This window comes from Paraburkholderia caffeinilytica (assembly GCF_046030355.1).
Taxonomy (GTDB): Bacteria; Pseudomonadota; Gammaproteobacteria; order Burkholderiales; family Burkholderiaceae; genus Paraburkholderia; species Paraburkholderia caffeinilytica_B.
The window spans coordinates 115344-172096 of sequence record NZ_JAQQCQ010000015.1; the positions used below are offsets into that span (position 1 = coordinate 115344).

The 56753-nt window shown below is 61.4% G+C and carries 54 protein-coding genes (2 of these 54 cut by a window edge); 29 read left to right on the top strand and 25 right to left on the bottom strand.

All coding sequences use genetic code 11. The features are described from left to right. The 7 genes from PQQ95_RS22385 to PQQ95_RS22415 all read right to left on the bottom strand — a co-directional run. Positions 1-419: the 5' portion of an isochorismatase family protein gene (locus PQQ95_RS22385; protein ID WP_408406502.1), read on the bottom strand. The gene continues 262 nt to the left of window position 1, outside the view; only the first 419 of its 681 coding nucleotides appear in the window; the start codon lies at positions 417-419; its stop codon lies beyond the left edge, outside the window. Between the two features lie 197 nt (positions 420-616). Then, positions 617-1513, bottom strand: coding sequence for an efflux RND transporter periplasmic adaptor subunit (locus PQQ95_RS22390; RefSeq protein WP_408440749.1), 897 nt, complete (start codon positions 1511-1513; stop codon positions 617-619). 33 nt (positions 1514-1546) lie between these two features. After that, entirely contained in the window at positions 1547-1747 is a 201-nt protein-coding gene (locus PQQ95_RS22395; protein ID WP_408406506.1) for a DUF1656 domain-containing protein, read from the bottom strand. Next, complete coding sequence (locus PQQ95_RS22400) at positions 1737-3203, bottom strand: efflux transporter outer membrane subunit (RefSeq protein WP_408406507.1); 1467 nt, start codon at positions 3201-3203, stop codon at positions 1737-1739. Before PQQ95_RS22400 ends, PQQ95_RS22395 begins: the two co-directional genes overlap by 11 nt. A gap of 52 nt (positions 3204-3255) precedes the next feature. Beyond that, on the bottom strand, positions 3256-5421 hold the full coding sequence (locus PQQ95_RS22405) for an FUSC family protein (protein ID WP_408440753.1): 2166 nt from the start codon (positions 5419-5421) through the stop codon (positions 3256-3258). Positions 5422-5629: 208 nt separating this feature from the next. Further along, positions 5630-6577, bottom strand: a complete 948-nt coding sequence (locus PQQ95_RS22410) for a LysR family transcriptional regulator (RefSeq protein ID WP_408440755.1) — start codon at positions 6575-6577, stop codon at positions 5630-5632. Positions 6578-6708: 131 nt separating this feature from the next. Then, positions 6709-7599 carry a pirin family protein gene (locus tag PQQ95_RS22415; protein ID WP_408406511.1) on the bottom strand — a complete coding sequence of 297 codons (891 nt, stop codon included), beginning with the start codon at positions 7597-7599 and terminating at the stop codon, positions 6709-6711. Positions 7600-7727: 128 nt separating this feature from the next. Here PQQ95_RS22415 and PQQ95_RS22420 point away from each other — a divergent pair, with 128 nt between their 5' ends. Next, positions 7728-8630: a LysR family transcriptional regulator gene (locus PQQ95_RS22420; RefSeq protein ID WP_408406512.1), complete on the top strand. Its 903-nt coding sequence runs from the start codon at positions 7728-7730 to the stop codon at positions 8628-8630. Positions 8631-8730: 100 nt separating this feature from the next. Here the strand turns inward: PQQ95_RS22420 and PQQ95_RS22425 are convergent, their stop codons facing one another. Beyond that, positions 8731-9504: a GntR family transcriptional regulator gene (locus tag PQQ95_RS22425; protein WP_408440756.1), complete on the bottom strand. Its 774-nt coding sequence runs from the start codon at positions 9502-9504 to the stop codon at positions 8731-8733. 224 nt (positions 9505-9728) lie between these two features. On the opposite strand from PQQ95_RS22425, the gene PQQ95_RS22430 reads away from it, so the two are divergent. From PQQ95_RS22430 to PQQ95_RS22530, 21 genes are all read left to right on the top strand, one after another. Beyond that, entirely contained in the window at positions 9729-10775 is a 1047-nt protein-coding gene (locus PQQ95_RS22430; protein ID WP_408440970.1) for a porin, read from the top strand. A gap of 49 nt (positions 10776-10824) precedes the next feature. Then, a complete protein-coding gene (locus PQQ95_RS22435; protein WP_408440758.1) occupies positions 10825-11175 on the top strand; it encodes a BON domain-containing protein in 351 nt (116 codons plus the stop codon). Between the two features lie 59 nt (positions 11176-11234). Beyond that, on the top strand, positions 11235-12611 hold the full coding sequence (locus PQQ95_RS22440) for an amidohydrolase family protein (RefSeq protein WP_408440761.1): 1377 nt from the start codon (positions 11235-11237) through the stop codon (positions 12609-12611). 49 nt (positions 12612-12660) lie between these two features. Beyond that, positions 12661-14364: a GMC family oxidoreductase gene (locus PQQ95_RS22445; protein ID WP_408406518.1), complete on the top strand. Its 1704-nt coding sequence runs from the start codon at positions 12661-12663 to the stop codon at positions 14362-14364. A 157-nt stretch (positions 14365-14521) separates the two neighbouring features. Next, positions 14522-16018: a class I adenylate-forming enzyme family protein gene (locus PQQ95_RS22450; protein ID WP_408440764.1), complete on the top strand. Its 1497-nt coding sequence runs from the start codon at positions 14522-14524 to the stop codon at positions 16016-16018. Continuing rightward, a complete protein-coding gene (locus PQQ95_RS22455) occupies positions 16018-16797 on the top strand; it encodes a citryl-CoA lyase (RefSeq protein WP_408440767.1) in 780 nt (259 codons plus the stop codon). The genes PQQ95_RS22450 and PQQ95_RS22455 overlap by 1 nt, the downstream gene beginning before the upstream one ends. A gap of 59 nt (positions 16798-16856) precedes the next feature. Further along, on the top strand, positions 16857-17816 hold the full coding sequence (locus tag PQQ95_RS22460; protein WP_408440770.1) for a VOC family protein: 960 nt from the start codon (positions 16857-16859) through the stop codon (positions 17814-17816). 8 nt (positions 17817-17824) lie between these two features. Beyond that, positions 17825-18493 (top strand): alpha/beta hydrolase, encoded by a 669-nt coding sequence (locus PQQ95_RS22465; protein ID WP_408440772.1) that lies wholly within the window; start codon positions 17825-17827, stop codon positions 18491-18493. Positions 18494-18505: 12 nt separating this feature from the next. Then, complete coding sequence (locus tag PQQ95_RS22470; RefSeq protein WP_408440973.1) at positions 18506-19564, top strand: maleylacetate reductase; 1059 nt, start codon at positions 18506-18508, stop codon at positions 19562-19564. A gap of 43 nt (positions 19565-19607) precedes the next feature. Then, on the top strand, positions 19608-20399 hold the full coding sequence (locus tag PQQ95_RS22475; protein ID WP_408406526.1) for an NIPSNAP family protein: 792 nt from the start codon (positions 19608-19610) through the stop codon (positions 20397-20399). Continuing rightward, positions 20396-21763 (top strand): amidohydrolase family protein, encoded by a 1368-nt coding sequence (locus PQQ95_RS22480; protein ID WP_408440775.1) that lies wholly within the window; start codon positions 20396-20398, stop codon positions 21761-21763. The genes PQQ95_RS22475 and PQQ95_RS22480 overlap by 4 nt, the downstream gene beginning before the upstream one ends. Before the next feature lie 84 nt (positions 21764-21847). Beyond that, the gene (locus PQQ95_RS22485) at positions 21848-22714 is read left to right on the top strand and encodes a dioxygenase family protein (protein ID WP_408440777.1); all 867 of its coding nucleotides are present in this window, start codon (positions 21848-21850) and stop codon (positions 22712-22714) included. A 4-nt stretch (positions 22715-22718) separates the two neighbouring features. Next, the gene (locus PQQ95_RS22490) at positions 22719-23063 is read left to right on the top strand and encodes a YciI family protein (RefSeq protein WP_408440780.1); all 345 of its coding nucleotides are present in this window, start codon (positions 22719-22721) and stop codon (positions 23061-23063) included. Further along, positions 22985-23938: an NAD(P)-dependent oxidoreductase gene (locus tag PQQ95_RS22495; protein WP_408406533.1), complete on the top strand. Its 954-nt coding sequence runs from the start codon at positions 22985-22987 to the stop codon at positions 23936-23938. The genes PQQ95_RS22490 and PQQ95_RS22495 overlap by 79 nt, the downstream gene beginning before the upstream one ends. Positions 23939-24018: 80 nt before the next feature. After that, positions 24019-25275, top strand: a complete 1257-nt coding sequence (locus PQQ95_RS22500; protein WP_408440783.1) for an amino acid ABC transporter substrate-binding protein — start codon at positions 24019-24021, stop codon at positions 25273-25275. Between the two features lie 17 nt (positions 25276-25292). Further along, a complete protein-coding gene (locus PQQ95_RS22505) occupies positions 25293-26174 on the top strand; it encodes a branched-chain amino acid ABC transporter permease (RefSeq protein WP_408440786.1) in 882 nt (293 codons plus the stop codon). Then, on the top strand, positions 26171-27148 hold the full coding sequence (locus tag PQQ95_RS22510) for a branched-chain amino acid ABC transporter permease (protein ID WP_408440787.1): 978 nt from the start codon (positions 26171-26173) through the stop codon (positions 27146-27148). The genes PQQ95_RS22505 and PQQ95_RS22510 overlap by 4 nt, the downstream gene beginning before the upstream one ends. After that, positions 27145-27876, top strand: coding sequence for an ABC transporter ATP-binding protein (locus PQQ95_RS22515; RefSeq protein ID WP_408440789.1), 732 nt, complete (start codon positions 27145-27147; stop codon positions 27874-27876). Before PQQ95_RS22510 ends, PQQ95_RS22515 begins: the two co-directional genes overlap by 4 nt. 16 nt (positions 27877-27892) lie before the next feature. Next, complete coding sequence (locus tag PQQ95_RS22520) at positions 27893-28597, top strand: ABC transporter ATP-binding protein (RefSeq protein ID WP_408440791.1); 705 nt, start codon at positions 27893-27895, stop codon at positions 28595-28597. Positions 28598-28600: 3 nt separating this feature from the next. Next, positions 28601-28990 (top strand): nuclear transport factor 2 family protein, encoded by a 390-nt coding sequence (locus tag PQQ95_RS22525; protein WP_408440794.1) that lies wholly within the window; start codon positions 28601-28603, stop codon positions 28988-28990. Positions 28991-29292: 302 nt separating this feature from the next. After that, positions 29293-29562 (top strand): DUF1488 family protein, encoded by a 270-nt coding sequence (locus PQQ95_RS22530; RefSeq protein ID WP_408440797.1) that lies wholly within the window; start codon positions 29293-29295, stop codon positions 29560-29562. Positions 29563-29858: 296 nt separating this feature from the next. Here the strand turns inward: PQQ95_RS22530 and PQQ95_RS22535 are convergent, their stop codons facing one another. The 4 genes from PQQ95_RS22535 to PQQ95_RS22555 all read right to left on the bottom strand — a co-directional run bounded on the left by PQQ95_RS22535 (position 29859) and on the right by PQQ95_RS22555 (position 33945). Continuing rightward, positions 29859-30281, bottom strand: coding sequence for a hypothetical protein (locus PQQ95_RS22535; RefSeq protein WP_408440799.1), 423 nt, complete (start codon positions 30279-30281; stop codon positions 29859-29861). A 484-nt stretch (positions 30282-30765) separates the two neighbouring features. After that, positions 30766-32241, bottom strand: coding sequence for a YfcC family protein (locus PQQ95_RS22545; protein ID WP_408440802.1), 1476 nt, complete (start codon positions 32239-32241; stop codon positions 30766-30768). A gap of 22 nt (positions 32242-32263) precedes the next feature. Then, on the bottom strand, positions 32264-33034 hold the full coding sequence (locus tag PQQ95_RS22550; RefSeq protein WP_408440804.1) for an IclR family transcriptional regulator: 771 nt from the start codon (positions 33032-33034) through the stop codon (positions 32264-32266). Then, positions 33031-33945 carry an N-formylglutamate amidohydrolase gene (locus tag PQQ95_RS22555; RefSeq protein ID WP_408440807.1) on the bottom strand — a complete coding sequence of 305 codons (915 nt, stop codon included), beginning with the start codon at positions 33943-33945 and terminating at the stop codon, positions 33031-33033. The genes PQQ95_RS22550 and PQQ95_RS22555 overlap by 4 nt, the downstream gene beginning before the upstream one ends. Before the next feature lie 458 nt (positions 33946-34403). Between PQQ95_RS22555 and PQQ95_RS22560 the strand changes: the two genes are divergently transcribed. Then, positions 34404-35504, top strand: a complete 1101-nt coding sequence (locus PQQ95_RS22560; protein ID WP_408440810.1) for a porin — start codon at positions 34404-34406, stop codon at positions 35502-35504. 212 nt (positions 35505-35716) lie between these two features. Here the strand turns inward: PQQ95_RS22560 and PQQ95_RS22565 are convergent, their stop codons facing one another. The 4 genes from PQQ95_RS22565 to PQQ95_RS22580 form a co-directional block, all read right to left on the bottom strand. Further along, entirely contained in the window at positions 35717-36439 is a 723-nt protein-coding gene (locus PQQ95_RS22565) for a hypothetical protein (RefSeq protein ID WP_408440813.1), read from the bottom strand. A 102-nt stretch (positions 36440-36541) separates the two neighbouring features. Further along, positions 36542-37057 carry a hypothetical protein gene (locus PQQ95_RS22570; RefSeq protein WP_408440816.1) on the bottom strand — a complete coding sequence of 172 codons (516 nt, stop codon included), beginning with the start codon at positions 37055-37057 and terminating at the stop codon, positions 36542-36544. Next, entirely contained in the window at positions 37050-38210 is a 1161-nt protein-coding gene (locus PQQ95_RS22575; protein ID WP_408440818.1) for a hypothetical protein, read from the bottom strand. The genes PQQ95_RS22570 and PQQ95_RS22575 overlap by 8 nt, the downstream gene beginning before the upstream one ends. Next, positions 38180-38683 (bottom strand): hypothetical protein, encoded by a 504-nt coding sequence (locus PQQ95_RS22580; RefSeq protein ID WP_408440819.1) that lies wholly within the window; start codon positions 38681-38683, stop codon positions 38180-38182. The genes PQQ95_RS22575 and PQQ95_RS22580 overlap by 31 nt, the downstream gene beginning before the upstream one ends. Positions 38684-38811: 128 nt before the next feature. Here PQQ95_RS22580 and PQQ95_RS22585 point away from each other — a divergent pair, with 128 nt between their 5' ends. Then, a complete protein-coding gene (locus PQQ95_RS22585) occupies positions 38812-38955 on the top strand; it encodes a hypothetical protein (protein ID WP_408440822.1) in 144 nt (47 codons plus the stop codon). Here the strand turns inward: PQQ95_RS22585 and PQQ95_RS22590 are convergent. From PQQ95_RS22590 to PQQ95_RS22615, 6 genes are all read right to left on the bottom strand, one after another. Beyond that, entirely contained in the window at positions 38928-39398 is a 471-nt protein-coding gene (locus PQQ95_RS22590; RefSeq protein ID WP_408440825.1) for a hypothetical protein, read from the bottom strand. The two genes, PQQ95_RS22585 and PQQ95_RS22590, sit on opposite strands and share 28 nt — an antisense overlap. Further along, complete coding sequence (locus PQQ95_RS22595) at positions 39395-40240, bottom strand: site-specific integrase (protein WP_408440828.1); 846 nt, start codon at positions 40238-40240, stop codon at positions 39395-39397. The genes PQQ95_RS22590 and PQQ95_RS22595 overlap by 4 nt, the downstream gene beginning before the upstream one ends. Beyond that, a complete protein-coding gene (locus PQQ95_RS22600) occupies positions 40213-40773 on the bottom strand; it encodes a hypothetical protein (RefSeq protein ID WP_408440831.1) in 561 nt (186 codons plus the stop codon). Before PQQ95_RS22600 ends, PQQ95_RS22595 begins: the two co-directional genes overlap by 28 nt. Further along, positions 40763-40939 carry a hypothetical protein gene (locus PQQ95_RS22605; RefSeq protein ID WP_408440834.1) on the bottom strand — a complete coding sequence of 59 codons (177 nt, stop codon included), beginning with the start codon at positions 40937-40939 and terminating at the stop codon, positions 40763-40765. The genes PQQ95_RS22600 and PQQ95_RS22605 overlap by 11 nt, the downstream gene beginning before the upstream one ends. 127 nt (positions 40940-41066) lie before the next feature. Next, the gene (locus tag PQQ95_RS22610) at positions 41067-41876 is read right to left on the bottom strand and encodes a site-specific integrase (RefSeq protein WP_408440837.1); all 810 of its coding nucleotides are present in this window, start codon (positions 41874-41876) and stop codon (positions 41067-41069) included. Positions 41877-41885: 9 nt separating this feature from the next. Beyond that, positions 41886-42164 carry a hypothetical protein gene (locus tag PQQ95_RS22615; protein ID WP_408440840.1) on the bottom strand — a complete coding sequence of 93 codons (279 nt, stop codon included), beginning with the start codon at positions 42162-42164 and terminating at the stop codon, positions 41886-41888. A 679-nt stretch (positions 42165-42843) separates the two neighbouring features. On the opposite strand from PQQ95_RS22615, the gene PQQ95_RS22620 reads away from it, so the two are divergent. The 4 genes from PQQ95_RS22620 to PQQ95_RS22635 are packed head-to-tail and all read left to right on the top strand — an operon-like array spanning position 42844 to position 45081. Beyond that, on the top strand, positions 42844-43212 hold the full coding sequence (locus PQQ95_RS22620) for a hypothetical protein (protein WP_408440843.1): 369 nt from the start codon (positions 42844-42846) through the stop codon (positions 43210-43212). A gap of 35 nt (positions 43213-43247) precedes the next feature. Next, complete coding sequence (locus PQQ95_RS22625) at positions 43248-43712, top strand: hypothetical protein (protein ID WP_408440845.1); 465 nt, start codon at positions 43248-43250, stop codon at positions 43710-43712. Positions 43713-43721: 9 nt separating this feature from the next. Continuing rightward, complete coding sequence (locus PQQ95_RS22630; RefSeq protein ID WP_408440847.1) at positions 43722-44414, top strand: nucleotide-binding protein; 693 nt, start codon at positions 43722-43724, stop codon at positions 44412-44414. Continuing rightward, positions 44407-45081 (top strand): hypothetical protein, encoded by a 675-nt coding sequence (locus PQQ95_RS22635; protein WP_408440850.1) that lies wholly within the window; start codon positions 44407-44409, stop codon positions 45079-45081. Before PQQ95_RS22630 ends, PQQ95_RS22635 begins: the two co-directional genes overlap by 8 nt. A gap of 29 nt (positions 45082-45110) precedes the next feature. Here PQQ95_RS22635 and PQQ95_RS22640 read toward each other — a convergent pair whose 3' ends face one another. From PQQ95_RS22640 to PQQ95_RS22650, 3 genes are all read right to left on the bottom strand, one after another. Then, positions 45111-45356, bottom strand: coding sequence for a hypothetical protein (locus PQQ95_RS22640; RefSeq protein ID WP_408440852.1), 246 nt, complete (start codon positions 45354-45356; stop codon positions 45111-45113). Between the two features lie 78 nt (positions 45357-45434). After that, positions 45435-47678, bottom strand: a complete 2244-nt coding sequence (locus tag PQQ95_RS22645) for a ParB/RepB/Spo0J family partition protein (RefSeq protein ID WP_408440855.1) — start codon at positions 47676-47678, stop codon at positions 45435-45437. 129 nt (positions 47679-47807) lie between these two features. Then, positions 47808-48641, bottom strand: a complete 834-nt coding sequence (locus tag PQQ95_RS22650; protein WP_408440858.1) for a DUF932 domain-containing protein — start codon at positions 48639-48641, stop codon at positions 47808-47810. A gap of 2132 nt (positions 48642-50773) precedes the next feature. Here PQQ95_RS22650 and PQQ95_RS22655 point away from each other — a divergent pair. After that, positions 50774-56753: the 5' portion of a midas domain-containing protein gene (locus PQQ95_RS22655; protein ID WP_408440861.1), read on the top strand. 500 nt of this gene lie beyond the right edge of the window; the window shows 5980 of its 6480 coding nt (coding positions 1-5980); the start codon lies at positions 50774-50776; its stop codon lies off the right edge, out of view.

A 56753-nucleotide genomic window follows, 5' to 3' on the forward strand; every position in this document is an offset into this window, starting at 1 on the left:
AACACCCTATAGCCTGCATGGACTGCGCTGATGCTCGGGAAGGCGAGGCACACGCTGGTGATCGTACCGGCAATGATCAGCGTCTTGCGGCCCGTTGCCTCGACGGCTGCCACGAAATCGGGGTTATCCCACGCGTTGATCTGGCCTTTGCGCGCCACGTACTTTGCGTGCGGCGCGTACTTATGGATTTCCTCAATTAGCGGGCCGTTCGGACCTTGCGGCACCGACGCAGTCGTGATGACTGGCATCTTCGCCAGCGTCGCCACCTTGGCGAGCGTCGTGACGTTGGCGCGCAGTTCCGGTACGTTCATATCCCTTACGGTCTGGAACAGACCACTCTGGTGATCGATCAGCAGCATGGCTGCATCGTTGGGATCGATGACGGGACGTTGGCCATTGAAGTTGGCGGGTGCACTCATGAGATGACTCCTGTTCAGTCAAGCGGCGAGATTGCGCTTGCGCGCGGGGAAACTGGAATGCCGGATGGACACTGCAGCTTGAAAAGCAACGTGGTTGCGAGATGCAGCGCGCCGCAGACACCGGCAAACAGCGATACGGGCGCCATATACAGCAGGAAGGCTGCCGTCGCAGCGGCTTGTGGGCGACGTGTTCGATATCAACTGGGTGCCGCAGCCCGCGATTCGCTGGTTCGCGGCGGCAGCACGGTCACCGTGCAGGTGGTGCCTGCCGCGAGCCGTTGCCCGTCGGGGACGTCGTCGAGATGAATGCGCACGGGAACGCGCTGCGCGAGCCGCACCCACGTGAAGACAGGGTTGACGTCGGCAAGCAGCGTCGGGCCTGCGGGATTGTCGCGATCGCTGATGCCGCGCGCGATGCTCTCGACGTGACCGGCTATCACGGGTCCCCCGGCAAGCAGGCGAACTTCCGCCCGGTCGCCGACATGCACGTGGGGCAGCTTGGTTTCTTCGAAGTAGCCGTATACCCAGTAAGAATGACTGTCGATCAGCGCGAGGCGCGCAACGCCTGCTGCCGCATAGTCGCCCGGATAAAGATTCAGATTGGTCACGTAGCCGTCAACGGGCGCGCGGACTTCGCTGCGTTCGAGGTTCAGGCGCCCGACGTCCCGTGCGGCAAGCACGGCCTGATAGTTTGCGAGGGCCTGTCGCGCCTGGGCACCGGCGTCCTCGCGGCTTTCGGTCGAAATGACGGAGCCGTCGAGTTGCGCGCGCCTCGCCGCCTGCTGGTTGCGCATGTCCAGTTCCGACTTGCGCAGAGCGACCTGGGCTTCGGCCTGATCGAGTGCGTAACGGAAGCGCGCCTGATCGATGTGGAACAGTACGTCGCCACGGTGAACGCTCTCGTTGTCGCCGACAAGCACGTCCGTGACGATGCCGGATACATCTGGTGCGATGTTGATCACCTTGGCGCGCACGCGCCCGTCGCGGGCCCACGGTGCGTACATATAGTGGTTCCACAGCGTGTAGCCGAGAAAAATCGCTATGGCGAAAACCAGCAGCGTGATCATGAAACGAAGCAGCGACTGAAGACTCATGATGGTGTCTTGAGATGAAGGGAGGTAAAGCGGTTATGTGCCAAGCAGCAAGCTGACGCCGCTGAACAGACAGACGAACAGCGCCGCGCGGAACAGCGCGGGATGCCAGACGTGACGGAAAAGCCCCATGTGGGCCAGCGCCCGGTCAACGAGCCAGTACACCATCGCACAACCCATGAAAAGGGGAAACAGACCGGGGACCAGCAGTGAGAGGAAAGCGATTTCACGGGGCATGGGCAGACCCTCCCTGAGGCGCGGCAGCGGCGCCTGTTTCGATGCCGCCACCCAGTGCCGTCATGAGTTGCGCCCACGCATCAAGGCGCGCGGCGCGCGCGAGCGCGAGGCTCTGTTGCGCCCGCAGCAGTTCGGTCTGCGTGGCGAGCACGTTCAGATAGTCGGTCATGCCGATGCGATAGCCTTTTCCCGCGTAGCCAAACGCTTCCTGGGCGGACTGCAGCGACGTTTCCACGGCGGCCTGCTGCTCAGCCAGCGAGCGCAGCGAAATCACCTGATCCGCAACGCTCTGGAAAGCTGCGAGCACTGTCTGGTTGTAGGTGTCGACGGCCAGGTCGTAGCCGGCGACCGCGACGCCATAACGTCCCTTGCGCAGCCCGCCGTCGAACAGCGGCAACGAAATCGCCGCACCGAATGAGTGGTCGATCGCGTTGTTGTTCACGAGCGTGAAGAAGCTGCCAAATGCCGCCGACGCAAGGCCCGCGCTCGCGATCAGATCGATGTTCGGATAGAAGTCGGCCTTCGCCGCCTTGATTCCCTTGGCCGCCGCCTCAACGCGCCAGCGCTGCGCGACGATATCCGGACGATGCCCCACCAGCTCTGCAGGCAAGGTGGCGGGCAGCGCAACCGGAACGTCGAGCCGCAGTCGCGGCCGCGCGAACTGCTCGCTAGCGCCCGGTCCTTGGCCCGTCAATACGGCAAGCTGGTTGCTCGCGAGCGCGATCTGCCGTTCGAACTGTTTGATCTGCGCGCGCGTTGCGGCGAGTGGCGTGCGTGCTTCGCTGAGTTCCAGCCGGCTCGCGAGGCCGGCGCGCGCGCGGCGCTCCATGATGTCGACGATGCGCTGCTCGCGAGCGAGCGTCGCGGATGCGATGTCGTGCAGTTCGTATTGCAGCGACAGGTTGACGTACCCACGCACCATCGAAGCCTCGAGTAGCAGTTGCGCCTCGCGCGCATCGGCGGCCGCCGCCTGGACCGCATCGAGCGCGCCTTCCAGAGTCGCGCGGTTCTTGCCCCACAGATCGAGTTCATAGATGAGATCGAGGCCGACCGCGTTGCTCCATACTGTGTCTCCGCCCGGCGGGCTCGGGTTTGCATACGCTGAGAAGCGCCTGCGGGAAAACTCGCTGCTGGCCGAGACGTTCGGCTCCCGCGCGGCGCCGGCGATCCGCGCAATCGCGTCGGCCTGATCGAGTCGAGCCTGCGCGATCCCCATCTCCGGATTTCCGGCGACGGCATGCGAGACCAGCTGGTCGAGCTGCGGGTCGCCCCAGCGGGACCACCAGCCGTCCTGCGGCCATTGCGCATCGGCGAGCGCGGCGCGGACCCCGTCGCCCGTCGCGACTGAGTGCGCATCGAGCATCGACGAACGCGACACAATGCCATCAGTGTTCGCGCACGCCGAAAGCAGGAGCGCGCTGGTCAACACGAGGAAGGAAGGTAGGCGAATCGGCATTGGAACGTATCGTCGAGTCAGGATGGCGAAACAGCAGGACGGGGGCTCGGTGTCATGTCGTAGGCTGACTGTCGCCGGACTGGAGCGGCTGGAGGTTGTCCAGCAGCGACAGGCGAATGAAGTTCAGTGGCGCGCGCAAGTGTGCATAAGGCGCTGTGGCCTCTCCGGTCGACCTATCTTTGGGCGGAGTGAGCACCGAAAGCGCATCGTTGACGGCTTGCACGGCGTCGTCGCATGCAGGCGCGGACGGTGTCGCGAACATGCGGGCGACCGCTGCGCGGACCCACGACTCTGACGTCGCCCAATCGATGGGCAATGACGTGTTCTGTCCGGCTTCGCGCAACTCGATGATGTTGCGGCCGATCTCGATCGACGCGAACGACCATGCAAACAGCACCGCCTTGCTGTAGCGGCCAGTCACGGGTCTCACGCTGATCTGCTGGACGAAGTCGCGCACGCCGCTATCGAATCGCAATTTCAGGCCGGCCAGCTTTCCGTAGCAGGCGTCTGTGGCGACCAGTTTTTGCAACTGACGCAGATAGAGGCCCGTGACCCAGTCGCTGGCATACGGCGCCACGACCGAATAGGCGAGCGATGCGGCACCGATGCCGAGCGTCGCGGAAAATCCCGAATCGAGCGTGAGCGTGGGCGCGTAGACGCTCGGATTCGTCAGATTGCCGATAAAGCAGAAGTAAATGTTGAAGCCAAGGCCGATCGTTGCGGTCTTCGGAAAACTGTTCAGATAGCTGCCGATCATGATGAACGGGATCAGCACGGCCGCAAGTTGCGCGAAGCCGTCCAGATGCGGCAATAGATAGAAGTTGAAGAAAAGGCTCGCAAGCCAGGCTGCGCAGCATCCAGCCACCATCTGGCGCGTTGCCTGCGCCGGCGCGGGCATGATCGAGTAGAGCGCGCTTGCAATCGCTGCCGAGATCACCGCGCCCGATGCGCCCGTCCATCCTGAAGCAATCCAGAAGACCGACACCGCGCCGATGGCGCAGGTCGCCCGCAGACCCGCCGCGAAGGACACCATCCGGTTGGCCCGGGTGACGATGCGCGCCGGCTGCTCCGCATGCGATGGGCCTGGCGCCGCGCCGGGTTGACGAAGGGCGATGAAGTCGCGCAGATACAACCGCAGGGAGTCAAGCGCCGCCGCCATCTGGGCCGCGCCGCTCTCCGCGAGTTGCTGCGATTGCATGTCGGCGTGGATAAGCCGGCGGCGTTGTGCCGTGTCAAGTGCCGGCAACTGATCCGCCAGTCGGCCAAGCTCGCGCTCAAAGCGCGCGAGCCTCGGCAAGTCGGGTTGCAACGGGTCGACCGAAGCGGGGAGGAGATCCGCGAGCGTCGCATACAGTGCGTCGATGGTGTTCGCCGTTTCCTCGCCTGCTGTCGCACGAAGCCGGTGGCGGAACTGATGAAGTGAATGGAATCGCGCACTCGTATCTAGAAACTCGCTTGCGAGGCGGGTCATGACGTCGTTGTGAATCCGCAGATCGGGATCTTCGAAGACCGCCGCGCTGCGCAGGTTCTCCAGTTGCGCACGCTCGGCGATCAGGCGCAGGTGGGTGCTGCCAAGCTCATCGGCAGACAGTCGTCCTGTGAGCGCGGTCCGGATGAACGCGAGAAAACCGGAAAGGTGGCTCGCGCCGACACGCAGAAGCATGACCCTAACGTGTTGAGGAAAAATCAGCGCGCTGACGAGGCTCGCGCACACGATCCCGATGGTTACTTCACTCAGTGACGTGACGACGTTATCCAGAATGTCATACGGATGATCGATGGACGGCAGCGCGGCGATGCAGGTAGCGTAACCCGCAAGCACGAATCCGTATGATTGATAGTTACGATACCAGGCCGCGCCCCACACGCAAAGTCCGATCCACAGTGCGAGCGCGAGAAGAAAAAGCACGCGCTCCTGAGGAAAGAGTGCAATGAGCAACAGCGCAGCCACATTGCCGACCAGCATGCCAAGTCCGCGATAGAAGCCGCGCGCCATGACCATCCCGCTGTGCTGATGCATCATCAGGATGACAACGCTTACCATCGCGGTTCGTGGCGCGGAGAGCTCAAGCCGCATCGAGACGCCTGTTGCAAGCACGACAGCCAGCACAGTCTTGAATACGTGAAGGAATCGCGTGCCGTCAGCCCGACAGTAAAGGCTTAAGGCCTCCTTCATGGTTTGGGACCGACCTGGCCTCGCGGCTGAGGATGCGGTCATGGTTGACTCTCCACCGTGACGACCCAAAAGATTGCATGTTTGGCTGCGTGTATATCGTTGGAGAACTCTACGGAAAGCGTGTGTGAAACGGTAGTGCGGAAAGCAGAAACTCTTCGTTCGCTATTGTCGAACGGGTGTTCTCCTGCAACTCTGCACGGACCGGTCCCCCGCTGCGTTCGTACGGGGGGACCACTGCGGGTGCGTTTGTTCATACACTTTCAATCAGAGGCGCGACGATCGCCAATGGGTCCCACGGGCAGTCGAGGAGGGCGAGTCTTACGTGTTCGATAAAGGCGCGCAGTTTGTGCGATGTGAAGGGGCTGCGCGGATAAACCGCATAAATGATGTCGTCTTCAGGGCGCTCATCGGAGAGAATCTGTATCAGCCGCCCATCAATCAGGTCGCGCGCGGCGATGAACGTGGGCAGTATGGCTATGCCGAGACCCCGGACGGCGGCGTTGCGCAGCACCTCGCCGTTGTTCGACGCAAAGACGCTCTGCGGCGCAAGCTTTCGCGGTTTGCCGCCGTGCGAGGAGGCGGGGAAGCTCCATGTCTGCGACGCGGGGACGTTGCTGTAGCACAGACACTTGTGCGCGCTGATGTCGTCCAGTGAAGCGGGCGATCCGTGTTTATCGATGTAGCCGGGACTGCAAACGATCACACGCTCGCTGACCCCGATGCGCCGCGCGATCAGCGAACTGTCCGGCAGGCGAGCGACCCGTATCGCAATGTCGAATCGCTCCGCTTCAATGTTGAGGACCCGATCGTTGAGCTCAAGCAGCACATGCAACTGGGGATGGGCTGCGGCGAAACGCGCGATGACGTCACCCAGCCACAATTGCGTCAGGCTCACCGGGGCCGTGATACGCAGCTCGCCGCGTAGCCCGTTCGAGTCGTCGGAAATCATATTGACGGCATCAGCAAGGCGGCGCATCGAGTCGGACGCGGCTTCGTAGAAGGCCAGCCCAGCGTCCGTCGGCAGAACGTTGCGCGTCGAACGCAACAGCAGTTGCTGGCCAACATCGCGTTCGAGGTCGCTTACGCGCTTGCTGACAACGGACTTCGAAAGATTCAGGCGTCTCGCTGCTTCGGTGATGCTGCGCCATTCGACGGCCAGAAGGAACGCCTGAATGCATTCGCTATTTAAGGGCCTCATGACGTATTCCTAAATGACAGAAGACCGGCCTTGACCGGCTCCCCGGGAGGAGGGCGGCGGCTCCGACACCCATCGCGGGCCGAGATGAAATCGGCGGCGCGCACCGGTGCACGCCGCCGCCTGCCAGGACACTAGCGGGACGCGTGCGCCTCGGTCGCACCGCCCATCTGCCCGAAGCGTCCACTATTGAAGTCCCGGACGGCCTGATGGATTTCTTCGGCTGTATTCATGACAAACGGCCCGTGCGCGACAACCGGTTCGTCGATGGGCTCGCCGCTCAGCAGGAGTACCGTTGCATCGCTGACACCGTCGAGTTGCACCTCGGTTCCTTCCCGCCCGAGCAGGGCCAGTTGCGCCACGCCGACCGACTCCTCACCATTGACCAACACCTCGCCGCGAAGGACGACGAGCGCCAGTGATCTGCCGGCCGGTAAGGTGAACCGGGTTGTGTGTCCCTTGTTCAGCCGCACGTCCCATACGTCCATCGGCGTGAAGGTCAGCGCTGGGCCTTTTTGCCCCTCGTAGTCGCCCGCGATCACCCTGACGCTGCCTGCGTCGTCCGGCAACGCAACCGTCGGGATGTCTGCCGAAACCACGGTCTGATAGCGCGGAGGCGTCATCTTGTCCCTGGCCGGCAGGTTCACCCAAAGCTGCACCATTTCCAGCGTCCCGCCGTTCTTCGCGAACGAGCGGGAATGAAACTCCTCATGCAGGATGCCGGCACCAGCTGTCATCCACTGCACGTCGCCCGGGCCGATGCTGCCGCCGCCACCGGACGAATCGCGGTGTTCCAGTTCACCCTCGTACACGATCGTCACGGTCTCGAAGCCCCGGTGCGGATGCTGCCCGACGCCGCGCTTCCTTGACGTGGGCGTGAACTGTGCCGGCCCCGCGTAGTCGAGCATCAGGAACGGGCTCAGGTGGCTCCCCACCGTATGGTCAGAAAACAGTGTGCGCACCGGAAAACCGTCGCCCACCCAGTGCGAGCTGGTGTTGCTGTACATGCCGAGAATCTTTTTCATGGTGTCAATTCCTGGTTCAGGCCGCATCGACCTCGTTTGCATGTCAGTAAGATAGGCGCGCAACACCCGATCCGGTAGACGTCGTGGGTTATCCTCTGAGTCTCATTAATGGAACGATGGGTGCACGGATGCGGGACCTCAACGATCTCTATTTCTTCGCGCAGGTCGTCGAATATCAGGGGTTCGCGCCGGCCGGGCGTGCGCTCGGCATGCCGAAGTCCACCCTCAGCAGGCGGATCGCCGTACTGGAGGAACACCTCGGTGTGCGGCTCATTCAGCGTTCGACGCGGCGTTTCACGGTCACGGAAATGGGTCAGCGCTATTACACCCATTGCAAGGCAATGCTGATCGAGGCGGAGGCGGCGCAACAGGCGATCGAGCTGAACCGCTCGGAACCGCAAGGCGTGGTCCGCCTGACCTGCCCGGTGGCGCTGCTGCATGCGCGCATTGGGGTGATGCTGGCGGCCTTCATGGCCGAGACGCCGCGCGTCACCGTGCATCTCGAAGCGACCAATCGCACCGTTGATGTCATTGGCGAGGGCGTCGACGTCGCCATACGGGTGCGCCCGCCACCGTTGAAAGATAGCGACCTCGTCATGAAGGTGCTGGGCGAGCGCAGCTGGTGTCTGGTAGCGCGTCCGTCGCTGTTGGAACAGCATGGCGTGCCCGCTGCGCCTGCCGATCTGGCCGTGCTGCCCAGCCTCGATTTCGGGCCGCCGCACGGGGAGCATGTGTGGCATCTCGAAGGCCCGGGGGGCTCGGCGGCGGTTCACCATACGCCTCGCTTCGTCACCGACGACATGATCGCCTTGAGGCAGGCAGCCGTGGCGGGCGCGGGAATTGTCCAGCTGCCGGTGATGATGGTGAGCGACGAGCTAACGAGCGGTGCGCTCGTCAAGCTCATTCCAGCGTGGCTGCCGAAAAGCGGCATCGTTCACGCGGTGTTCCCTTCGCGGCGCGGCCTGCTGCCTTCCGTGCGAAAGCTGATTGATTTTCTTGCGGAACAATTCGGCCAGATCGAGGAGGCGTAGCGTCGCGCAAGCGTGTCGTGCCGCCGTTCTCGCGGCATGTTGGCTGTCACCGGCGCCATGCGACCGAGCGCGCACCCCCGGATTCTCTCCGCACCTGCACCTAGCCGGCTGTCTGGGCCAGCTGGAATGTCATTGAATAGCTGAAGCGGCTGGCCGGATGGACGCCGGTTGTGACGACGATTGCCTTGTCGCGTACAAAGTAAGTGCGGATGATGCGCAACCCTGCCGACCCGGACTTCACCTGCAGCGCGCGCGCCTGTTCGCCTTCGATAAGTAGCCCCTGAACTTCCTGCTCGACCCGCGTCATCCTGACGCCGTACTGTTCTTCAACCATCGTATAGACCGGCGTATCAAGCGTCTTCGACAGTCCGGGCAACTGGCTGAAGGCCTTGTCCACGTAGATATCGACCAGAGCGATGGGCTCCGTTGCCGCGTCGCCACCGTGTCGCACACCGGCGATATGCAGCCACTTCATGCCGGGCGCACTGCGCAGCAGCGCCGCATGCGCGTCGTCGGCCTGGATCGTCTTACGTGCAGACACCTGGAGTGTCGTGCCCTGCGCATAGCGGACGAGGTCACTCAGCGTATCCATTGACTGCACGTAGCGCGTCTGCGGACGATCCGCGATGACCCGCGTGCCGACGCCTGCCTGACGGCTGATCATCCCGAGGTTACACAGCTTCAGTACGGCCTGACGAACCGCGTACCGGCTCAGATTCCATGTCGCACATAGCTCTGCTTCGGTTGGCAGCAGGTCGCCCACACGCAGCTTGCCGTCGCGGATGTCCTGCATCAGTGTGCGCGCAAGATCGATATGGCGCGGCTGGGCAGTCGCCAATGCGGCTTCGACGGCGTCGTCCTGGATAACGGTCATGGCAGCGGTAATGGGTGAGTGTTCATGGGGGAGAAGCGCACGGAAAAGTATCGCTTTGCAAATCCTAGCACATTCCACGGGTTTCCACGAATGTTCGAACATTTGAATGAATTCTAAAGTTTGGTTCAGGTACTCCGGCGATGTGTGACCGGCGTGCAGACAGCTCAAACCAGATTCATTTCATATAAAAAACATTGGAGATCTAAGTGATTTTGTCGAAGAGGATGTTGGTGGCAGCGGCCATGGGCTTATCGATAAGCGCCGCGCAAGCACAGTCAGTCACCCTGTACGGACGGGTGGTCGCTGGTGTTGATTACGTAGACCACGTGGCAACGGCGAACGGGCAGTCGAACGATCTGTTGCGCTTCGGCAGTAACCAGTGGGGCATCAGTATGTGGGGATTGAAGGGCGACGAGGATCTCGGCGCGGGTTTGCATGCGGTCTTCAACCTCGAAAACATGTTCACCGCGGGCACCGGCGTGTCGGACGGTTTGTTCAATCGCTACGCGGTGGTCGGTTTGTCGGGCAGCAGCTGGGGCACGATTCTGTTTGGTCGCGCGATGAGTCTCACGGACGGCGAAGGCTGGGCGATCGATCCGACGGGTATGCAGGCGATGGGTCTCGAAACGCTGGTTTACGGCCGCAACTGGGGACCGCGTTCGAACGCGATCACCTTCAATTCGGCGAACTTCGGCGGGTTTGCTTTCCGTCTGCAGACGGGGCTGAGCAACGAGGCAGGAAACTCCCGCGCGAATCGTCAGATGAGCGGCAGCGTGAGCTATACGAATGGCGCTCTGGACGTGCGCGCACTGTACGAAGAGCTGCGGGACGCGAACGGAAAGCTGTCGAACCTCTATACCGCGTCGCGCGAATACATGATTGGCGGCAGCTACAAGATCGGCAACGCGAAACTCTATGCGGGTTACAGCCTGATCGCGTCGTCCGGGGAGGACACGCTCGCCGACGCGGCCAACCCCACCGCGGCGACGCGCAACCAGATGGAGTGGATTGGCATCAATTATCAGGTGGGCGTGCCGCTGCAACTGATCGCTGCCGTCTATCACGCAAACGTGAACCACGGCGGCGGCAACGGTACGTTGGGCGTAATTGGTGCCGACTACTTCCTGTCGAAACGAACCACGCTTTACGCGACGTTCGGCAGCATGTTCAACGGCGGCAGCGCGGCGTTTCCGGTCGAAGTGAGCGATGTGCAGCCCCAGTCCGGCCGCAGTCAGCAAGGGGCATATTTCGGCGTTGTTCACTATTTCTGAAATTTTCATATGCCGCATTGCAAGCGGCGCGCAAACGGGGGAGAACCAGATGAACTTTCGTGGATGTCTGATGCTGTTGGCCGTTGTCTTTTCGCCGGTGTCATGGACGACGGCGTATGCGCAGCCGGCCTTTGAGCCAGCCGCGTCCGATGCGCCAGGCGATGCGCGTGCGCTCAAGCGTGCGGATCGCACGCTGGCGAAGAGCGTCGAGCGCACGCTGGCGAAAGCGCGCGGTCTCGACGCGAGCCGCGTGTTCGTGCGTGCGAAGAGTGGCACGGTCACGCTCGAGGGTTCAGTGCCGTCCGGCGAGCAGATTCCGCGCGTCGTGCGGGTGGTCGACGGCGTGGCAGGCGTGCATTCGGTGGTGAACCGGCTCGCGGTGCAGTCGGCGGGACAGTGAACCGCCGCGGAGCGCGCCGGTTTGAAAACAATTTGTAGTTCTATTCATCGATGGAGGGAATGATGGTACAGCGCACCTTGATTCGCAACGCGAGCGTCATCAGCGTGGACCCGGCGATCGGCAACGTCGACCACTGCGACGTATTGATCGAAGACACCACAATCCGCGCAGTCGGGCCCGGGCTCGATGCGGGCGGTGCCGAAATCGTCGACGGTACGGGCACGATCGTGATGCCGGGCATGGTCGACACGCACCGACACATCTGGCAGACCACGCTGCGCAACATCGCAGCGGACTGGACGTTGGACCAGTACTTCGCGGGCGTACGGGGCCAGCTCGGTGAGCATTTTCGCGCGGAAGACATCTACATCGCGAATCTTGCGGGCGCATACGAAGCGCTGAACGGCGGCGTGACGACGGTGCTCGACTGGTCGCACAACATGAACACGCCCGAGCACACGGATGCGGCGGTCGGCGCGCTGAAGGCCTCGCATGGCCGCTTTGTGATGTGCTATGGCAATTCGAACGACGAATGGTTGCCGGTCAGCAATCTGCCGACATCGCAGGACGTGCGGCGTGTGAAGCTGCAGCACTTTTCTTCGTCGGACGATCTGGTGCAGCTCGGCATGGCGCTGCGCGGCCCGCAGTACGCGACCGAGGCGGTCACGCGCGACGATTGGGCGCTCGCGCGGGATCTCGATGCGCTGATTTCGGTTCATGTGGGTGACGGCGCGTGGGGCAAGGGGCGTCCGGTGGCATGGCTCGCCGACAATGGGCTGCTCGGCGAGGACGTGATCTGTTCGCACTGCAATTCGCTTGCGGACGACGAATTCCAGTTGATGGCCGACTGGGGCTGCTCGGCCTCGATGACACCCGAAATCGAATTGCAGATGGGACACGGCTGGCCCGTGACCGGCCGTCTGCTAAAGGTGGGCATGCGGCCGACGCTCGGCATCGACATCGCGACCTGCAACAGCGGCCACCTGTTTCAGGTCATGCGCACCGTGCTGCTCGTCGAGCGTGCGTGGGCGCACGACCGCGCGGACCGCGGCGGATATTCGGTGGAGCGCCTGCCGGTCAACACGCAGGACGCGATCGAGTTTGCAACGATCAATGGCGCGAAGGCGTTGCGTCTTGACAGCCGGATCGGCTCACTGACGCCGGGCAAGGACGCCGACATTGTGATGATCCGCGCGGACAACCTCGAAATGGCGCCGCTGAACAATCCGGTGGGTGCGGTGGTCCTCGCAGGGCATCCGGGGCTCGTCGATACGGTGTGGGTAGCCGGACGCGTGGTCAAGCGCGGCGGCAAGCTGGTTAGCGTCGACGAGCGTCAGGTGCTCAGTGAGCTTACGCGTTCGCGTGACTACGTGCTCTCAAAGGCGGGTGTGAAGCCGGGCGAGCGCTTCATTCCGGCTCCGTATCAGCCGCGCTGAATGTGCCGCCGCACCGCTTGAACAATCCACTGAGGCAAAAGGAGCTAGCGTGGGAACAGTGACGACTGATTTTCTCGTGGTGGGCGGCGGCAGTGCGGGCGCGGTGATGGCCGCACGGCTCTCGGCTCATCCCGCGCATCGCGTTGTGCTGGTCGAAGCGGGCGATGACACGCCGCCTGGCGCGACACCTGCGGATATCGAAGACACGTTTCCGAGTTCCACGCTCAATCCGCACTATTTCTGGCCGGGACTGCAGGCGATGGTGGTGTCTGGAGAGGCGCCACGACCGTATCCGCAGGCGCGCGTGATGGGCGGCGGCTCGAGCATCATGGGGATGTTCGCGTTGCGCGGGCTGCCGTCCGATTACGCGCGCTGGACCGCGGCAGGGGCGCGTGGCTTCGGCTGGGACGACGTTGCCGCATGCTTCGACAAAGCCGGGGACGACCACGACCACCCGCGCAACGGCATGTGGCGCGGCGCGTGCCCGATCACCCGGACGCCGCGCGAGCAATGGCCGGAGTTCGTGCGGCGCTTCGAGCACGCGGCGGCCGGGCTGGGCTTTCCGTTTGCGGACGACATCAACGCGACAGCGGACGACGCCTTCTTCGCGATGCCCGCTAGCTGTGATGACAACGCGCGCTCGTCGAGCGCACGCTGCTACCTGACCCGCGAAGTGCGCGCACGCGAAAACCTGACGATCCTGCCCAACACCAGCGTGACGTCGCTGCGATTCGACGGTCATCGCGTGGTTGGCGTCAACGTAATCCGTAAGGGCGAAACATTCGCGCTCGATGCGCATGAGGTGATCCTCTCCGCCGGCGCGATCCATTCGCCGGCAATCCTGATGCGCGCCGGCATCGGCCCTGCCGACGACCTCGTGCGGCTCGGCATCAAACCGATGGCGGACCGGCGCGGCATCGGACGTAATCTGCAGAACCATGCGTACCAGTTCTTCGCGCTGACGCTGCCGCGCGCAACACGCCTTCAGGCGCACGTACGGCGCTTCGCGGTAGCAGGATTGCGTGCGTCGTCAGGGCTGCCCGATTGTCCAGCCGGCGACCTGATGCTGTTCATGCTCGGGCGCGTCAGCCCGCGTGCGTTCGGCACCGACGTGGCGATGGTAGGCTCGGCGCTGTATGCGCCGTTTTCCACCGGTGCGGTGACGCTCGCGAGCGCGAGTCCGCAGGTCAACCCACGCATCGATTTCCGGATGCTCGACGACCCGCGCGACGCGCCACGCGTGTTGAAGGCTGCACGGCTTGCCGAACGGTTGCTGCGCGAACCGGCAGTCGCCGCGAGCTACGGCGAAGCGTTCCTGTTGCCAGCGGGTATGGCGCTCAACCAGTTCAATCGCAGCGGCGTGGCCGGCGCGCTGATCGCGGCGGGTGCGAAGGCCGTGCTGAATTCGCCCGCTGCGCTGCGACGGCGTGCATTCAGCCTCGCGTTTCCTGAGGCGCAGCCGCTGGCCGGCCCGCATGGGGGCGCGCAACTGTCCGATGCGCAGTTGCTGTCGTCGATTGCGCCAATGGGCCATCCGGCCGGCACTTGCGCGATGGGGCGCGAGGGCGATCCGCTGGCGGTCGTCGACGACGGTTACCGGGTCTACGGTATCGATGGCCTGCGTGTCGTGGATGCGTCGGTGATGCCGGTCATCCCCAGCGCCAACACGCATCTGCCGACGCTGATGCTCGCCGAGCATGCGGCGGCGCGCATTGCTGGCGTGCCCGCAACCGCATTCGCCGAACCGGCATAAGCATCCCCGGCGATGGGAGAGAACCTGACAGCCGGCGGGATCAGGGTATCTCCGAATGTTCGAACATTTGAATAAAGTCGCATACTCATCTTACAGACTGACGGTCCGCTAATAGTTGCGGTGTGAGCGGTCCACTTCATTCCCGGAGAAAGCACGTATGTACCCTGTTGATTTCCTTTGGCGCGCAGCCCATCGGCATCCGAACCGGATTGCCGTGGTCAGCCCCGCCGGCAACCTGACTTTCAGCGCGCTCGCCGAGCAGGTGCTGGCCCGCGCGGCAGCACTCACGCGCCTCGATCCGTTGCCGCGCAGCCGCGTCTGCGTGGGCGCGGCGAACAGCGTCGATCACCTCGTGGCGATTCTGGCGATCCTGGCTGCGGGCAAGGTCTGGGTGCCCCTCAATCCGCGCAACGGCGACCCGGAACTGCGGCGCATTGTCGAGTTTGTCGAGCCGTCGCTAGTGCTCGCCGATGCGGCCATGCTCGAACGGCTCGCGGGCGTGCCGGTGCCGCTGCGTCCGCTGGACGATCTGATGCGCAACGTTGGGGATATCAGCGCGGTTGCGTTCGGTCCGTATGCTCGTGGCGGCGTGAGCCTCGACGATGCGCAGGCGATCAAGTTCACCGGCGGTACGACGGGATTTCCGAAGGGCGTCATCCAGCCGCTGCGTGCATGGAATGCGAACATCGCGACGCAGATCCACGAACTGGGGCTCACGCCGGACGACCGCTATCTGGTCGCCGCGCCGATCACGCACGGGACGTCCACCTACATGCTGCCGCTGCTGGGCGCGGGCGGCGCGCTGATTTTCCCGGAGCACACGAATCCAGCGGGTCTGCTGGATGCCGCCGCCGCGCACGACGCGACGATCTTTTTCGCACCGCCCACACTGATTCTCGCGCTGGTGGAGGAGCAGCGCCGGGCGCCGCGGCGGCTCGCCGCGCTGCGCTATCTCGTCTACGGCGGAGCGCCGATGCGACCGGAGCAGATTCGCGCGGCGCAGTCGGTGTTCGGGCCGGTGCTGTGTACCTCGTTCGGCCAGACCGAGGCGCCGCAGATCATCACGTTCCTGCCGCCGGCCGCAATGACTGGGGCGCACCTCGCGTCGGTGGGGCGGCCGTCCCTGATGACACGCGTGGCCATCGTCGGCAAGGACGGCACGCCGTTGGCGATCGGCGAAGAAGGCGAGATCGCCGTGCGCGGCGACCTCGTGATGAGCGGCTACCTGAATGCAGAAGAGGAAACGCGCAAGACACTCGTCGACGGCTGGCTGCGGACCGGCGATGCTGGCGTATTCGACGAGTGCGGCTATCTGTTCCTGCGCGACCGAATCCGCGACGTGATCATCACCGGCGGATTCAATGTCTATCCGGGCGATGTGGAGGTGGTGCTGTCCACGCATCCGGCGATCGCGGATTGCTCAGTAGTCGGTGTGCCCGACGAGAAGTGGGGCGAGGCGGTGCATGCAGCGGTGCAACTGCGGCCAGGTATGAGCGTGGACGTCGACGAGCTGATCGGCCTCGTCAAACGGGAGCTGGGTTCGGTGAAGACGCCCAAGCACGTGCATCTGTTCGATTCGCTGCCGCGCAGTGCGGTCGGCAAGGTGCTCAAGCCCGCCATTCGCGACACAATCATCAAAGAACGGAGCCACTGATGAGCGCGTCTCACGATAAACACACGCCGCACACCACGCTGTGTCACTACACCACGCGCGCCGTGTACTACGGTGACGATGATCTGGTGGGCGATCTGCTGGGTAAGGCGAGCTTTGTCGACGTGTTCATGAAACAGACCTTCGGCAAGTTGCCGACGGACGCGCAGCGCCGCATCGTCGACGCGGTGCTGGTGACGCTGATGGAGCACGGCATGACACCGAGCGCTATCGCCACGCGGATGATCTATGCAAGCTCGCCGGAGAATCTGCAGGCCGGCGTCGCGGCCGGGTTGCTGGCGGTGGCGAGCCGCTTTGTCGGCACGATGGAGCCCGCGGCGGAACTGCTCGACCAGATCGTCGCGGCGGGCGAGAACGGCGCCGCCGAAGCGCGGCGGATCGCAACGGACTACCGCGCACGGCGGGAGGCGGTACCTGGCTTTGGCCATCATCTACACAAACCGGACGACCCGCGCGCCAGCGCGTTGCTGCACATCGCGCGCGAGACCGGCACGTTCGGTGCGCGCTGCGCGGCGCTCGAACGGCTCGCCGCCGAAGTGGACGCGGCGGCGGGGCGTCACATCACGATCAACGCAACCGGCGCGGTGGCAGCAGTGCTCGGCGACATCGGTATTCCTGCGCAGTTGATGCGCGGCTTCGCGGTGTTGAGCCGCGCGGCGGGCCTGATTGCGCATATCGCCGAAGAACAGCGCGACCCCTCGGGCCGGTTCATCTGGGACCTGGTCGACGGCGCCATGACGTCTGAAAAACAGGTGGGCTGATTCCACCAGCCGCGCCCGCGCGCACGACACCATCCACGATCGAGTTGAAGGAGACAAACATGACTGAAACAAACCAGACGATCCAGCGCCATCATCACATCACGCTGTGCGTCGGAACAGCGCAGGAAGACTACGACTTCCACACAAAGGTCCTGTCGCTCAAAAGTGTGAAGAAGACGCTCATTTACGACGGTGTCGCCCCGGTCTACCACCTGTACTACGGCAACGACATCGGCGAGGAAAGCACGCTGATCACCTGTTTTCCCGTTGCCCATTTCGGCCGCAAGGGGCAGCGCGGCGCGGGGCAGATCGACAGTCTGGCGCTGTCGGTGCCGGTATCGGCCATTCCGTTCTGGGCGAAGCGTCTCGCCGATCACGGGTTCGACGTGAAGCGCTCGGAGCGTTTCGGCGAACAGGTGCTGAGTTTCGCGCATCCCTGCGGCGTCGGCTACGAGTTGATCGGCATCGCCGACGATGCACGCAAGCCGTACTCGAACGGCGAGGTGCCGGCCGAGCTGGCGATTCGCGGACTGCACACGATCGGCGTGAACGTGCGCGAGACGGAAACGTCGCAGGAATTCATGGAGAACGGCTGGTCGGCGCGCGAGGCGGCGCGCGACGGCAAGTACTCGCGCTACGCGTTCGGCGACGGCGGTTCAGGCAAGTTCGTCGACTACGTGGTCGAGCCGGATCTGCCGCAGGCCAGCTGGACCTACGGAGCGGGCATCGTGCATCACTGCGCGTTTCAAGTGGCGGATCGCACGGTGCAGGACAAGGTCAAGGCGAACCTGGAAGGCCTCGGATTCACCGATACCTCCGAGCGCAAGGATCGTGGGTACTTCGAATCGATCTATGTGCGCACGCCGAGCGGCGCGATGTTTGAGGCGACGGTGTCGAAACCCGAGGGTTTCATGATCGACGAGCCTTATGAGGAACTCGGCACGAAGGTGCAGATTGCGCCGCAGTTCGAAAGCCAGCGCGCGACGATCATGGAGTCGCTGGAAACGCTTAAGTATTGAACGCATCGATGTCGAACTCTGATCCACATCTTCATATGCCGTTGAGCGTGTTCGGCGCGCCCGCATGCGATGCGACGCTGGCCGTCATTCTCGTGCATGGCCGCGGACAGTCGCCCAGGTGGATGCACGAGCAGGTCGTACGCCGTTTCGCGCGTCCCGATGTTGCGTGGCATGCGCCGGCCGCAGCGGACGGTTCGTGGTATCCGCAGCGCTTCATCGAACCCATCGAGGCGAACGAGCCGCGCCTCTCGCGGGCGCTGGCGCGGCTCGATGCGGTATCCGGCGCGCTGCGCGAACAGGGCATCCCCTACGAAGCGCAGGTGCTGATGGGTTTCTCGCAGGGTGCATGTCTGTGCAGCGAGTTCGTCTGGCGTATGCGGCGGCGTTATCGCGCGCTGGTCGCATTCACCGGAGGCCTGATCGGGCCTCCGGGCATGCATCGCGACGTCGCGCATGGTGTGCTTCAGCACATGCCGGTGCTGTTGTCGACGTGGGACGATGACCCGCATGTGCCAGCCGGCAGCGTGCGCGAAAGCGCGGCATTTTTCGAAAAAGCCGGCGCGGCCGTGACGTTGAAGATCGAGGGCGCAACCGGGCACGGCATCCGCGACGCCGAGATCGGCTATGCACGGCAGATGCTCGCAGATGCCGCGTCATCCCATCACGACAAGAGGTAAGCCATGCAGACCATGCAGTCCTTCGTGCACGAAACCCGTGCGAGCCGGGTTTTCTTCGGCCCCGGCACCCGCCGGTTTCTATCGCGCGAACTCGACCAGCTCGGCGTGCGGCGCGCGCTCGTGCTAACCACGCCGGAGCAGACGGAACTCGGCCAGGAGATCGCCGCGATTCTCGGTGACCGATGTGCCGGCGTGCTGGGTAGCGCGGTCATGCACGTGCCGATCGAGGTTGCGCGTAGTGCGATAGACGCCGCCCGCCGGTTGGGCGCCGACGGCTGCGTCGCGGCCGGCGGCGGTTCGACGATCGGTCTTGCCAAGGCGATCGCGCTCGAATCCGATCTGCCGATCGTCGCGTTGCCGACGACCTACGCGGGCTCGGAAATGACGCCCCTATACGGCATCACCGACGACGGGATCAAGAAGACTGGGCGCGACTGGCGCGTCTTGCCCCGCACCGTCATCTACGACCCCGAACTGACGCTGACACTGCCCGCGACCTTGAGCATGACGAGCGGCATGAATGCGATCGCGCACGCAGCTGAAGCGCTGTACGCGCAGGATGGCAGTCCGGTCTACAGTCTGATGGCCGAAGAAGGCATTCGCGCGCTTGCGCATGCGCTACCGCGACTGCGTGAAGCGCCGGCTGACCTCGATGCGCGCGGCGATGCGCAATATGGCACCTGGTTGTGCGGCACGGTGCTCGGCAACGTGCAGATGGGGCTGCATCACAAGCTGTGCCACACACTCGGGGGCAGCTTCAACCTGCCTCACGCGGAAGTGCACACGGTGATCCTGCCGCATGCGCTCGCGTACAACGCGAATGCGGCGCCGCAGGCGATGGCCCGCATCGCGCGCGCGCTCGAATGTCCACAGGCAGTCGCCGGGCTCTACACGTTGGGCCAGTCGCTCGGCGTGCCGCGGTCGCTGCGGGAACTCGGCATGGCGGCGGACTCGCTCGATCGTGCCGCTGATCTGGTGGTGCAAACGCCGTATCCGAATCCGCGGCCGCTCGAACGAGAGGCGATCCGCGCGTTGCTACAGCGCGCCTATGATGGCGCTGAGCCAGACTGATGCCACACGCTCTGCGCGAAACCAGTCAGGAGGTATGCCAGCCATGTTGATCGAACACCGTTCCTACACTCTGCGACTGGGTGCTGCCGATCTGTTCTGGAATGCGCAGCGCGAACGCGGCGAGCACGGTTTGCAGCCGATACTCGAGCGTCTGATCGGTTCGTTTTCGACGTGCACCGGCTCGCTGGACCAGATTGTCAGCCTGTACCGATACGACGGTTTTGATGACTGGCAAACGCGTCTGTTGGGGCTTTATGGGCGTGCCGGACTACAGGCGTACTTCGATCGCGTTCGCCCACTGATTGTGCATCAGGAGAGTAGATTTCTCGTGCCCGCGCCGCTGCCCGAATTGACGCCTCACTGGGGAAACGGCCATGACTGGCTCGCCGCGCAGGGACCGCTGTTCAACGCATCGCTGTCCAATGCGCAGCAGCAGGCAGGCGTTGTTGAGGAGACTACGCTGAGCTTTTCCGCCGGCGGGGTGCCCGCCTGCTGGAATGCCTTTCGGCAGCATGCGCTTGTCGAAGACCCGGTTGCGATGGAAGGGCTGTTTGCCGGCTTTAGCAGCGTTGTCGGCGCACTCAATCAGGTGCTGCTATACCGGTTCTTTCCTGACGCTGAGGCTTGGTCGTCGCATCGCGCGGCATTGCAGGCGTCGGCGCGCTGGAACCGATTTATGCATGAGATCGCGTCGCTGAGCGTGGGCAGCAACCGCCAGTTGCTCACGCCTTCTCGCATTGCGGATATGTCGCCGATGTTTGCGAATCGAGCCGAAGATGGCCGTTCGAAACATGAATTCGATTCGTATATCGAAGCAGGCAAGGAGACGATATGACGCCCACCCGCATACTGCTCAAAGGCGCTACGGTGGTGACGATGGATGACACGCTCGGTGACTTCCCCGCGGCGGACATCCTGATCGAAGGAGACCGGATCGTCGCGGTAGGCCCCTCATTGTCGCATCACGACGCCGAGATCGTTTCGCTCCCGGGTCGCATCGTGATTCCCGGACTGATCAATGCCCATATGCACACGTGGCAAACGGGGCTGCGTACCGTTGCGGCCAACTGGACGCTGCTCGAATACTTTCGCTGGATGCACGCGGGGCTTGCAACCTGTTTCACCCCCGCAGATATTTTTTGCGCAACCCAGGTCGGTGCGTTGAACCAGATCAACTGCGGGACCACGACGCTGGTCGACTGGTGCCATAACAATCCAACGGCCGCGCATACGGATGCTGCGCTGGACGCACTGATCGACGCAGGTATCCGCGCGACATTCATGCACGGTACGCCCAAGCCGGACCCGCAGCCCGGGCAACCTCATTTTTCTGAAATTCCGCATCCACGCAAGGAGATTGAACGCCTGTTGCACGAGCGATTCGAGCGAAGCAACCGTCTTGTGAACCTCGGACTCGCAATTCTTGGGCCGCATTACTCGACCCTCGATGTCGCGCGGCACGATATCCGTATGGCAATGGAGCTCGGTCTCGTCGCTTCGATGCATCAGGGCGGTGGGCCGGAAAAGGCGGTTGGGGGCTGGGAAGCGCTCGATCATGAAGGATTGCTTGGGCCGTGGATCAACATCGTTCACGGCAATGATCTGAGCGACGAACGGATGGCCCGCCTCGTACAACGCGGTGCGAGCTTTTCAATTACGCCTGAGGGAGAGATGACGCAGGGCCATGGCTTTCCGATCGTGGGCCGGCTGCGTGAGCTCGGTGCAACGCCGTCAGTGGGCGTGGATCTCGAATCGATCATGTCGGGCGACATGTTCAGCGTGATGCGCACGGCGCTCGGCATGCAGCGTGCATTCGACAACGCAGCGAGCCGCCAGGCGAGCGGCAAGATCCCGGAGACGTCGACGATCACGACGCGCGAGGCGCTCTCGTGGGCCACGACAGCCGGCGCGCGGATGCTCGGGATGTCGGCGCGGATCGGCAGCGTCACACCGGGCAAGCAGGCCGACCTGGTTGTGATCGACGCAACCGCAATCAATATGTGCCCGGCGCATGATCCGGTATCCGCGGTCGTGATGCAGGCCAGTCTCGCGAACGTCGACAGCGTGATGATTGCCGGCAAGTGGCGGAAGCGGCACGGCCGTTTGCTCGCGGACGACCTGCCCGCGAAGCTCGAACGCCTTGCCTGCTCAGGCCGACGAATTACTCGGACGATGAGCTTGGGAGCAGGCGGGCCGTAACGACACCTTGTCGACCGGGAAATGGGCGTGTCGCCCGAGCCCAGTCAGGAAACACTTTTGAATTTCAATCGAAACGGAGACGCTATGAGAAACATGACCGAAACTGAACTGACCGAAGTGGTGCTTGAACGGTACTCGAATACGCCAGACGAGCGCTTGCGCACAGTCCTGCAGTCGTTGATCCGTCATCTGCATGTGTTCGTGCGTGATGTGCGCCTGACGGAAGGCGAATGGATCGCAGGGATCGAGTTCCTGACCCAAACAGGCCAGATCAGCGACAACAAGCGGCAGGAGATGATCTTGCTGTCCGACAACCTGGGTATCTCTGCGCTCGTCAACATGGTCAGCGCCGGCGTGGAAGAAGGTGCGACGGAGTCGACGGTTCTCGGACCGTTTTACGTGCCGGGGTCACCTGAGCGGCAATGGGGGGAGTCGGTGCTGCTGCGTGAGGGCGACGACACCCCGCTGGTGATTCACGGTCGAGTGGTCGACGGCGACGGAAAGCCGGTGCCCGACGCGACGCTCGAGATCTGGCAAACCGACGCGAACGGTATGTACGACATCCAGGACCGGTCGCAACCCGAGGACAACCTGCGCGGCTGGTATCGCGCGAAGCCGGACGGCGAGTTTTTGATGAAAACGATTCGGCCCACTTCTTATCCGATTCCGACGGATGGTCCGGTCGGCGTACTGCTGCACGCAACGGCACGGCATCCGTTTCGTCCCGCCCACGTGCATGCGATTGTGTCCGCGCCCGGGTTCAGGAAGCTCACGACGCACCTGTTCGACGCCGAAGATACCTATCTCGATTCGGACGTCGTGTTCGCGGTGAAATCGTCTCTGATCCGCGAGTTCAAGCGTAATGACTCGCCGGAGGCCGCGGAGAAATTCGGTGTTCGCGGACCCTTCTGGGAGCTCGCGAACGATTTCGTACTCACCCGGAACGGATAAGGCCATGTTCTTCGCCGTGATTGCCAGGGATCATCCCGATAGCACCGCGCTGCGTGCACAAACGAAAGCGCGCCATAGCGCCCATCTCGATGCCGCCGCCGAAGGATTGCGGGTGCTCCAGACCGGACCGCTGCTTGATGAAAAGGGCGCTGAGGTGAGCTCGTTGCTGATCCTCGAGGCCGATGCGATCGAAGCCGTCCAGGCCTTCATGAAGGCTGATCCATATGCACAAGCCGGACTCTTCGCACAGGTGGAGATTCATCAGTGGGTATGGCGTCGCGGCAATCCGTATCTGACCGATGGCGGGACGGGACATGCAGTTGCAAAGACACAGGAGACAAAGCGATGAACATCGTGTGGTTGGGCTTCGGCAAGATGGGTGAACCGATGGCTGCGCGTGTCGCGGCGGCCGGACACGTGGTGAACGTATTCGATATCAGTGAGGAGCGTCGTACTGCCGCGCGCTCCCTGAATCTGGCCGTTGTCGAATCGCTAGAGGAGGCAGTCGCCCGCGCGGACGCGATCATCAGTTCGCTCCCCAACGACGCGGTCGCGTTGAACCTTCTGGCAGGTGAGGGCGGTGCGCTGCGACACGCGAAAGCGGGCACGCTCCTGATCGAAACCAGCACCATTTCGGTCAGCGCCTCCGCTTCCATCGAGAACACCGCTGTCGCGCAGCAAGTCGGCTATCTCCGTGCGCCGGTCTCCGGCTCGGTTGCCGCTGCGGCGAACGGCACGCTGACGACGTTCGTATCAGGCCCGGAAGCCGTGGTCGAGCGCACCCGGCCGATTGTCTCGGCCTGGGCCTCGACGATCCGCGTGGTGGGCGATGCGGAGCAGGCGCGCGTGATGAAGCTCGCGGTCAACCTGATGGTGACCACGCTCGTCGCGAGCCTCGCCGAGGCGTACGCACTGTGCACGAAAGGCGGCATCGCGCCGAAGGTTGCGCTCGACGCGATCAGTGCAAGCGCCATTGGCTCGCCGCATCTGAAGTTCAAGGCCGACGCGCTCGAACGCCTCGACTTCACCCCGACCTTTACCGTCGCGCAAATGCGCAAGGATCTGAGGTTGATTGCCGACGGCGCGCGCGAGCTTAGCGTGCCGGTCCTGCTGGGGTCGACGGTCGAACAGATCATGGCCGCCACCGAAGCCTCCGGCTTCGGCGACGAAGACTACCTTGCGTGCGCAAAGGTGATTGCGAGACTCTCTGGCCTGACGGTTTAGCACCTTGGACCTGCGACTGCTTTGCCGTGGCGCCGCTCAGCGGACCATCGATACGAACACTATAAATACGGAGACGCATCATGTTGAACAGGAGAAGCTTTACCCGCGCGATGGTGGCGGTGGGCGCGGCAGCCATGCCAGGTGTCCGGCTGTTCGCGCAAAACAGCAAACCTTTGAGGATCGGCTTTAGCATCGCCCAGACGGGTGTGCTCGGGCCGGGCGGCAAGTCCGGTCTCGTCGCCATGGAAGTCTGGCGCGATACGGTCAACGCGAAGGGCGGCGTGCTCGGCCGGCCGGTGGAACTGGTTGTCTACGATGACCAGTCGAACGCCGCCTCCGCGCCCGCCATCTATTCGAAACTCATCGACGTCGACAAGGTCGACCTGCTCCTTTCGCCTTACGGGACCAATGTCGCCGGTCCGATCGTTCCGTTCGCCAAGGAGCGTGGCCGCGTACTGTTCGGGATGGCGGCAATCGGCATGAACGAGAAGATCGGCTACGACCGCTACTTTTCTATCGGGCCGTGGGGACCCGATCCGCAACTGACTTACCAGGCGTTTTTCCAGCTTGGGAAGGAGAACGGGCTCAAGCGCGTCGCGATCCTCGCGGCGTCCGCGGAATTCCAGCAGACTGCGGCCAGTGGCGGACGCCTGCTGGCAAAGCAGAACGGCATGCAGGTCGTGTTCGACCAGCAATACCCAGCCAATACGACCGACTTCAGCGGCCTGTTGCAGGCGCTGCAACAGGCCCAGCCGGACATCGTTTATGTCTGCTCGTATCCGGCCGAGTCTGCTGCGATCGTGCGAGGCATCGATGAAATCGGCTTGCCGCCAAGCGTGCAGTTGTTCGGCGGCGGCATGGTCGGCGTGCAGAACGCCTCCTTGCTTGAATCACTGGGTTCGAGACTGAACGGCATCGTCAATTACGACCTGTTCTCTATCGATCCCAAGTTGCGCCAACCGGGCAGCGCCGAGTTTCTGGCCGCCTACGCACAGCGTGCGGCCGCAGCCAGGGTCGACCCACTGGGACACTTTGTCCAGCCTTACTGGTACGTGGCGGGCCAGGTGATCCAGGCTGCCGTCGAGGCCACGCGCGGCACCGATGACAGGGCGATCGCCGCCTGGTTGCACTCGAATCAAGTGCAAACGATCGCCGGCCCTATCCGCTTTGGAGCCAAAGGGGAGTGGACCGACAACCGCGTATTGATGTCCCAGTTCCAGGGTGTAGCGAACAACGACGTCGCGCAATTTCATACGCCGGGCAAACTCGCGATCGTGGCGCCGGCCCGCTATAAGTCGGCGCCATTCAGGCATCCGTTCGCGACCGCGCACGCATAGGTCCGACGGCCATCATCATGGACTTCTCTATCCATCTGCTTCTCAGTGCCCTCATCTCGGGGCTGCTGCTGGGCGCGTTCTACGCGTCGATCGCGAGCGGGCTTGCGCTGGTGTTCGGCGTACTGGAAATACCGAATCTCGCACATCCCGCCGTGGTGGTCGCCGCAGCGCTTCTCGTTCACACACTCAATAGCTGGGGGCTCGATCCACTACTGTGCGGCCTGCTGCTGGCACCGGTTTTCTTCGTGGCGGGCGTCGGGTTCTACAAACTCTATCGTGTCGTTTTCGAGTCGCGCGGGAAGGTCGATCCGCTCAGGAGTTTCTCGTTGTTCTTCGGGATTTCCTTCCTGATCGAAATCGCGCTAATCCTGACTTACGGGGTGGACTTCCAGAGTGTCGACGCGCCTTACATCGGCCGAGCGCTCGCGATCGGAACGTTTCGCGTGCCTTACCGGATGCTCGCCTCTTTTGTCTGTGGCACGGCCTTGCTGTTCGGCTTGCAGCAGTACCTGAGCCGCACGATGACAGGCCGTGCGATTCGTGCGGCCGGGTACGATCAGGGCGCGCTGCCGATGCTGGCGATCAACCCGGCGCGCATCCGGCAACTTGCGTTCGGTTTGTCGCTCGCGACTGCTGCAGTCGCTGGTGCGCTGATGATAGTGATCGGCCCCGTGCAGCCGTCCGCCGACCGGGTCTATATCGGACGCGCGTTCGCCGTGGTCGTGCTGGCCGGCATGGGCTCGGTGACGGGTGTCTACGTCGCGGGCATCCTGCTTGGCATCGCGGAAAGTGTGGTGCTGACCGTGTTCGGCGCATCGTGGGCGACAGCGGTGTCGTTTTCATTGGTGCTGGTGGTGCTCGCGGTGCGACCCGCCGGACTGTTCGGGAGAATGCGATGAGACGCCTGTCATGGTTCTGGGTGGGGTGCGTGGCCTTGCTCGCGAGTGCCTGGCTGTTGACCCGGCTTGTCACCAACGAATATGTCTTCTTCGCGGGTGAAGTGGTGCTGCAGTTCATCGCGCTCGCAACGGCGTGGAATATTGCAGGCGGTTATGCGGGTTACGTCAATTTCGGTACGGCGGGGTTCTTTGGCATCGGCGCTTATGTTGCCGTCGCCGTCTCGCAGGCGTGGGGCGCACCGCTTCCCTTGCAGATTCTCGCGGCGCTGGTGGTGGGCGGATTTCTCGGGTTTGGCGTCGGCTATCTTTCTGTCCGTCTGCGAGGGATCTACTATTCGATCGCGACTATCGCCGTCGCCGTGATTCTCGAGGCGGCGGTCGTCAACTGGCCCTACGTCGGCGGCGCTCAGGGGCTGTCGATCGTCAGGCCCGCGGCGCCACTCGGCTTTGCGAACTACACCGCGTTTCTCTTTGTCGTGATGGCGTTTCTCGCGATTGCCTGCGTTGCGGTGGCGCGTGGATTAGAACGTTCGCGGCTCGGCCTCGCGTTCGGTTCGATCCGTGACAACGAGGCAGTCGCGGAATCGTGCGGAGTGCCGACGCTACGCACGAAGTGCATTGCCACGGCGATATCCGGCGCGTTGATGGCCGCAATCGGTGCGCCGTATGCGCTTTATGCGTCATATATTGATCCGGGCACGGCGTTCAACATGAACTACAGCTTGTCGGCGCTGGCCATGGCGCTGCTCGGCGGTACGCTGTCGTGGCCCGGTCCCGTGATTGGCGCCCTGGTTCTGTCGCTGATCGAGCAGGGATTGACCGTCACCGTATCGCCTGAGTTGAATCTGCTTGCAATCGGGCTGATCCTGGTCGGTGGCGTGGTGTTCCTGCCCGGTGGGCTCTACCGGTTGCTGAGGACGTGGAAGCGTCCGCGCGGCGAGATGCGCGCCGCGCAACGAAGGAGGACTGCATGAGCGAAACGCTACTGGGCGTCCACAATGTGACGAAGCGCTTTGGCAGTTTTGTCGCGCTGTCCGATATCTCGCTTGAGATCGGCGCGGGCGAACGGATCGGCATCATCGGCCCGAATGGGTCGGGCAAGACGACCCTGATCAACTGTGTATCGGGCCGGCTGCGCCCCGAAAGTGGGTGCGTCATGTTCGGCGGGGAGGACGTGACGCGCATGCAGCCGCATCGGCGCGCGCAGCGTGGCCTCGCTCGCACCTTCCAGATCCCGCAGCCATTTCACGGCATGACGCTGGTCGAGAACCTGTACGTACCGCTCGAATACGGTGCAAGGGGCACGGAGAGGCCGAACCGGGCCGCGCTACGTGAATCCGCGTTGCGAATCCTGGACAGTCTGGGGTTAGGCGGCAAGGCGGACGAGGGGTGCGGGTCCCTGTCGCAGATCGAACTGCGCAAGCTTGAACTCGCAAGGGCGCTGGCCGTCAATCCGCGTCTGCTGGTGTCTGACGAGGCGATGGCGGGGTTGTCCGCAAGCGAGGTGGACGAGGTGCTCGACATCCTGTTCGCGCTCGCCGATCGCGGCATCACCGTCATCATGATCGAACACATCATGCACGCGATCATGCGTTTCTCCGAGCGGGTGCTGTGCATCGTGTCGGGGAAGCTGATCGCCGCCGGGCCGCCGGACGAGATCGTCCGTCATCCTGAAGTACAGAGGGCCTACATCGGTGACTAGCCTGACTATTCAAGACGTGGTTGCCGGGTACGGCGCCGTCAACGTGCTGCACAAGGTATCGCTCGACGTACCCGATGGCCATATGGTTGCGCTGCTCGGTACCAACGGCAACGGCAAATCGACGCTGATCAATGCGATCCTCGGAATGGTTCGCGTGCGTTCGGGGAGCATTATTTTGCGGCGCAATGGCACCGCTTATCCTCTGCACGAGATGCCGACGGAGGCGATCATCGATCTCGGCGTTGGCATCGTGCCGGAGGGGAGGCGGCTATTCGGCAACCTGAGCGTGCGCGAGAACCTGCTGCTGGGTGCCTGGCGCAAGACCGCCCGAGCCGTACTCAACCGTAATCTCGACGCGATGTATGAGACGTTTCCGATCCTGCGCGAGCGCGCTGCACAACTGGTTGGCACGATGAGCGGTGGCCAGCAGCAGATGGTCGCGATAGCACGTGCGCTGATGACTGAACCCTCCATTCTGCTGATCGACGAACCGTCGGTGGGGCTCGCGCCGGCTATTGTCAAGCAGACCATTGAACAGATTCGCCTGCTCAAGGAGAGTCGTGGTCTGACGGTATTGATGGCGGAGCAGAGCTTTCATCAGGCGACCGAAATTTCCGATTCCGCATACGTTATCGCTCACGGCGAGATTGTGATGTCGGGCGACGACATGCGGTCCCTCGGCGGCGAAGAGGCCGTCCGGGCCGTCTATCTAGGAGCATGAAAAATGAGTGAAGAAAATCAGGCGATCGAACAGGTTCAGCAACTCGAAGACGCACGGTACGCGGCGATGGTGAGCAAGGATATTCCAACGCTCGAGCGCTTGCTGGACGACAAGCTGATCTATATGCACTCGACTGGCGTTGCCGACACCAAATCCAGCTACATCGAGGGTCTGCGCACGGGCATCTGGGACTACCATGGCATCGATCGCACGGAGCCGCAGTACCAGGTCGATGGCGATATCGTGCTCGTGTTCGGCAAACTGGCGATTCGTATGATTACCCGCGGCGTGTTCAAGGCGTTCGAGAGCCGGGCGCTCGCCGTCTGGGTCCGAAAACCTGAGGGCTGGCGCTTGCTTGCTGTGCAGTCGGGTGCGATTCCGAATGCGAGTTGAGGGGGTGTCCATGCCGCCGCCGTGTGTCTAATAAGCGCGGTCCGCGCGACGCATGCTTGGGAGAGAACACGGGGCAGCGCGTCTGGAAAACGTCGATCGGTGCGGTCTGCACCGCTAGTTGGTTGGGCTGAGGAAATCTGAACCTAGCATTAACCGCGCTATGGTGATCGTCGTTTACGGGCGCTTGGCGGGGCTGAATCGTTACGTCGTTGACGATCGCGCTCCTGTAATTTCTGGTAGATTTACCGCTGCGCGGCGCAGTACCAATACAAAGACCGCGAATGACATCGTCGAGGTGCATCATGGAAGTTCTTGATTGCGCGCCCGCCGTCTCGCCGGACGGCCGCGCCGTGGTTTTCATGCTGTCGGCCCGCGGCCGCGACGTCGAAGGCACGGTTGCGCGCGCCGCACTCGAAGAACACTTCTGGCTCCCGCCTGACGCCGACGCGGCACGCACGCTCAAGATATTCGAAAACGGTCGCAACCGCATCGTCGCGGTCGCCCAAAGAAAGTTACTTGCACGGCCGGACGAGCCGCTGTGGCTGACCGTCAACGACTTCGTGACTCGATAACCGACCATTGGCTGGCGATGACTGTCGTACCGATGGGCGCCTGATAAACATCAAAAGCACGATCGTTCAATTGTTGGATCTTGGTACCTATGGTGTGATGTTGCGTTGGTTTGGTTTTTCCGGTCTGGTTGTATTTCAACCGGAAGGCGGCCGAGTTATCCATAGGGTGGCCGCTTTTTTTGGCATTTGCTGTTGCGTCACGGTTTCGAGGGCGTTTGTTGCGCTGGTAACAGTGGGGCGACGCAACGGGATGTTGATCTGGGGAACGCTCCGCCCGGCCTCCGTGTTGCGTCGATTTACGTGGTTTGCGTTCTTGAGCCCACGCCGAGTTGCCACAGCAGGTCGATATTTTTCGGATAGAGGGCAACGTCCTCAGGTGAAGCGTGGATGATCGAATGCCCGTGGCCATCCGCACTGTCGACATGCGCTGACCAAGGATAGTCCATGCATCGGCAGATGTCCTTGATGCCGTCGCCGTATTCTTTCAGCCTTTCCGGCTCCCATTTGCGTACAACGTCGAGCGCCAAGAGCACCGTTAGCGTGCTTTTCCTCTCGCCGATGTGCCGGACCGGCGATAGCAGGCCACTAACGTAAAGCGCCATGACGGCATCAATCACGCGGTCGTCATGATCTTCATCCCAGATGACCGCGAAGCCTAGGAAGGCGCATCGGTCGAGTCGATTCAGAAACTCGTCCTGCCACACGGGCGTGCGCAGCACGGAGTAGTGGGTTCCTCGGCCAAGTTTTCCGACCGAGTGCATTTAATCGTGCAGAGCCTGGAAGAAGGGGCAATAGGGCATCTCACACTCCTTTCGGGAGAGAGGCGGCTTCCGCCGCGAAGTTCGGCCATTTCCTGCGCACGCTGTCCGGTGAACAGGCGCAGGTCGACTGGGCTAGCTTCGGTCACCTGCAGATCGGTCAGGCACGACCACCGCTGATGGCCTTCGTGATGGTGCTGTCGTAGTCACGGCAGATCTCTGCGCTTCTTCCTCGATGCCCGTATGGACAGCTTGCTGGCGGGCCATGCCGGTGCCTTCGAGAAATAGTCCGGGGTACCCAGGGTCTGCTCTATGACAACCTGCGCAGCGAGAGAAAAATCCCGATTAGCGGTGCGTGGGGTGCGCAAAAAATGAAAACGGCGCCGCGACGATGTGCGGCGCCCTCATAATGTTTGCAAATTATTGAGCGTGCAGAGCGGCTGCGTCAGTAGCCGATGCAGACGGCGAGCGCGAGCGTGGCCATCGAGAGCAGCAGCAAGACGACGAAGAGTGGCAGGATGAAGCGCAGCCACTGACCGAAGCCCACGCGCGCGGTGGCGAGATAGGCAAGCAGCATGCCGGAGGTAGGTGTGACCATGTTCGTGAGACCGCCGCCGAGCACGAACGCGAGTACGGAGGTCTGGCCGCTCACGCCGGAGAGCTGCGCGATCGGCCCGATGATTGGCATGCTCACGGCGGCCTTGCCCGATACGGAGGGAATGAACACGTCGAGCAGCATCTGCACGGCCAGAAGCCCGTTGGCGACCCACACGGGCGACTGGCCGCGTGCGAGCTGCGTGAAATAGTGGATCAGCGTGTCGAGCACGAGACTGTTCTGCAGGATCAACTCGACCGAGGCCGCGAGCCCGATCAGGAGGCCGGCGAGCACCATGCTCTTCATGCCGTCGACGAACGCATCGGATGCGCTGCGCGAGTCGAGCCGTCCCACGAGTGTCGTCACGATACTGATCGCGACGTAGAACGCCGAAAGCTCGACGTTGCCCCACTTCAGCTCGCGCGTGCCGAACACGAGCGCGGCGGCGGAAAAGGCGAGCACGACGAGCGTCGCCTTGTGGCGGCGCGAGAGGCGTGTCTGCGTGTGCAGCGCGGCAGCGGCCGCTTCAGGCCGATAGCCGCTGCGGCGCACGTAGATCAGCAGATACGCAATGCCGAGCGCGAGAAAGACGACGAAGACGCCGAGCCGCAACCCGATGCCGCTGAAGAGAGGCACGCCGACAATGGGCTGCGCGACCGCGAGCGAAAGCGGATTGGTCACCGAGGCGATATAGCCGATCTTTGCCGCGATGGCGACGAGCGCGACGGCGAAGAGGTTCGAAAGGCCGAGCCGTTTCGCGAGCAGCATGACCATCGGAATGATCACTAGATACTCTGAAATGAAGCCGAGCAGCGTGCTGCCGAGCGCAATCAAGATCATCAGGAGCGGCGCGAGCACGTATACGTTGCCGGCGGTGAGCTGAAGCAGGCGGTCGATGCCCGCGTCCACAACGCCGGTGCGCCGCATCACGCCGAACATGCCGCCCACGAACATCACCATCACGATGAGCGGGGCGTTCTTGACGAGCCCGATGGGCACCGCGACGAAAACCGAAACGATGCTGGCAGGCGCAGCGAGTTCGGGCGTGCTTTTCGTCACCGTGGGCGCAACGAGCGTGGCGAGGCCGCCGGTTTTCGGCACAACATGATAGGTGCCGGGGATCACGAGCTTGTCGTGGCGCTCGAAGCGGCCGGCATCAACGAACCACGTCATGGCGAGCGCCGCGGCGAGCACCCACAGCATCATTACGACGGGGTGCAGCATCTTGCCGTGCGGCTTCTTGTCTTGGCCGGCGTGGCTTTCGTGGCTGGTGTCGCTGGCGGTCGGGGCGTCGTCGCGCTCGGAAGAGGGGGGAGCTGTGAGCATGGCGAATGTCCTCGAGGCGGATTCAGATGCTTAGCGCGGCGGCGCGCGCGCCGGCGTAGCCGAGTTCGGCGGAAATGGTGTCGGCGCAGGCCTGCAGACGCTCCAGATAACCCGGAATCTCGACGCGGCCGATGCGCTGCTCGGGGCCGGAGATGGCGACGGCAGCCACGGCAGCGCCCGACATGTCGCGCACAGGCACCGAGATCGCCACGGCGCCGGCCGTCACATCGCCAAGACTCACCGCATAGCCGCTGCGTGCGATCGCGTCGAGATCCTCGATGAGCGCGAAGAGGTCCGGCGCATCGGGCATCTTCTTCACGCGCGCGAGGTACTCGGTGCGCACGGCCTCGGGCGCGAACGCGAGCAGTACCTTGCCCGACGCGCCGTTGTTGATCGGCCGGCGGTTGCCGACCGCGCCGATCGCGCGCACCTGGTGCGTCGTCTCGCAGCGCGCGACGCAGACCGTTTCGAGTCCTTCGCGCACGCGCAGCACGACCGTTTCGTTGATCGCCTGATTGAGCGCGAGCATGTGGCGCTGCGCCGCGCGCACGAGCGTGTTCTGCTGCGCTGCCGCGACGCCGAGCACGAACGCCTGCGGCCCAAGCGCGTAGGTGGAGGTCTGCGTGTCCTGCACGACGAAACGATGCAGTTCGAGCGTGCACAGCATGCGATACGTGCGCGACTTGTTGATACCGAGCTGCGTCGCCAGTTCGGTCACGCCGAGTCCGGGGTGCTCGGCGACGTAGCTGAGCAGTTTGAGCGCGTTATCGACGGCATCGACGATGTAGGTCATGGCTGCTCTCCGTTGGCATTCAGTTGTGCGCGCACGTAGCTGGCGAGGGCGTCGGCGAAGGCGTCGAGGGCGCGCTTGAGCGTGCCGAAGCCCGCGTGCTTGGCGAACGACGCCTCATCCATATAGAGCGCGCGGTTCAGCTCGATCTGGACGCTGTAGCGGCGGTGTGCGGGATCACTGACCGCGCGCAGCAGGTCGCCGCCCTGATATGGCTCGTTGACCTGCACGCGATAACCGGCTGCGACGAAGTGATCGGCGACCCACCGCGTGAACGCCGCGTCCGACGCCGTGCCGCGCCGGTCGCTGACGACGAGGTCAGGGCGCGCCGCGCCCGCATCGACGTTCATGGCGTTGCCGCGCGATTTCATCGAATGGCAGTTCACGTGCCACAGCGCGCCGTGCCGCGCAACCGCCGCTTCGGCCGCCTGCGCGAGCGCAGCGCGGTACGGGCGGTAGTACGCGTCGATGCGGTGCTGCACTTCGGCGATCGACAGCTTGCGGTCGTAAAGCGGCACGCCGGGCAGCGCGTAGCGGCGAATCAGCCCCATACCGCGCTGAGTATATGGCTGCGGCGCGAGCGGCTCTGGCCACGGCTCGGCGAGCAGCGCGGCGTCGATATCGGTGATCGCGCGGTTCGGATCGATATAGGCGCGCGGAAAGCGCGCGCCTATCAGCACACCGCCGTGTGCGGGCACACCGGACCACAGCTCGTCCACGTACGCGTCCCATGACGTGAGGATCGCCTCGCGTGGCGCGACAGTGCCGAAGTCGTCCGGCAGCGTGATGCCGCTGTGCGGCGAATCGAACACGATCGGCAACGGTTCGGCCTGCGCCGCGAGCGTGAAATACGGGGCCTGTTCGTCTGCCGCGGAAGGGAAGGCGCGCGGATTCGCCTTGGGGATATTCGTCATCGGTTCGCCAGTCGTATCGGTTTGTTTTATTAAATAAAACGCCGTTTCAAATTTCAAGCAATAGCGTACTCCGCCATAACAGGTGGGCTGATTGGTGTTTTCCCCTAGATAAAGCCGGTACATGCCTTTTAGATTCAATCTGGATAAGACTTTATGCGATTTTAGGGTGCACGAAAACAGCCCGCGCCGAGTGGCAGGTTTTTGACAGGTTCTTGACGGTACGAAAACATCCCCGAATAATAAATAATACGCTGTTTTATACAACGAAACAAGCGTAGACGAAAAACCGAAATTGCCCGGCCGGAATCCGGCGCCGGCCTTGCCGCCGCAGTTTGCTTCGCCACGATTTCGTTTCGCCAGTAAGGCAAAGGAACAGCCGCGCCTCACTTCACCTCATCAGGCGCGCCTGGAGATCCACGTCAATCCACGGCACATCGAATGCCAGAAGGAGCAAAAGCATGTCCCAAACAACCCGGCGCACTCTCGCACTCGTGATCGGCGGTTTCGGTCTCGCGGCCTCGCAGGCGCATGCGCAGTCGAGCGTCACGCTCTACGGCATCGTCGACGGCGGCTTCACGTACACGAGCAACCAGGGCGGCAAGGCAAACTACCAGGCAACGGCGGGCAGCGAGCAGGGTTCGCGCTGGGGTTTCATCGGAAGTGAGGACCTGGGTGGCGGCAATCGTGCGATCTTCCGTCTCGAGAACGGCTTCAACCTTCAGACCGGCACGGCCAGCGCGAACGGCCGCATATTCGGCCGTCAGGCCTGGGTGGGCCTCGCGAACGACCGCTGGGGCACGCTGACTCTCGGCCGCCAGTACAACGCGACGCAGGACTCGCTCGAACCACTGCAGATGGCCGTGGAGACCTCGCAGTACGGCACACACCCGTTCGACACCGACGACATCAACAACACGTTCCGCACCGACAATGCCGTCAAGTACGTTACCCCGAATTTCCACGGCTTGAGCTTCAACTCGATGTACGGCTTCAGCAACAACGCGGGCAACTTCGCGACCAACCGTTCATGGAGCGTCGGCGCAAGCTATGCAGGCGGCCCGCTGCAGTTGGGCGCGGCTTACGTGCAGATCGGCAATCCGGCCACCGACACGACCGGCGCGATTCCATCGGATAACTACTTCACGTTCCTGAAGGGCATCACGCAGCAGCGCATCTGGGGCGCGGGCGGTGTCTACAGCTTCGGCAAGCTCGGCGTGGGCGCGATGTACACCAACGTCGCGTTCGAGCTGACGCCGGCGAGCCAGCACCAGAACTACCAGAATGCGGAAGTGAGCCTGCGTTATGCGATCACGCCCGCCATTCACACGGCTATCGGCGAGACGTGGACCGGCGTGACCTCGAACGGCCTGAAGGACAGCTGGCACTACTGGCAGACGACGAGCGCGATCCAGTATTTCTTCTCGAAGCGCACTGACGTCTATCTCGACCTGATCTACCAGCGCGCGACGAACGCCGTTGCGCAGATCGAAGGGACCTCGGGCGCGTCGAGCAGCGGCAATCAGTTCCTCGTCGTGACGGGTATTCGCCAGAAATTCTGAACGTACCCACCGTTGTGCGCGGCGCTGCCGGCCGACAGCGGCCGCGCTACGTTGCCCGTGGCCGCACACCCACGGGCGACGTAGCCGCCGGAAGCAGCGCGAGGCGGATGCCGGCCAGTTCCAGCGCCGCAATCAGATACATTGAGCGAGTTCGGTCGGCGTTACAAACACGACACCATACGTTTCCGTCAACCATGCGCGATTTTCGGCATTCAGAATGGACGGGCCGCCTGCACTTCGCCCCAAGTCGTTAGTACAGAAGACCTCGATGCCATAACCAACGTGCGAGGCAATGGCATCGCCATCAGACCATTCGCCTTTCTTACAAGCCGGAGTTCGTCCGATTTCGCTCGCGCAAGACCTTGAAGCCACAACTCGCCCGTCACGCCAGCGTGCTCATTGAACTTCGGTCCAAGTTCAAGTGCAACCGCTCGCCCGACACCACGGCTCTCGATCGCGGAAGCAACTTCATTCGCGATGCCCCGATGCTTGATCACTTGCTCGACGGATTCGTTCACATAAATCGTGTTGTCGGGATCTTTTATGACCAGCCCATCGACCATGCGTGCTGGCCTCCTCAAGGCGCGTATGCCAAGTTGCAGTACGGCTTGCAGAGCAGCATTATGTTCCATATGCAGGGGCTTCCGATGGCGCCTGATCTCGATGCGAATGTTGACCGTATTCCTGTCTGGTGACCTGGAGGACGTCCTAACATGGGTTTTGCCGAGTACGGCGGAGCGATCTTCGCCCTGAATGCCTTCCAGCGTGCAGTACGTCTGGCTGAAATAGCCTTTTAGGAATCCGTCCTTTATCGCCCGCTGGATAGAAACGTAACTTGCATGAAACGGATCTCTAGCGCGGCGCTCGGGGCGAGCAACCGCTTCAAGTGTGTTCGCGTCGAATGTGACGGTCAGAGTGGCGTGAGGGGATGCCATGGTCGTTTGTTGCCTTTGGACGGACGCGACCAGAGTACTCCGGTGGGTACCTATCTTGGAAGAGGCGCAATGGCCGCACATATCGTTCAGCCCCTCCAATGCCTAGCTCAACGCTTTTTGGGGCGGTTCGTCGGCGCCGGCATTACCTGACCCGTTGGGCTCCATCGGGGACACTGTAGCAGCGGGAACGGCCCCGAGTTCAATGAGTTTATCCCGTGCCTCGCGGTATTGCTCGTAGAACCTGGCCCACTTGCTAAAGCCGCCGAGTTCGCCGACGACACGCAGCATGGCGAGATGCGACGCGGTAAGCAGTTGCACGGTGGCTTCAAGTTCCGCAATCCGGATGTCCTTGTCGGCGAGTGACGCCGCAGTATCGGCGCTGGACCACTTCGCGACACGGCCTCGCCAGCGCCGGTACTCAGTCTGCCGTTGCTTATACTCCGCGAGCAGTTTGCTCCGGGACTCGCTACGGGTGATCGCCGATGCCGCATTGATGGATGGGTGCAACCGGGCAACAGCACGTGCGGTGATATCTTCGTCCTCAGCCAGCAGCGTTTCGAGAATCTCGCGCATCTGGTCGTCGTCGCTGGCCGGCGTGGCCGCGTTAGCTTTAGTCATCAAGTACTCCGCGTTGCCGGGGCCGTGACAGATCAACGCCGTCAGGGAAGGGGCGTTCGCCCGCCGGTGTGGCAAGAAGCTTCTGTACGCCGGCCAGTCGTTTCTCTGCATGGTCAAGCTGGTTTTGCCAGCCGATGCTGGTCGATGGTCTGGCCTTGATCGATTCGAGGGCAAGCTTGAACTTGCCCTCAAGCCGGATCAGGTTCCGCCGGTTCTCCGGCAGATCGGTGGCAGACAGATGGCGGCAGTCCTCGAAGCACTCGAGATGTTTGGGACAGGGATCGACCGTAAATGAATTCAGGCAATACCCATAGGGTGTGGCATGGAAGCCATCGGCCTCGGCGCGCAAGTATTCGTACGCGGCAGTGTCGCCCTCTGTTGCCTGGACGCGCCTGAACGCGTCCACGATCGGGTCGTTGGCCTTGCCGCCCTTGATGGGCCTGGCGACCGTGCTGGCTTTTTCACCGAGCATGATCTCGATGTCCTGGGGGATCTCGATCTGGTCCAGATCTTCTGCGAGGCTGCGATGATCGTACTCATAACTCTGTGCGACGCTGCGCCGGTTGAAGCGCTTCGAGATGATGGTGTCGGCGACGCCGAGCCGGAACAGGTCGGTGTTTTGCAGATGACGCAACATGTGCGACTCCATCCGCAGCGCACGATCCTCGTCGGTTTGCCCGTATTTTTCAAACACGGTTTCGCAGGTTGAATGCTCGCCGAGCGCCAACTGAATCAGGTCGGAACCTGGACGGCGGACACACATGTAGCGATTGACGTCACAGAGCAGCTCATTGCGCTCTTCTGCGAGTGAACGCTTTGGCTGCACGAACAGAAGCTCGTATGGCTGAACGGAACCAATTGCCAGCGGTAAAGACGTGGTGTCAGACACCTTCGTTGGCGTCGTGAGCCGGATGTGCTCCTCGAACTCGCCGACGTGCACGTACGTGTCGTGCCAGGTCATGCGCTCGGTGGGCCATCCACTGTTGCTCGTTGGAGCGATTGCCGAACCGTTTGCATGTCGGAAGCGCAACGCGATTTTACCGTCTCGCATCTTGTCCAGCAGTCTCTTGCCAAACTGGTATACCGCCATGTCGAGCCCATTCAGCCCATCTTTTTTCCTCGTCAGTTGGTACGTGTGTAGATCGACAAGCACCGATGGGTCGAAGCTTTCCCGATAGCGCTCGATGAACGGCCCCGTTCAATGTTCAGCCAGAACGGATTGCCCATGAGGCGGGTATATATTTCGATTAAGGGCACGACACTATTCACCGCGTACCACGGCAGAAGCCGACCCGATTCGCATTGCAGCCTAAGCGTCGCGCGCAGGGGTTCCGTGATCCTAGCCACGTGGTCAAGGGTCTCTGTCAGCAGCGTCCGGAACATCTCTGGCACCGGCTGGGTTTCTTCACGCAGGACCAGACTGTCCGTTTCTTCCTCCTGCTGCTTTTCTGCGAAGTGACGAACCATCAATGACGTTGAGATCCCACCGGACTCTCCGGCAGGGCGGCCTTTTGAATCGAGGTACGTTCGTTCCCGCTTCCAGTCAACGGGTAAAAGCGCAGCTTCACCCGACCGCATTCCCGTAATGATCATTGTGCGCAACGCTGCAAAGCGCAGTTCGTCCATGAATGTGCGCGGCTTTTCAGTCATCACGATGCGCGTCAGTTCCCAGAACGCCCGGCGCTCCGGAAGACGCTCGCTACGCTTACGGGCCTCGAGATCGTCGCGTCGCGAAGCTTATCCGGCGACCATGTATGTTTAGCCTTTATCGCACTTTTGCCTTTCATGCGGGGAACGGCAAGTGCGGGGTAGAGCGGACCGGCATCGCAGATATGCTGGGCATCAAATACCATTTTGACGATCTCGGCGATCAGATCACCGAGCTTGCCGGTGCCTGAATCGCGCTTCCAGTACGGATAGCAGCGCGCAAGTCGTCGGCGGTCAGTTCCCACGACTGCCGATCCACGCACTTGGCAATGATCCGCAGTGGGCGAGCTATGCACTGTGCCACGTATCCTGTGGTATTGCGCCTGAACAGCAGCTGCTCGGCGACGGTCGCCTTGACCAAATCCTGCCATGCAGCCGACAGCGGCCGCTTGGCCAGCGGTGCCAGTCCCTGCTTAGCCCGCTCCGAGTTGACCATCGCCAGCGCCTTCACTTCCGTACCAAGGTCTCGCAGGTAGTGGGTCGGAGGCGGTACATCGCCTGCGATGATCGTCAAGTTCCAGCCAACGCCGTCGGACGCAGCGCCTGTCTCGTCGAGGGGCATGTCCCATTGCAACCCTTTTTCCTGGGCGAGCGCCTTGCCCAGATCAATGAGTGCGGAGTAGTGGGGGGTCATAGACCTTCACCCTCCAATTCGTCGATGACCGTCTGTATTTCGGCAATCGTGCGTTGCAACTGGAGATAGGGCTGCGAGTGGGTGTCGCCGCGGGAGCACTGTTCGAAGAACGCGACCACCTCCCGCATTGAGGCGAGCACGCTCTCGTGTATCACCTTGTCATGCAACGGCATGAACTTCCTGCATCCATAGCAAGACGTGACCGGGTTATACGGGCACACAGGCTGGCCAGAAGAACATCCACCGATACCCGCAATCGGAATGCCGTGAGGTACGCCAGCGATCTGCTGGTCACCCTTGAGATGGGTGAGCTCTTCCGGGGAGATGAAGCGGTCGTGCGCAATCTTCGCCACCCTCCGATAGATGTCCGATGCGCCAAGCGCGTGGTTGACCCGTTCCGCATGGGAGGCCGACGTCCGGAAGTACACCAGTCCGGTCTGGACGTATGAATGTCCCATGAACTCGGCGAGCTCTTCGTGGCTCGCGCCGGCGTCAACAAGCCGCTGGGCTGCGGTATGCCGCAGATCAGTGGCCGTACCGAGGTCGCCAGAGTCGATCAACCGCCTCACGAGCGAGGCAATTCGCGCGCCCGCTTCGTAGTTGGAGTCGACCGCAAAGAAGCGAGCAGAACTCGCCATACCTTCGGCTTTCCGCCATGTATCGATCGCAACGAACATCGGTGACCATTCACGCTTGACCCGACGCGTAAGCGGTTTTCTTTTCGAGTTGCTTTTCTGTTTGGCCATAAGGAAGGTTAAATGCACCGTCGGCGGTCCATCCGGTGCATCCTGCCAGATACGTACATTTCGCATGCTCAGCATCGCAATCTGGATCGGGCGCATGGCGAACTGGTAAGCGCACAGCAACATCCCTGCGTCGCAAATAACTTCGTATGACGGGACTGTGGTCGACTCAGCGCCACAACCATTTCATCCAGATAGCGAACAATTGCTGCCTCTTCTTCCGCGCTCAGGAACACATCACCAGAGCGGACCCCCGCGTAAGCATCCCGGGCAAGCAAGGGAAGGGTGGTAGTGATGTAGGTATCGTAGGTATCGGCCCAGCCTCGCAATCGATGGCGACATAGGAGTCGCAGCAGCGCTTTCACGAGGATATACGCCGAAAGAGGCATCTCGCGCACACACAGTCTGGCCCAGACAGTCGCAATACCGATAGGACCGGCACGAACGATTTCAATGATATCGGCGAGCGCTAAATGTGGCGCAGCGATCAGATAGTTTGCCGCAGTCGATACGCTGAGATCTTCGCCGAGCAGGAACAGGAAGACGTGTTTCAACAGCAGGGCGTGATTGGTCACAAACCACGTGAAGTCGACCCTGATCGTCCGGCCGGTGATTGCCAGTTCAAAGACCATTTTGGCCGGCCGGGTCCCGGATCGAGTGCTGCACATCATCGAAGTCGTCGTAATAGCGGATGACCGGCGGCAGCATCGGTAGTGCCGCTACAACCTGATCAATGACATCATCGGCGGGAACATACGCCGGAAACAGGTCCGACTGGATTGGTGGCTTGCCGCCCATATCAGATCTCCCTAGGCAAAGCCCGAAGCAGGGCAATCCGGTCGTCGAAGGCGTCATTCCAGACACCCGCCAATCGATCCTCGAACACGGCGCGCGCATACCGGGACGGCATGGTCGATGTCTTGGATCAGCTAAAGAATGTCCGTAGCTTCTGGAGGGCTTCATTCATTGCATCGCCGTGCTCCAGCAACTGATGGAGCCGGACTACGGCACACGTGTGGCGCAGATCGTGCGGCGTGACTGCATCCTTGCCAGTCCGGGCCTTCAAGTCCATTAGCACCTCGACCGGCAAGCAGCGCGTAATCTGTGCAAATACCTTTGTCAGTGTTTCCGTCGACAGCGGAGCGTCGCTCTGTGCGTTCAGCAGGAACGAGTGATCGGGACGGCCCCGATAGTTTTCGACGTATCCTTGCACAACGCTTGCTGTCAACTCGCTGACGGGCACCTGGCGAATCGAGTGCACATTCTTGATGCTGGGCTTTGAATAGCGGGAGTCGACTTCCGTGTCCTCGTATTCGTTTTCCTGCACATTGAGCCAGTGACGCGCCCGCTGTTGCTTGTGATCGTAGGCACTTTTGACGGCGTCGGCCGGAAGCAACAGAACTTCGCCGCGGCGCAAGCCCTGATGCGGCATCAGCACAAATGCGACGAAGACGCGCCAACGTGTCCTGTCACGCCTGAACGGATTCTGTGGAGATTCCGGGTCAAGCATCGCATACAGTGCTTCAACAACACTCGCTGGCAACGAGCGAACCGTCTCAACCGAATTATCCCGGCGAACGTGAAGCTGGCTATAAAGCGCAGATAGCCTGTGCAATCGCTGCTCGACGCGCTGAAGCCGATCATCAGCGGCCTCGCTCTTCGATAACCGGTCGACGACATCCATCACAAAACCAAACCCGGTTTGCCAGCGCTTTTCGTCGGCACCCGTTACCACCGGCTGATTTCAAATAGAAACGAACCACGATTCAAGAATCTGGGCCAGCACACCGTCGTCGAGCTCGGTCAGCGCGTTGTCCAGAGCATTCGGGCCGCGGAGATTATCTGCATGCTGATACAGATCCTCCAGATATCGCAGCTTCTTCGTATGCGTGGAATACGCCAGTTGCGCGGCCGACATTACCGACCAGACTGCGGTCCAAAACCGCGGTAGCCCGACATCGTCGACCAGCATCGGACCACGAAGCGCCGCCGGAACCGCAGCACCGAACAATTGTTGAAACACTGGGATCGCCCGCTAGAATACGCAACGGGCAAAGATACCATTAATTGGCTCGTGCGTTGGTCAGAAATCCAGCGAGAAGCTCGTTGCACGCAACAGATCAAAACATACCAGTCCTGTTGATAAATTTCTTTTATGCAAAATCCCCAAATGGCAGAACAGTGACAATTTCTCAGCCTCTCATCTTTGCTCCATGCGGTGAGCTATTCTGGCGACCTCGAACACAGTTCGCCATATTCTCGTTGATCTGATCGATCACATTGGCGGAATACGCCCCAGGATTCTGGTCGACGCGCGAGCGCTCGTTAGGAAGCGCAAGGTTACTGAGATCACGACCATGTTTATCTAGTAGAAGTGCGTTGCGCATGACGCCCAAAACCGGCGGTAGCCTATCCTGCCATCCCTTGTTTTTATGTTCTTGAATTTGCCGATCGCAAATCCCGTGAGCGGGGTTGACCGTGACCGCGCAGATAGATGAACTACTGCCGCAAGAAAACGTGTTCGCACGCGCTGGAAAACGAAGCACCGTGCGCAGCAAGATGAACCGGCCTGGTAGAGAAAACCGGCGTATCGCGTGAGCAGGTCCTCCTGCCCGCACAAATACGTTGTTTCGCTGAAAACGTGATGGTGGACGTTCTGGCGCAGCATACGAAAGCATGGCTATCGGACATCGCGCAGAAAAATGTCCGATACTGTGTCGATTGCCCATACGAGGGTGACGCCGCGCGCGCAACTTGAATGGGACAACTCCCATAGATTGCGCAGTAAGAATCGCATCGTTCAGATACGTAGCATCAAATCTCGCGATTGTCCGGCGCAGCATGTGCGCGATGGATTCCAGATGCTGTTTGGTGCCAATGCAAAGATCAGGCGATCACTCGACCGGAAATTTGATCTTGTCGCGACCCTCGCGCGCGCCAATTCCTGCGCGTTGCCAGCATGCGACGGCGCAAAAAAGTTTTTGTTCTGCCAAATTCCTGGTCGTTCCAGCATGTTCCACTGCTTCGATTTACGCCTGTTTGCAGGGGTTGACGCGCGTTATTCCCCTTAGCAAGATGGCGCGAAGGCAGCATGCCGGAGCGGATCATGCCAGTGGTGAAGAGCTTTACCCAGGCGCAATGGGATGCCGCCGCGCGCCGTCTCGATGCACTGCCGGAAAAGCCCGCGCATGAGCATCGCGTCAATGTTCGCGATGCAATGAAATCCATGCAGTCTCAAATCATTGGCGCACAGAGGAAAGGTTACACGCAGGAAGAAATCGTCCAGCAGATCGCGCAGGATGGGGTGGAAATCAGTGCGGCCACGTTGCGATATGCGATGCAGCGTGCAGAGAAAGAGGACAGGCCTGCACAGACGGAAAGGCATGTCACAAAAAATACTGATGCGGCATTGCCTCGCGTGAAGAAAGCCAATCAGGCGAGGTCGTCGCATACCGGCAATGCACGAGCCGAGTCACAAAAGAAAAGGGATGGGGGAATAACCAGGCCGGAATCCACGCCGGTAAAGGGCTTCCTCGGATTTCCGATCAGGCCGGATACCGAAAACCTGTAGAGGTATGAAATGGCAACGGAAAATCACCCCATCTATATGGTCGGCGGTAGCAAGGGCGGTGTCGGCAAGAGCTTCGTCACGCTGGCGCTGGTCGATTATCTGCGTCGTTCAGATGTCCATGTCGTACTGGTGGAGACGGATACGTCCAATCCCGATGTCATGAAGGCTGTCCATGACGAGGTCGAATGCGCGTCATGTGATCTGGACGAGGCAGGAGGCTGGATAGATTTCGTCAATTTCTGCGATGCACACCGTGATGCGACGGTCATCGTCAACACGGCGGCACGTAGTCAGACGGGCGTCGCGCAATATGGTGGGACACTTGCCGGTACGCTGGATGAGCTGGCGCGGCGTCTCGTTGTGCTGTGGGTTATCAACCGGCAGCGTGACAGTCTCGAACTGTTGATGGAATTTGGCGAGACGTTCCCGCATGCGCTCACGCACGTTGTGCGCAATGGCTACTTCGGTACGCCGGACAAGTTCACGCTGTACCGCGAGTCGAAACTTCGTAAGGCTGTCGAGGCGCAGGGCCAGTCGCTGGATTTTCCCGATCTGGCGGATCGGGTTGCCGACGAGCTTCGCAGTCAGCGTCTGTCGATCCGCAGGGCGGCCGAAACGATGCACATCGGCCAGCGGGCGGAACTACTGCGCTGGCGTGCCCTGTATAGCGACATGTTCGCCAGGGTGACGGCCAATGCCTAACCGGCGGGCGAAGTCGCCTGATGCGCTCGCCCGGCTGTTTCTCGATGTCGCGGGCGAAGTGCCCGATGATATGAGCTTGCTGCGCATGCGCCGGATATCTGGGGCACTCAACCTGCGCGACAACGATGCGTTGTGGTCAGTCATTGCCGTGCTCGAATACTACGCGCGGCTTTACGAGGCGATGCCCGAGCGTATCCGCCGTGCGGGCGATGGCGGTTTCGACGCAGTGCGCCGGGAAGCGGAGGCGGCGACCGATGCACTGATGAGCAAACACCGTGACGCGCTCGCTCGCTGCAGGGAGACGATCAAGCTGGCCGAGGACATGACTCGCGAGCACGAGGCGCGCTACCGGGTGACGCTGGCTGCGTTGAACGAGCAGTCGCTGAAGATACTGGCGGAGCGCGCGGCAGACCGGATTGCGCGCGCGGCGGGTAACCGGCTTGTGGGTGTGTCGGCTGTCGCAGCGCGCGAACAACGGAAGCGGCTGGACGGTGCAGTTGCGCAGATCGCGGTCGCCGGACAGACGGCTGCGCACGGCACCGTGCGTGTGTTGCGTCGTTTATTCTGGGGCGCGCTCGTTGTTCTGCTCCTGATAATGGGAGCCGGGGTGGGGGCCGGCTGGTGGGCAGGCATGCATGTCGCGCAGGCTGGATATGCGAACCGGTAGCGGACACGCGGAGAGCCTGTCCGCTACGATCAGGTTTCGTCGGTTTCGCCGTTCATGAATGCATGGACCTGCCGAAGCGCGAGTGCTGCCGCGTCATTCTGATCGAAGGCGATCGTCGGATATTGATAGCCTTCATCCTCGGCGTGGGCGCGCGCCAGATCGTAGTGATCGCCGATGTCGTACTGCTCGTTGGTGACGGCGACGAAGGCCAGATAGAAATCGGGTGCGCCTTGGGCATTGGCCGCGAGTACGGCCATACGGATACGTCTGGGCATGATGGATTCTCCGGTTCACGTAAACTGCCGGCAGTGATACGGGCCTGCCGCCTGCTTCGCCCCGTGTTCGGGGCGAGGCTATTTCGCCAGCGGGCCGGGTTGTGCGCTGTTCATGCTCCCAGCGGTCGGGAAAGGCCACGGCGCCAAAGCCTTACCTGTGCCGGAAGCGCGCGCTGCATCGGGAGGCATATCGTTGACGTGTTCGGTGCCGTTCCCGGCGTCCGGTCGCGCTTCGTCGTCCTCGCTTTCCGGCGTTTCGCCTGTACCGTCTCCTGTATCCGCGTCGTTGTCCCCATGCTCGTCGTCGCGGCTTTCCCACGAAGGCGTGGCCGGTGTTTCCCGATCGGTGAGTACTTCCGGGAGCCATGCGGCTTTTGCGAGCCGCAGTTCGGCGGCCGCAGCGGCGTCGGCCTTCTTCATCTTCCCGAGGTCGGCGGCAACCTTTGGGGACACAGCTGCGGACACGACTTCCGCGATGCGCGCCTTGCTGACGTGATCGAAATACGTAGCGCGGGTCGGTGTCCAGTACCGGGTCATGTCGAGGTTCAGCACGCCCGCCAGCGCATTGATCGCGTGAGGCTTTTCCTCGCTCTCAATGCCATCGAGCAGGGTGCCGGTGCAGAACGCGAGCAGATCGAGCAGAGTCGTGCCGGGGTCCTGCTGCATCAGCCACGGCAGCAGGTCGGTGCATTTCGCAGGCAGTTCCGCGATCCAGCGTGCGCGCTGCGTCTCGATGGCGTTCCACGCGGGGCTGGCGGGGAGGTCGTCCGCTGCCCGCAGCAGCCTGTCGTGGTTGTTTTCGCCGGAAAGTGGCAGACAGTCCCGCGCGGACGTGTGGCCGTAATGCTCTGGCAGGGCCTGCGGAATCAGTTGCCGCAGGAGCGCCGCGAGGGCGACGGAAGGCTGCTCGACCAGTTCCGCACGGATGGCGGCGGTGCGGTGCGCAGTGAGCCGCTGGCAGAGTTTCGCGCTATGGACGGGCCTGACCTTCGGTGCCGGCGAGCCTGACATGTCCGGCGCTTCGGCTTCCGTCGTGCCGGTGACGGTCGCGCCTGCCGCGTCGAGCGCTGCGCTGTTCTCGCGCCGCACCAGGCCACGCTCGATGAGCAGTTCACCCTGCGGGCCGACGATCACGAACGCACCCGCTTCGCCCATCTGCTGCGCGTCCCACACCTCCGCGCGGCTTTCGAGCGCGAGGAGCGCGGCACTGACGCGTTCGATTTCCTCATTGAGGCGGTCGGCTTCCCCGTAAGCATCGTCGTCGTCCTCCGACAGTGCTTCGAGCTTTTCGGCGAGTTCGTCCTGTTGCGCGGTGAGGCAATCCATGTCGCGCTGCTCGTCCTCCGTGTAGGGGCGCTGGACCGGACGCAGCCTGCCGTGACGGTTCAGTTCCAGAAAGTCGCGTTCGACGCGGGTTTCGGTCCAGCCCCATCCCTCGGCACGGACTTCTTCCGCCGCTGCATCGAGCTTCCGCGCGACGAGGCGCTGAAGCAGTTCGGCGTGGGCAATATAGCCCGCGTTCTGATCGTCACTGAACAGGTCGCGACGCACGTATCCACCTGCTGCTTCATAGGCGGACAGATCAATGAAACGCACGAGACGGCTGCGGCTCGCGTCTATCTCGGCGCGCGTGATGGCCTGCCGCAGGTAGTTGGGTTGGCGCTGCCAGTCGTTCGCATCGAACCAGATGTGTTCCTGCGTCTCGTGGTCGTCTGCGAGCGCGAGTGCGGCAAGCTGGTCGAGCGTGATCGCGTCCTCACGCAGCAGCCCGAGCAGCCTGCCTGATACGTTGGCGAGCTTCATGCGTCGTTTGACCGTGATCGGCGTGGCAGAAAACAGCGCGGCGATGTAATCGACGCTGCGGCCTTCTTCGGCGAGCAACCGATACGACCGCAGCACGTCGAACGGATCGAGTCCTTCGCGCTCGCTGTTCTCGATCAGCGAAATGGCGAGCGCTTCGCCTTCGCTGACGATCCGCACGGGAACCGGATAGTCGGCGGCGATTTTTTTCTGCCCGAACAGCAGGTCGAGCGCGGCCTCGCGACGCTGGCCCGCACAAACACCGTATTTGCGCTGCTTGCTGCGCGAGCCTTTCATCTCGTGGACGATGAGGTTCTGCAGCAGCCCCTTTGCGCGGATGCTGACTGCAAGGGCTGGAATACCCGTGAGCGGTGCGGTGCGAGCATTGAGCGGTGAAGGACACAGGCTGGAATACGGCACAGTTACGACCGGCTGCTCGTTACCGAAGCAGGTTTCGAGTACCGGTGTGATTTCGGAGGCGTCCGCCGTGGTGGCGGTTGTCTCGACTTCATGGGATTGCATGATTGACTCCAGAAAGTGGGAAGGAAAGTTCCGGGTCACAGTGTTGCCAGATTTCGTCAGGAACCTACCCGGATAGGAGTCCTGATAGAATGATATGGAGCGGGGCGGCGGGTGCTACCCCTGCCGTGCTTACGCCTTCATCTGGCGCATCGCGTCAGCGAGCATCCAGAGGGCGCGATTGAGCTTCACGTTCTGGTCGATGCCAGTGATGGGGCGCGTGGACATCGAACGGCCGGTGCGCGAGCGTCCATGCAGGCCACCCTTGGTGAGGTTTTCCTGCACGCGGTTGAAGACCGTCCAGAGGTCATCGTGACGATCCTCGAAGCGGCGTGGGGCGAGTAACTGGCTTTCGGTGATCGGGGCGGGGGTCTCGGCGTCGGTCGGGTCATAGCGCAATGCGAGCGCGGAGCGGGCGAACGCATGCTGTTCGTCGCGGTCGAGCGTGGCGTCGCGCATGCCTTCCTTCTGCTCGTGGATCAGGTTGAAACCGTCGAGCACGTCGAATGCGCCATTGATGACGTTCTGGACGACGTTGCCCTTGTGCGGCACGCGGATATCGGCCAGGTTGTCGCCTGCGACCATGCCGTTCTGGCAGACAAAGCGCAGCATGCCCGCGAGCATCTGGTAGCTGCTCGTGCCGTCGTGCGAGTTCAGCAGCACGATTTCGTTGGCTTCGTTGCCGGTTATCTGGTCGGCATGGCGAAGCCGCAGCATGTGCTTCGTGTACTCGCGGCGGTCGTCGTGCCGCACACGGGTCTGGCAGACCATGAATGGCTGGAAGCCTTCGTTACGCAGGCCGCGCAGCACGTCGATGGTTGGAATATAGGTGTAGCGCTCCGAGCGGCTTTGGTGCTTGCCGTCCGCGAAGATGGACGGGGCAACACGGCGGATCTGATCGTCCGACAGGGGCGAATCTGCGCGAAGCATCGGGGAGCCGTAACGGAAGGAGGAAGCGAGTTGCATGGTAGTCTCCACAGCAGAAGGGTTGAGGACCTGAACCGGGCGAGGGGATGTGTCTTGCCGTTGCGGCTGGACACCTCCCGGTGGAACCCGGGGTTGGCTTTGCCGCCGCCAGGCTCCCTGGTTTCCGCCCGTGCGACTTGAGGAGCCGATAGCGGGCGGGGGTCAAGGAAAAAGGCGAGGGAGGGGTGCGGGCAACACGGTCCCTTGCCCCTTGATGCCCGCCCGCTATCGGCTACCGTTGCGGGTCAAGGGCGGGAACCTGGGAGCCTGGTGCATGCCATGCATCGGGTTGACCGGGTAGGGATGCCGCGCGGCAGGCGCGGCTGCGTGGCCGTGCCGGCCACGCGCTCGGGTAGAAGGTGACGGGGTTGACTGCTGCGCCAGGGATTGATGCCCGACAGGGGCGAGACGCGGAACGCGGCTCGACGCGTAGCGCGAAAGCCCGGTCCCTACGCGTGAGCGTCGGGAGGCGTCTTATGGGTCTGGGTGGTTATTCGTCAACATTGATCGCCGACCGGGACCCGGCTTTGTTGGCAGCGACGGGCAGTACGTGGCCACAACCCGGCAATCACATGCGTCGTCGGTCCCACATTCAGGTGTCGGGGTCCGCCCCGTAATCGGCCATCCGATTGTCAAAGACGAATGCTCCTTCATCGGCTTGGATTCAACCGGTCGACGAGGCTATCTTCTTCGTCAGCAATATGGCGGGTTGCGGATGTTCACGGGATTGAGTCGCGGGACCGCGGCTTCCTGCATCATCGTCTCGCCCGATCTCGCGGGCGGAAGGCGGTCGGTCGAGTGCACATGTAGGGGGCTGCTAGCGTAGCCGACGCAGCGCCGCTTCGATGATGGGTTGGGCGTCGTGCGTGCGTAACGCCACTTCAATCCATTGGATCGCCGAATTCCTCGCGAGCTTTTTTGCGCCATTCTAGTGAACGCGTTCTATGTCGGTTGACCTTTTTGCAAAAGCCAAAACACGCAAGATGCAAGGGGTCGGTCAGCTGGTTGCGGCTGCCTAACCCTCAGATGCGGTGTCGGCAGAAGATGATGGATTGCGAGGGCGGCCAAAACGGCAAGCGCAGTCGTCTGAAAATGGCTGTCACATACGTTTTCTGGAGCATCTGCGGCGTTCTCCGGATGTGTTTGTCAACCCTACCTATGTCGGATTGCTTGCGCATTGGCGAGGCCGGCCTCCGAAAGAATCGACCGTAGCATCTTGCAGTTGACCATAGCCTTCTTCAAGGTGCCCATTCTCATCTCCGTGCACTTATTAACGATGCGTACGAGCCACTATGCGTTGCCATTGTCGCTCATCAGTGTGCTTTCTGTTGCTTTCGGCACTCCTTTACGTAACCGAGCGGATATGAAAGTTTGATGTGAAACGCATAAAATTTCGCTCATGGAACATGCCGTAACCCTAAAGAAAGAATCGACTTATGCCGATACCAAGGAATGTTGCCGGGCTTTCCTGTCGGCGGCTTGTAGGGCTGCGCGCGCGTGGACGTCCAGAGCATGGATCGTTCGGCGAGGCTATCGGAAATTGTTGCAGGAGCCTCGGGTAGGCGTAATAATTGACCGGCCGGGTTAAAGCTTACAAATTCTCGGCGCGCATGATGATGCACTCTTAAATAAACCATGAGAGAGCGTCCGCGACTGCTGTAAGTCTCCGACTACGCATAACGGACGCACGATTGCCATACCGGGGACATTAATGAATGGCGCCTTCAGCCGCCAATCTGGAATGAGCCGGCTCAGGACGGATATCTCTCCGACCGGGCCGACATTATGTTCGTCCCTAGTTTGCCAGGTCGCGTCTTGCCGGCTAGCGCATAGGTGCTTATTCCGCCTCACGTCGCGGCGAAACCGGGTTCGGCCGTGGTGGCTTTCCCGTTCGTACCGCTGCTCTGATTTACAAATCATCTCCCTGCCCAGTGCAGCACGGTGTTGGTTTCATCCTCCACCGCCACCCTTCCTTCGTGCAGACAAGACGCCTGGCGAGGCGCCGCATTAGCTTTTTCCGTGCCGCGACGAATTTACGGTCTTCACGTTTTGCCGACGTCCACGATTTCGCCACCCGCAACCGGACGATTTAGTGGTCGCAGATATGCCTACGTATGTGTACAGGATGCCTCATGCAGCAAACTGATTTAAGCAAATTTAGCGATCAAACGACCGGGTTGCCCGACTATTGGTATATCGACGACGCGGGCCAGCCGTCCTGGCCACATCTGATGTCGAGATTGCGCCTGCCGCGCAAGGTACGGAACGACCGAAAGCTTTTTGATGCCCATATGTCCCGGCGGATGCGTGCGGTTGGATTTACTGTCGTCTCCTCTCATTACAGGCAACTTGAAACGGACATCTTGCTCGAGGGCGATGCACGTGCGAGTTGGGAGGCACACGTGTTGTCGAAATTTGACGCCGGTTGGCACCTTCGGGGCCATCAAGATTTGTCGCGGGTTCAAAGTTTGCCGGAGGATGTGGCCACGCACTTCATTGCGGAATACAAAAAGGTCACCAAATCTGAGATTCCCAAGACGCCCAGTGAAATCAAGCGGCGTAGTGACCTCGAGATCGTCGGGCGTTCCGCACTCGAAAGTTACCTGAAGGGTGTTGAGGAGTTACGCGAGTGGGCAAAGCAGTCCCCAGAGCGGCAGCGCGAGTTAGCGGACGTGATGTTTGCTGGATTTACGTTGTTTGGTAAGAGAGCGCTTGAAGATGCTGTCGCGGTCGAGCCTGGTCTTCTGAAATTCTATGGGGCGGTTCTTGGTTCCCGACCGTCGACGAGGTCAAAATTTGTGGAGGATGCGCGTGGGGCGGTCGGAGACACCATGCCAGATGCGGTAGATCGAGCACCGGAATCGGATGGAGGCGCGGTTACTACAATGCCGGAGATTCTCCGAGACCATAGGCCGCTGGAGTCATTGGGCGAGCTTTACACACGAATCGGCGAAATCGCTATCGGCGCAGTGACGAGTTCAGATGGAGAGTCAGCACGTCAGATCAGGGCGCTGATAGACACTCATCTCGAAAGGTTGCTGGCCCTCGCTGAGAGAATCTCTCTGGATGAGGCCGATCATCTTGTCTCCGACTTTTGTTACGCATTTATCGAACTTCTGGATCCGGTACATCTGAGTGACAGCGAGTTTGCCCCATTGGTGACCGGACTCGAGCGGTTGTGGAGAGCCGCTGTGATTGCTGCGCTTGAGTTGGAAATGCCTGAGGCGTGGTATGCGAACGCACTGAAGGACCGGGAGCGCCGACTGCCCGAGCAGGTTGGTAGTTTCGATGCAACGCGAGCGGAAATCGCGACGCTGACTGCGGTGGTTGGTGAGCTCGAAATCGAGCTAAAGGCGGCAAAGCTGACCGCCAAGCCGGCGCTCAAGTCGAGAATTAACCAAATTCGCGCCGACAGAGATGAAAAATCATCGGAGCTGGAAAGGATTTTTGTCGAAGCCGTAGCGTCTCTCCTACCGGAAGACAAAACGCTGGAGGATGCCGAAGAGGCGAGTCAGGACGATTGTGTTGTGCCCCTCGTCACGGATCGCATAAGCGCTCGGGCTCTGCGAGCACTTGATGAATTTGTCCGCACGCGCGCCGCAGTGTTTGCCGAATCCGGCTTGGCCGATCCTATAATCGAACAATCGCCGGCGGCGTCCGTCGAGGTGGAAACGACGTCGGACGATAGATCTAACGCAGAATTGACACCTGCCGGCGATGTTGAGATGACTGGTGACCAGTCTCCCGAGGTTGCGACCAAAGAAGATCCTGACGGCAACCCGATCCCACCCGATGAAATGCAACTGGTGGTCTTTCCGTCGCTGGATCAGCAGGCAGTTCCCCTTCCAGATATGTACGCAACCGGGGAGACTACGGTTGAGTCGGCGGAGGATACTTCGGTCAGGACGGCGACGGTGTACGACGCGATTAAGCATCTTGACTTTACCGGCTCCTCGACCGATGCGTTGAAAGCCTACGTAGTTGCGGCGGAACAGTACTCAGAAGTGCCCGCGATATTGGCTGAGGCGATTGCGCTGCACTGGTTGGAGATAGGGCATCTGAATGTCGCTGCTCAGGTGCTCAGGGATGCTGGTGAGTGCACGCTTGTCGATGGTGCAGTTATAGATTCTTCGCTTTTCAGACTGGCTTATTTTGGGATGAACGTCTGGCCGAAGGACCAGGAGACTCTTGGCCAGATGCAGCGGGAATTCAATCTGGTCAATTCGCGCGAGATTGATGAGCAGCTGGAACGCAAACCATCGGGCAAGATTGTTCCCTACCTCCTGGCTGCGGCGACTTTTCAGACTGCCCTGTTCGCCGGAAACGAAACGCTGGCGCCAACCTTATTGAAGCAAATCATAGGGCATTTTGATGGGCCGTTGGGCCAGCTGTTCGAGAGTACGGTTGAGTTCACTACCCGCGGCGGCCGAGTCGACTGGGAGTTGCTTCGCAATGTTAGCGTGGAGGAAGCGGGGCGTGCATCGGAGCAGGTACGAAACGAACTGAACGCCTGGGTAGACCGCAATGAACAGAGAACGAACCTCTGGCACACATTGAGGCTCGCGTTAAAGCGGTGCATTGAAGAGCCCACGATAGCGGCTGCTATAGCTGCAATTCGCAAGGGAGAGAAGGGTAACGCGGAGGACGTACGCGCCTTTGCCCGGAGCTTCGATGTACCGCTCGCGTCACGTGACCTGCTTGACAGGCTTGCAGCGTCTGTGCGGGCCGATTACCCGCACCAGGAGCAGATTGACAGCAGCGCGTATCGAATCTTTGAACGACAGATTGAAGAGCTTGTTGCCATCGCCCGCGCGTGGCTCATTGAAGTGACCCCTCGGGATGTTCGGTCTCGCGATGTCGGACTTTTTCTCGAGCGTTGGCGAACTCAACTGACACACTCGATTGCAATGTTGACCGACGCTGAGCAACAGATCGATCTCGAGCATCGCGCTGGTCGGGCGCTCCTATGCAGTGTGTTGAACCGGCTGCTGGGTGCAATTCAAGGCGAAACGCGTCTTCAGTGGCGGTATGGCCAGACGGAAGCTACTTTCGCGGTTCCTCGCGAGCTCCTCGATCTGGAAGAGGTGGGCAGCAGCCCCAAGCTGAGGATCGAGCACTTTGCGGCCCGCTTTCCTGCGACGCACTGGCTTGTTGACATGACCGAGCTCGCAGCCGCACGGAAGGCGTATCGCCTGCAAATGCTTCTGCTCTCCGAGCGTTCGTCCGAGGGCGAGCAATTGGAGCAGGACTTGAAAGAAGTGCGCCGGGAAATCGATGGTGCATTGCTTGCTGTCAGGCAGTCGATCGAACGTCTCAGGACGCTTTCCGGGCAAGCGTTCATGGCGGACGTTATTGACGAAAGTCGGCATCAGTATTTCCTTGCCTCCGCTGACGCAAGTGCTGAAGAACTGGCTGCTTTGCCCACTTTTGGCAGTGCAACGCCCATTAGTGATCGAGTCGAGTCACTGTGTGCCAGTCTGGAAACAGTCATGGCCGCGCAGGCAAGCAAGCTGGAAACAGAGTTGAGCAGTTCATTGACGGCAATTCGCATCAAGCTCGGCCCAGATGCCGTCCCGGAGGTCTGGGAAACGAGGGTGCGGAATGCCCTGTCCGATTTCAGTTTGACAGTGGTTCGGGAACTGCTAGATCAACTTCAGAATCACGTTGACCGTGGTGAACCTGTCAGAGACGTACCGCTCGACGAGAATGCCGATTTGCTAGGTTTCCTTGCAGTCGAGAAAATTCTGGCTGATGTGCTCCGAACGGTTGCCAATCCCCGTGAGGCCGGTGCCAAGGTCATCGAAGAGATGCCCGGCGGCTTGCAATACAACCTTCGTCAGCACGATTTCAAGGCGGCGATGGAAGCTCTTGTTGAGCAAAGGAAAACCGGCGCAGCTAAGCTGCGGAAGCCGGCGCTTGACCTCCAGACATACAACTCAATCTCCAAGGTTCTTCAGTTCATCGGCTTTCCTATCGCGAAATCGGCAAATTCAGGGCAGTGGGAGCGCTATGAGTTTTCGAACCAGGGTGAGTTTCGCAGGCTGACGCTCGAGGTGGATCGTCCGGCCATGCCGAAGGCTTTCCCATTATTCGATAACAGAGACTATGTGTCGCTGAATCTCATTTACCTCGTCGGTGAGTGGAGTTTTAGCGGATTCAGGAGCGCAATCGAGCAGGACGGGGCGCCATCGTTCGCGCTATTGCTTGTTGGGACGCCGCTGGACTGCGCTGATCGCAATGCCTTGGCGACTTTCTGTAAAGAAAGAAAATGTGCTGTCTTTTTGCTAGACCCCGTTGTGTTGTCCTATCTGGCAACGGTGTCGGAGCACCGTATTCTTGAGACCTTTTTTCGGGTGGCGGCTCCGTGGACTTACTACATGCCCTATCACGCAGGGGATACCCGCCTACCGGCACCGCCTGAAATGCGCTTCGGCAGAGAAGGGGATGCGGTCGAACTCGCTAGCACCCGTGGGCCGGCTCTTGTGTATGGGGGGCGCCAACTTGGAAAGACGACGCTGCTGCATTCTGCGGCAAAGGAATTCGAAAATCTGTCGCCCAACCACGTCGCGTTCTTTATCCGGATGGACGGTGGCCTGGAGCTCGCGGAACATCGGGAAGGCGGAGACATCACTGAGAGGGTCTTTGCGCTCATCCTGGAGCGGCTTATCCAGCGCGGCGTCATGACGCGAAACCCCCACAAGACGTCTGCTCAGCAACAGATATCCGAGGAGTTCTCGCGTCCAGGCAAATTTAGCGTGCTCGTCTGCCTTGACGAGATTGATCCAATCCTGAATACGGATGCGAACCGGGATTTCCCGCTATTTCGTAGTTTGGCGGGTCTGGTTAACGACACGGTGCACCGGTTCAAGGTGGTCATTGCGGGATTGCAAAACGTCAACCGCTTCCAAAGTCTTCCCAACGTGCCGCTCGAGCAGCTAGGGCGCCCTTTGCATGTGACAATCATGCGCGCAGTGGACGCGCGTCGCCTCATCCAATTTCCTCTCGCGGCTCTCGGCTACCGCTTTGCAAACCCGACGCTGGTAGATCGGGTAATGGCCTTCACGAACCGGCATCCGGGGCTGTTGCATATCTATTGCGCTGAACTGATCCGGCTTCTGTCGAGTCGCCGTGCCGTCAGTGTGGGTAGCGTGGAAGTCAACGATATCGACCTCGACAGTGTCGAGTCTGATTCGTCAGTTCAAAAACTTTGCCGTGACCGTTTCGATATGACCTTGCATCTCGATAAGCGATACATGCTCATCGTGTACGGGCTTATTGAAAAACACGGTCGCAGCATTTCCAGCTTCAGCGTGAAGCAGGCGCTTGATGTGGCAAGGCTTTGGGCTCCCGATCAATTCCAAGGGATGAGCGAGTCCGGGTTTGAAGCTCTGCTCGAAGAGTTGGGCGGTCTCGGTGTGCTGAAAACGGTCCAGGCTAGCCCGCGTCAGTATGCGTTGCGCAATCAATCGATTCTGCAACTGGTCGGGTCTCCGGGTGACGTCGAGCACAAGCTGTTGCTGGCGGCTTCTGATGTGGAAAACGACGTCTCCGACTCTCTGACCTGTCACCCCACTACGTCAACCGCATTTATATCTCCGCTTTCGTTAGCAGACGAAAAAATGGTACTGCAGGCGCGTCCCGCAACTGGTGCACCTCGTTATTCGGTCGGTTTGATCATGGGGTCCGCCGCCCTCGGTCTCGAAATTGACTCGATGCGCGGCGCCTTTAGCGCGATGAACGAGTTCGAAAGTGGCAGAGCGCTTGGGAAATACGATGTGCGAGTGATGATCCGGCCTGAGACGTCTGGGTTGAGCGTCTTCGATGACTATCTAAACGATGCGATTGCGCGCTCCGATTCCACTCCGATCGTCGTGCTGGTACCAATCGTGATAGGCAAATCTATTTCGGTCTTGACGGATCTTCTTGACGTGGCCCTAACAAAGGCTTCTGCTGCGACACGGGTCAAACATCGTGTGCGCGTGATTTTCCTGTTGGAACCGCGTGCGATGTGGCTGTGGCTGTCAAACCCCTCACACACAGCAATTCCAAGCGACCTGGGTGGGATCATCCAGTTGCAGAGATGGACGCGGCACGCCTGTCAGGGACTGCTGG

What these genes read in the sequence shown, in the direction of transcription:
- PQQ95_RS22390 (WP_408440749.1), bottom strand. Translation starts at nt 1,513, where the DNA reads ATGAGTCTTCAGTCGCTGCTTCGTTTCATGATCACGCTGCTGGTTTTC.
- PQQ95_RS22395 (WP_408406506.1), bottom strand. Translation starts at nt 1,747, where the DNA reads ATGCCCCGTGAAATCGCTTTCCTCTCACTGCTGGTCCCCGGTCTGTTT.
- PQQ95_RS22400 (WP_408406507.1), bottom strand. Translation starts at nt 3,203, where the DNA reads ATGCCGATTCGCCTACCTTCCTTCCTCGTGTTGACCAGCGCGCTCCTG.
- PQQ95_RS22405 (WP_408440753.1), bottom strand. Translation starts at nt 5,421, where the DNA reads ATGACCGCATCCTCAGCCGCGAGGCCAGGTCGGTCCCAAACCATGAAG.
- PQQ95_RS22410 (WP_408440755.1), bottom strand. Translation starts at nt 6,577, where the DNA reads ATGAGGCCCTTAAATAGCGAATGCATTCAGGCGTTCCTTCTGGCCGTC.
- PQQ95_RS22415 (WP_408406511.1), bottom strand. Translation starts at nt 7,599, where the DNA reads ATGAAAAAGATTCTCGGCATGTACAGCAACACCAGCTCGCACTGGGTG.
- PQQ95_RS22420 (WP_408406512.1), top strand. Translation starts at nt 7,728, where the DNA reads ATGCGGGACCTCAACGATCTCTATTTCTTCGCGCAGGTCGTCGAATAT.
- PQQ95_RS22425 (WP_408440756.1), bottom strand. Translation starts at nt 9,504, where the DNA reads ATGACCGTTATCCAGGACGACGCCGTCGAAGCCGCATTGGCGACTGCC.
- PQQ95_RS22430 (WP_408440970.1), top strand. Translation starts at nt 9,729, where the DNA reads ATGTTGGTGGCAGCGGCCATGGGCTTATCGATAAGCGCCGCGCAAGCA.
- PQQ95_RS22435 (WP_408440758.1), top strand. Translation starts at nt 10,825, where the DNA reads ATGAACTTTCGTGGATGTCTGATGCTGTTGGCCGTTGTCTTTTCGCCG.
- PQQ95_RS22440 (WP_408440761.1), top strand. Translation starts at nt 11,235, where the DNA reads ATGATGGTACAGCGCACCTTGATTCGCAACGCGAGCGTCATCAGCGTG.
- PQQ95_RS22450 (WP_408440764.1), top strand. Translation starts at nt 14,522, where the DNA reads ATGTACCCTGTTGATTTCCTTTGGCGCGCAGCCCATCGGCATCCGAAC.
- PQQ95_RS22455 (WP_408440767.1), top strand. Translation starts at nt 16,018, where the DNA reads ATGAGCGCGTCTCACGATAAACACACGCCGCACACCACGCTGTGTCAC.
- PQQ95_RS22460 (WP_408440770.1), top strand. Translation starts at nt 16,857, where the DNA reads ATGACTGAAACAAACCAGACGATCCAGCGCCATCATCACATCACGCTG.
- PQQ95_RS22465 (WP_408440772.1), top strand. Translation starts at nt 17,825, where the DNA reads ATGTCGAACTCTGATCCACATCTTCATATGCCGTTGAGCGTGTTCGGC.
- PQQ95_RS22470 (WP_408440973.1), top strand. Translation starts at nt 18,506, where the DNA reads ATGCAGTCCTTCGTGCACGAAACCCGTGCGAGCCGGGTTTTCTTCGGC.
- PQQ95_RS22475 (WP_408406526.1), top strand. Translation starts at nt 19,608, where the DNA reads ATGTTGATCGAACACCGTTCCTACACTCTGCGACTGGGTGCTGCCGAT.
- PQQ95_RS22480 (WP_408440775.1), top strand. Translation starts at nt 20,396, where the DNA reads ATGACGCCCACCCGCATACTGCTCAAAGGCGCTACGGTGGTGACGATG.
- PQQ95_RS22485 (WP_408440777.1), top strand. Translation starts at nt 21,848, where the DNA reads ATGAGAAACATGACCGAAACTGAACTGACCGAAGTGGTGCTTGAACGG.
- PQQ95_RS22490 (WP_408440780.1), top strand. Translation starts at nt 22,719, where the DNA reads ATGTTCTTCGCCGTGATTGCCAGGGATCATCCCGATAGCACCGCGCTG.
- PQQ95_RS22495 (WP_408406533.1), top strand. Translation starts at nt 22,985, where the DNA reads ATGGCGTCGCGGCAATCCGTATCTGACCGATGGCGGGACGGGACATGC.
- PQQ95_RS22500 (WP_408440783.1), top strand. Translation starts at nt 24,019, where the DNA reads ATGTTGAACAGGAGAAGCTTTACCCGCGCGATGGTGGCGGTGGGCGCG.
- PQQ95_RS22505 (WP_408440786.1), top strand. Translation starts at nt 25,293, where the DNA reads ATGGACTTCTCTATCCATCTGCTTCTCAGTGCCCTCATCTCGGGGCTG.
- PQQ95_RS22510 (WP_408440787.1), top strand. Translation starts at nt 26,171, where the DNA reads ATGAGACGCCTGTCATGGTTCTGGGTGGGGTGCGTGGCCTTGCTCGCG.
- PQQ95_RS22515 (WP_408440789.1), top strand. Translation starts at nt 27,145, where the DNA reads ATGAGCGAAACGCTACTGGGCGTCCACAATGTGACGAAGCGCTTTGGC.
- PQQ95_RS22525 (WP_408440794.1), top strand. Translation starts at nt 28,601, where the DNA reads ATGAGTGAAGAAAATCAGGCGATCGAACAGGTTCAGCAACTCGAAGAC.
- PQQ95_RS22530 (WP_408440797.1), top strand. Translation starts at nt 29,293, where the DNA reads ATGGAAGTTCTTGATTGCGCGCCCGCCGTCTCGCCGGACGGCCGCGCC.
- PQQ95_RS22545 (WP_408440802.1), bottom strand. Translation starts at nt 32,241, where the DNA reads ATGCTCACAGCTCCCCCCTCTTCCGAGCGCGACGACGCCCCGACCGCC.
- PQQ95_RS22550 (WP_408440804.1), bottom strand. Translation starts at nt 33,034, where the DNA reads ATGACCTACATCGTCGATGCCGTCGATAACGCGCTCAAACTGCTCAGC.
- PQQ95_RS22555 (WP_408440807.1), bottom strand. Translation starts at nt 33,945, where the DNA reads ATGACGAATATCCCCAAGGCGAATCCGCGCGCCTTCCCTTCCGCGGCA.
- PQQ95_RS22560 (WP_408440810.1), top strand. Translation starts at nt 34,404, where the DNA reads ATGTCCCAAACAACCCGGCGCACTCTCGCACTCGTGATCGGCGGTTTC.
- PQQ95_RS22565 (WP_408440813.1), bottom strand. Translation starts at nt 36,439, where the DNA reads ATGGCATCCCCTCACGCCACTCTGACCGTCACATTCGACGCGAACACA.
- PQQ95_RS22570 (WP_408440816.1), bottom strand. Translation starts at nt 37,057, where the DNA reads ATGACTAAAGCTAACGCGGCCACGCCGGCCAGCGACGACGACCAGATG.
- PQQ95_RS22580 (WP_408440819.1), bottom strand. Translation starts at nt 38,683, where the DNA reads ATGGACGAACTGCGCTTTGCAGCGTTGCGCACAATGATCATTACGGGA.
- PQQ95_RS22585 (WP_408440822.1), top strand. Translation starts at nt 38,812, where the DNA reads ATGTTTAGCCTTTATCGCACTTTTGCCTTTCATGCGGGGAACGGCAAG.
- PQQ95_RS22590 (WP_408440825.1), bottom strand. Translation starts at nt 39,398, where the DNA reads ATGACCCCCCACTACTCCGCACTCATTGATCTGGGCAAGGCGCTCGCC.
- PQQ95_RS22595 (WP_408440828.1), bottom strand. Translation starts at nt 40,240, where the DNA reads ATGCGCCCGATCCAGATTGCGATGCTGAGCATGCGAAATGTACGTATC.
- PQQ95_RS22600 (WP_408440831.1), bottom strand. Translation starts at nt 40,773, where the DNA reads ATGGTCTTTGAACTGGCAATCACCGGCCGGACGATCAGGGTCGACTTC.
- PQQ95_RS22605 (WP_408440834.1), bottom strand. Translation starts at nt 40,939, where the DNA reads ATGGGCGGCAAGCCACCAATCCAGTCGGACCTGTTTCCGGCGTATGTT.
- PQQ95_RS22620 (WP_408440843.1), top strand. Translation starts at nt 42,844, where the DNA reads ATGTCCGATACTGTGTCGATTGCCCATACGAGGGTGACGCCGCGCGCG.
- PQQ95_RS22625 (WP_408440845.1), top strand. Translation starts at nt 43,248, where the DNA reads ATGCCAGTGGTGAAGAGCTTTACCCAGGCGCAATGGGATGCCGCCGCG.
- PQQ95_RS22630 (WP_408440847.1), top strand. Translation starts at nt 43,722, where the DNA reads ATGGCAACGGAAAATCACCCCATCTATATGGTCGGCGGTAGCAAGGGC.
- PQQ95_RS22635 (WP_408440850.1), top strand. Translation starts at nt 44,407, where the DNA reads ATGCCTAACCGGCGGGCGAAGTCGCCTGATGCGCTCGCCCGGCTGTTT.
- PQQ95_RS22640 (WP_408440852.1), bottom strand. Translation starts at nt 45,356, where the DNA reads ATGCCCAGACGTATCCGTATGGCCGTACTCGCGGCCAATGCCCAAGGC.
- PQQ95_RS22645 (WP_408440855.1), bottom strand. Translation starts at nt 47,678, where the DNA reads ATGCAATCCCATGAAGTCGAGACAACCGCCACCACGGCGGACGCCTCC.
- PQQ95_RS22650 (WP_408440858.1), bottom strand. Translation starts at nt 48,641, where the DNA reads ATGCAACTCGCTTCCTCCTTCCGTTACGGCTCCCCGATGCTTCGCGCA.